General features: G+C 37.2%; 62 protein-coding genes, 17 tRNA genes, 1 rRNA gene and 2 pseudogenes (1 of these 82 running past the window's edge). 69 read left to right on the plus strand and 13 right to left on the minus strand.

From position 1 onward, the window contains the following. The first annotated feature begins 122 nt into the window (after positions 1-122). The 26 genes and pseudogenes from rrf to AMR95_RS14705 all read left to right on the plus strand — a co-directional run bounded on the left by rrf (position 123) and on the right by AMR95_RS14705 (position 11,112). Positions 123-238: ribosomal RNA gene (rrf, locus tag AMR95_RS14580) — 5S ribosomal RNA — on the plus strand. Between the two features lie 9 nt (positions 239-247). Further along, positions 248-322, plus strand: a tRNA-Asn gene (locus tag AMR95_RS14585). Positions 323-326: 4 nt separating this feature from the next. Next, positions 327-417 (plus strand) — tRNA-Ser (locus tag AMR95_RS14590). 17 nt (positions 418-434) lie between these two features. Then, positions 435-509: transfer RNA gene (locus AMR95_RS14595), tRNA-Glu, on the plus strand. 33 nt (positions 510-542) lie between these two features. Further along, positions 543-618, plus strand: a tRNA-Val gene (locus tag AMR95_RS14600). 15 nt (positions 619-633) lie between these two features. Continuing rightward, positions 634-710 (plus strand) — tRNA-Met (locus AMR95_RS14605). A 4-nt stretch (positions 711-714) separates the two neighbouring features. Next, positions 715-791 (plus strand) — tRNA-Asp (locus AMR95_RS14610). Positions 792-809: 18 nt separating this feature from the next. Next, positions 810-885 (plus strand) — tRNA-Phe (locus AMR95_RS14615). Between the two features lie 6 nt (positions 886-891). Continuing rightward, positions 892-964, plus strand: a tRNA-Thr gene (locus AMR95_RS14620). Between the two features lie 15 nt (positions 965-979). Then, positions 980-1,064, plus strand: a tRNA-Tyr gene (locus tag AMR95_RS14625). Between the two features lie 14 nt (positions 1,065-1,078). Next, positions 1,079-1,152, plus strand: a tRNA-Trp gene (locus AMR95_RS14630). A gap of 29 nt (positions 1,153-1,181) precedes the next feature. Then, positions 1,182-1,257, plus strand: a tRNA-His gene (locus tag AMR95_RS14635). Positions 1,258-1,266: 9 nt separating this feature from the next. Further along, positions 1,267-1,338, plus strand: a tRNA-Gln gene (locus AMR95_RS14640). 7 nt (positions 1,339-1,345) lie between these two features. Continuing rightward, a tRNA-Gly gene (locus AMR95_RS14645) sits at positions 1,346-1,420 on the plus strand. A gap of 5 nt (positions 1,421-1,425) precedes the next feature. After that, positions 1,426-1,496: transfer RNA gene (locus tag AMR95_RS14650), tRNA-Cys, on the plus strand. Positions 1,497-1,510: 14 nt separating this feature from the next. Then, positions 1,511-1,599: transfer RNA gene (locus AMR95_RS14655), tRNA-Leu, on the plus strand. A gap of 35 nt (positions 1,600-1,634) precedes the next feature. Then, a tRNA-Leu gene (locus tag AMR95_RS14660) sits at positions 1,635-1,716 on the plus strand. 131 nt (positions 1,717-1,847) lie between these two features. Next, positions 1,848-2,819: pseudogene (locus AMR95_RS14665) on the plus strand (tyrosine-type recombinase/integrase). 146 nt (positions 2,820-2,965) lie between these two features. Further along, the gene (locus AMR95_RS14670; RefSeq protein ID WP_058838697.1) at positions 2,966-3,748 is read left to right on the plus strand and encodes an Lrp/AsnC family transcriptional regulator; all 783 of its coding nucleotides are present in this window, start codon (positions 2,966-2,968) and stop codon (positions 3,746-3,748) included. A gap of 75 nt (positions 3,749-3,823) precedes the next feature. After that, on the plus strand, positions 3,824-4,783 hold the full coding sequence (locus AMR95_RS14675; protein WP_058838698.1) for a hypothetical protein: 960 nt from the start codon (positions 3,824-3,826) through the stop codon (positions 4,781-4,783). Between the two features lie 825 nt (positions 4,784-5,608). Then, on the plus strand, positions 5,609-7,093 hold the full coding sequence (locus AMR95_RS14685) for a hypothetical protein (RefSeq protein ID WP_156414547.1): 1,485 nt from the start codon (positions 5,609-5,611) through the stop codon (positions 7,091-7,093). 45 nt (positions 7,094-7,138) lie between these two features. Then, positions 7,139-8,239 carry an HNH endonuclease gene (locus AMR95_RS14690; RefSeq protein WP_082672253.1) on the plus strand — a complete coding sequence of 367 codons (1,101 nt, stop codon included), beginning with the start codon at positions 7,139-7,141 and terminating at the stop codon, positions 8,237-8,239. 161 nt (positions 8,240-8,400) lie between these two features. After that, positions 8,401-8,479, plus strand: a tRNA-OTHER gene (locus AMR95_RS19145). A 255-nt stretch (positions 8,480-8,734) separates the two neighbouring features. Continuing rightward, on the plus strand, positions 8,735-9,160 hold the full coding sequence (locus AMR95_RS14695) for a hypothetical protein (protein WP_058838702.1): 426 nt from the start codon (positions 8,735-8,737) through the stop codon (positions 9,158-9,160). A 394-nt stretch (positions 9,161-9,554) separates the two neighbouring features. Continuing rightward, positions 9,555-10,349, plus strand: coding sequence for a phosphotransferase (locus AMR95_RS14700; protein ID WP_058838703.1), 795 nt, complete (start codon positions 9,555-9,557; stop codon positions 10,347-10,349). A 58-nt stretch (positions 10,350-10,407) separates the two neighbouring features. Continuing rightward, the gene (locus AMR95_RS14705) at positions 10,408-11,112 is read left to right on the plus strand and encodes a hypothetical protein (RefSeq protein ID WP_058838704.1); all 705 of its coding nucleotides are present in this window, start codon (positions 10,408-10,410) and stop codon (positions 11,110-11,112) included. A 30-nt stretch (positions 11,113-11,142) separates the two neighbouring features. Here AMR95_RS14705 and AMR95_RS14710 read toward each other — a convergent pair whose 3' ends face one another. The 5 genes from AMR95_RS14710 to AMR95_RS14730 all read right to left on the minus strand — a co-directional run bounded on the left by AMR95_RS14710 (position 11,143) and on the right by AMR95_RS14730 (position 13,925). Then, entirely contained in the window at positions 11,143-11,688 is a 546-nt protein-coding gene (locus AMR95_RS14710; protein ID WP_058838705.1) for a histidine phosphatase family protein, read from the minus strand. 62 nt (positions 11,689-11,750) lie between these two features. Continuing rightward, positions 11,751-11,948 carry a hypothetical protein gene (locus AMR95_RS14715; protein ID WP_058838706.1) on the minus strand — a complete coding sequence of 66 codons (198 nt, stop codon included), beginning with the start codon at positions 11,946-11,948 and terminating at the stop codon, positions 11,751-11,753. 145 nt (positions 11,949-12,093) lie between these two features. Then, entirely contained in the window at positions 12,094-12,363 is a 270-nt protein-coding gene (locus AMR95_RS14720) for a hypothetical protein (RefSeq protein WP_058838707.1), read from the minus strand. A 50-nt stretch (positions 12,364-12,413) separates the two neighbouring features. Continuing rightward, positions 12,414-13,103, minus strand: coding sequence for a DUF1963 domain-containing protein (locus AMR95_RS14725; protein WP_058838708.1), 690 nt, complete (start codon positions 13,101-13,103; stop codon positions 12,414-12,416). An 18-nt stretch (positions 13,104-13,121) separates the two neighbouring features. Beyond that, positions 13,122-13,925, minus strand: a complete 804-nt coding sequence (locus AMR95_RS14730) for a DUF2262 domain-containing protein (RefSeq protein WP_058838709.1) — start codon at positions 13,923-13,925, stop codon at positions 13,122-13,124. 540 nt (positions 13,926-14,465) lie between these two features. Between AMR95_RS14730 and AMR95_RS14735 the strand changes: the two genes are divergently transcribed. Together AMR95_RS14735 and lepB are read left to right on the plus strand one after the other, a co-directional pair. Next, a complete protein-coding gene (locus tag AMR95_RS14735; protein WP_058838710.1) occupies positions 14,466-16,409 on the plus strand; it encodes an LTA synthase family protein in 1,944 nt (647 codons plus the stop codon). Between the two features lie 155 nt (positions 16,410-16,564). Further along, positions 16,565-17,131 (plus strand): signal peptidase I, encoded by a 567-nt coding sequence (lepB, locus tag AMR95_RS14740; protein ID WP_047202849.1) that lies wholly within the window; start codon positions 16,565-16,567, stop codon positions 17,129-17,131. A 41-nt stretch (positions 17,132-17,172) separates the two neighbouring features. Here the strand turns inward: lepB and AMR95_RS14745 are convergent, their stop codons facing one another. From AMR95_RS14745 to AMR95_RS14755, 3 genes are all read right to left on the minus strand, one after another. Then, positions 17,173-18,342: a homocysteine synthase gene (locus AMR95_RS14745; RefSeq protein WP_269435010.1), complete on the minus strand. Its 1,170-nt coding sequence runs from the start codon at positions 18,340-18,342 to the stop codon at positions 17,173-17,175. A gap of 101 nt (positions 18,343-18,443) precedes the next feature. Further along, entirely contained in the window at positions 18,444-19,574 is a 1,131-nt protein-coding gene (locus AMR95_RS14750) for a tyrosine-type recombinase/integrase (RefSeq protein ID WP_058838711.1), read from the minus strand. Next, positions 19,558-20,211 carry a helix-turn-helix domain-containing protein gene (locus AMR95_RS14755; protein ID WP_058838712.1) on the minus strand — a complete coding sequence of 218 codons (654 nt, stop codon included), beginning with the start codon at positions 20,209-20,211 and terminating at the stop codon, positions 19,558-19,560. The genes AMR95_RS14750 and AMR95_RS14755 overlap by 17 nt, the downstream gene beginning before the upstream one ends. A gap of 188 nt (positions 20,212-20,399) precedes the next feature. Between AMR95_RS14755 and AMR95_RS14760 the strand changes: the two genes are divergently transcribed. From AMR95_RS14760 to AMR95_RS14920, 34 genes are all read left to right on the plus strand, one after another. Beyond that, on the plus strand, positions 20,400-20,603 hold the full coding sequence (locus AMR95_RS14760) for a helix-turn-helix domain-containing protein (protein ID WP_058838713.1): 204 nt from the start codon (positions 20,400-20,402) through the stop codon (positions 20,601-20,603). 507 nt (positions 20,604-21,110) lie between these two features. Beyond that, the gene (locus AMR95_RS14770; protein ID WP_058838715.1) at positions 21,111-22,271 is read left to right on the plus strand and encodes an AimR family lysis-lysogeny pheromone receptor; all 1,161 of its coding nucleotides are present in this window, start codon (positions 21,111-21,113) and stop codon (positions 22,269-22,271) included. A gap of 34 nt (positions 22,272-22,305) precedes the next feature. Beyond that, positions 22,306-22,428, plus strand: coding sequence for a hypothetical protein (locus tag AMR95_RS19525; RefSeq protein WP_269435007.1), 123 nt, complete (start codon positions 22,306-22,308; stop codon positions 22,426-22,428). Positions 22,429-22,625: 197 nt separating this feature from the next. Continuing rightward, entirely contained in the window at positions 22,626-22,970 is a 345-nt protein-coding gene (locus AMR95_RS14775; RefSeq protein WP_058838716.1) for a hypothetical protein, read from the plus strand. Between the two features lie 255 nt (positions 22,971-23,225). Beyond that, positions 23,226-23,912 (plus strand): hypothetical protein, encoded by a 687-nt coding sequence (locus AMR95_RS14780; RefSeq protein WP_058838717.1) that lies wholly within the window; start codon positions 23,226-23,228, stop codon positions 23,910-23,912. Positions 23,913-24,126: 214 nt separating this feature from the next. Beyond that, positions 24,127-26,760 (plus strand): hypothetical protein, encoded by a 2,634-nt coding sequence (locus tag AMR95_RS14785; protein ID WP_058838718.1) that lies wholly within the window; start codon positions 24,127-24,129, stop codon positions 26,758-26,760. A gap of 525 nt (positions 26,761-27,285) precedes the next feature. Further along, positions 27,286-28,041, plus strand: a complete 756-nt coding sequence (locus AMR95_RS14790) for a phage antirepressor (protein WP_058838719.1) — start codon at positions 27,286-27,288, stop codon at positions 28,039-28,041. Between the two features lie 313 nt (positions 28,042-28,354). Continuing rightward, positions 28,355-28,732: a hypothetical protein gene (locus AMR95_RS14795; RefSeq protein ID WP_058838720.1), complete on the plus strand. Its 378-nt coding sequence runs from the start codon at positions 28,355-28,357 to the stop codon at positions 28,730-28,732. Between the two features lie 17 nt (positions 28,733-28,749). Next, a complete protein-coding gene (locus tag AMR95_RS14800; RefSeq protein ID WP_058838721.1) occupies positions 28,750-28,935 on the plus strand; it encodes a hypothetical protein in 186 nt (61 codons plus the stop codon). A gap of 38 nt (positions 28,936-28,973) precedes the next feature. Further along, positions 28,974-29,336 carry an HNH endonuclease gene (locus tag AMR95_RS14805; RefSeq protein WP_231746900.1) on the plus strand — a complete coding sequence of 121 codons (363 nt, stop codon included), beginning with the start codon at positions 28,974-28,976 and terminating at the stop codon, positions 29,334-29,336. Next, on the plus strand, positions 29,326-29,736 hold the full coding sequence (locus AMR95_RS14810) for a hypothetical protein (protein ID WP_058838723.1): 411 nt from the start codon (positions 29,326-29,328) through the stop codon (positions 29,734-29,736). Before AMR95_RS14805 ends, AMR95_RS14810 begins: the two co-directional genes overlap by 11 nt. Before the next feature lie 252 nt (positions 29,737-29,988). Beyond that, positions 29,989-30,477 carry a phage terminase small subunit P27 family gene (locus AMR95_RS14815; RefSeq protein WP_058838724.1) on the plus strand — a complete coding sequence of 163 codons (489 nt, stop codon included), beginning with the start codon at positions 29,989-29,991 and terminating at the stop codon, positions 30,475-30,477. Beyond that, positions 30,477-32,177 carry a terminase large subunit gene (locus AMR95_RS14820; RefSeq protein WP_058838725.1) on the plus strand — a complete coding sequence of 567 codons (1,701 nt, stop codon included), beginning with the start codon at positions 30,477-30,479 and terminating at the stop codon, positions 32,175-32,177. Before AMR95_RS14815 ends, AMR95_RS14820 begins: the two co-directional genes overlap by 1 nt. Before the next feature lie 223 nt (positions 32,178-32,400). Further along, the gene (locus AMR95_RS14830) at positions 32,401-33,660 is read left to right on the plus strand and encodes a phage portal protein (protein WP_058838727.1); all 1,260 of its coding nucleotides are present in this window, start codon (positions 32,401-32,403) and stop codon (positions 33,658-33,660) included. Further along, on the plus strand, positions 33,657-34,256 hold the full coding sequence (locus tag AMR95_RS14835) for an HK97 family phage prohead protease (RefSeq protein WP_058838728.1): 600 nt from the start codon (positions 33,657-33,659) through the stop codon (positions 34,254-34,256). The genes AMR95_RS14830 and AMR95_RS14835 overlap by 4 nt, the downstream gene beginning before the upstream one ends. A gap of 32 nt (positions 34,257-34,288) precedes the next feature. Then, positions 34,289-35,479, plus strand: a complete 1,191-nt coding sequence (locus AMR95_RS14840; protein WP_058838729.1) for a phage major capsid protein — start codon at positions 34,289-34,291, stop codon at positions 35,477-35,479. Positions 35,480-35,532: 53 nt separating this feature from the next. Continuing rightward, positions 35,533-35,823, plus strand: coding sequence for a head-tail connector protein (locus AMR95_RS14845; protein WP_058838730.1), 291 nt, complete (start codon positions 35,533-35,535; stop codon positions 35,821-35,823). Further along, a complete protein-coding gene (locus AMR95_RS14850; RefSeq protein WP_058838731.1) occupies positions 35,813-36,139 on the plus strand; it encodes a phage head closure protein in 327 nt (108 codons plus the stop codon). The genes AMR95_RS14845 and AMR95_RS14850 overlap by 11 nt, the downstream gene beginning before the upstream one ends. Continuing rightward, positions 36,139-36,525, plus strand: coding sequence for an HK97-gp10 family putative phage morphogenesis protein (locus tag AMR95_RS14855; RefSeq protein ID WP_058838732.1), 387 nt, complete (start codon positions 36,139-36,141; stop codon positions 36,523-36,525). The genes AMR95_RS14850 and AMR95_RS14855 overlap by 1 nt, the downstream gene beginning before the upstream one ends. After that, a complete protein-coding gene (locus AMR95_RS14860; protein ID WP_331457628.1) occupies positions 36,525-36,911 on the plus strand; it encodes a hypothetical protein in 387 nt (128 codons plus the stop codon). Before AMR95_RS14855 ends, AMR95_RS14860 begins: the two co-directional genes overlap by 1 nt. A 16-nt stretch (positions 36,912-36,927) precedes the next feature. Next, on the plus strand, positions 36,928-37,494 hold the full coding sequence (locus AMR95_RS14865) for a major tail protein (protein WP_058838734.1): 567 nt from the start codon (positions 36,928-36,930) through the stop codon (positions 37,492-37,494). A gap of 81 nt (positions 37,495-37,575) precedes the next feature. Beyond that, positions 37,576-37,929: a phage tail assembly chaperone G gene (gene gpG, locus AMR95_RS14870; RefSeq protein WP_058838735.1), complete on the plus strand. Its 354-nt coding sequence runs from the start codon at positions 37,576-37,578 to the stop codon at positions 37,927-37,929. 32 nt (positions 37,930-37,961) lie between these two features. Beyond that, complete coding sequence (locus AMR95_RS19150) at positions 37,962-38,129, plus strand: hypothetical protein (protein ID WP_156414549.1); 168 nt, start codon at positions 37,962-37,964, stop codon at positions 38,127-38,129. A 34-nt stretch (positions 38,130-38,163) separates the two neighbouring features. Further along, positions 38,164-41,832, plus strand: a complete 3,669-nt coding sequence (locus AMR95_RS14875) for a phage tail tape measure protein (protein WP_058838736.1) — start codon at positions 38,164-38,166, stop codon at positions 41,830-41,832. A gap of 1 nt (position 41,833) precedes the next feature. After that, positions 41,834-42,670, plus strand: coding sequence for a phage tail domain-containing protein (locus AMR95_RS14880; protein ID WP_058838737.1), 837 nt, complete (start codon positions 41,834-41,836; stop codon positions 42,668-42,670). Between the two features lie 22 nt (positions 42,671-42,692). Continuing rightward, positions 42,693-44,591 carry a phage tail protein gene (locus tag AMR95_RS14885; RefSeq protein WP_231746902.1) on the plus strand — a complete coding sequence of 633 codons (1,899 nt, stop codon included), beginning with the start codon at positions 42,693-42,695 and terminating at the stop codon, positions 44,589-44,591. 32 nt (positions 44,592-44,623) lie between these two features. Then, positions 44,624-46,522, plus strand: a complete 1,899-nt coding sequence (locus AMR95_RS14890; RefSeq protein ID WP_058838739.1) for a right-handed parallel beta-helix repeat-containing protein — start codon at positions 44,624-44,626, stop codon at positions 46,520-46,522. 12 nt (positions 46,523-46,534) lie between these two features. Further along, positions 46,535-48,574: a BppU family phage baseplate upper protein gene (locus AMR95_RS14895; RefSeq protein WP_058838740.1), complete on the plus strand. Its 2,040-nt coding sequence runs from the start codon at positions 46,535-46,537 to the stop codon at positions 48,572-48,574. A 10-nt stretch (positions 48,575-48,584) separates the two neighbouring features. Further along, a complete protein-coding gene (locus AMR95_RS14900) occupies positions 48,585-48,935 on the plus strand; it encodes an XkdW family protein (RefSeq protein ID WP_058838741.1) in 351 nt (116 codons plus the stop codon). Beyond that, positions 48,925-49,101, plus strand: a complete 177-nt coding sequence (locus AMR95_RS14905; protein WP_058838742.1) for an XkdX family protein — start codon at positions 48,925-48,927, stop codon at positions 49,099-49,101. The genes AMR95_RS14900 and AMR95_RS14905 overlap by 11 nt, the downstream gene beginning before the upstream one ends. 36 nt (positions 49,102-49,137) lie before the next feature. Next, positions 49,138-49,539 carry a phage holin family protein gene (locus AMR95_RS14910; protein ID WP_058838743.1) on the plus strand — a complete coding sequence of 134 codons (402 nt, stop codon included), beginning with the start codon at positions 49,138-49,140 and terminating at the stop codon, positions 49,537-49,539. Continuing rightward, entirely contained in the window at positions 49,539-50,366 is an 828-nt protein-coding gene (locus AMR95_RS14915; protein WP_058838744.1) for a peptidoglycan recognition protein family protein, read from the plus strand. The genes AMR95_RS14910 and AMR95_RS14915 overlap by 1 nt, the downstream gene beginning before the upstream one ends. 68 nt (positions 50,367-50,434) lie before the next feature. Further along, on the plus strand, positions 50,435-50,578 hold the full coding sequence (locus tag AMR95_RS19270) for a hypothetical protein (protein WP_197412167.1): 144 nt from the start codon (positions 50,435-50,437) through the stop codon (positions 50,576-50,578). 289 nt (positions 50,579-50,867) lie between these two features. Then, positions 50,868-51,095: a helix-turn-helix domain-containing protein gene (locus AMR95_RS14920; protein WP_058838745.1), complete on the plus strand. Its 228-nt coding sequence runs from the start codon at positions 50,868-50,870 to the stop codon at positions 51,093-51,095. A gap of 106 nt (positions 51,096-51,201) precedes the next feature. On the opposite strand, the gene AMR95_RS14925 is transcribed toward AMR95_RS14920, so the two are convergent. The 4 genes from AMR95_RS14925 to AMR95_RS14935 all read right to left on the minus strand — a co-directional run bounded on the left by AMR95_RS14925 (position 51,202) and on the right by AMR95_RS14935 (position 52,710). Further along, the gene (locus AMR95_RS14925; RefSeq protein ID WP_058838746.1) at positions 51,202-51,525 is read right to left on the minus strand and encodes a hypothetical protein; all 324 of its coding nucleotides are present in this window, start codon (positions 51,523-51,525) and stop codon (positions 51,202-51,204) included. A 21-nt stretch (positions 51,526-51,546) separates the two neighbouring features. Continuing rightward, entirely contained in the window at positions 51,547-52,092 is a 546-nt protein-coding gene (locus tag AMR95_RS14930) for a hypothetical protein (protein ID WP_058838747.1), read from the minus strand. A 196-nt stretch (positions 52,093-52,288) separates the two neighbouring features. Then, complete coding sequence (locus AMR95_RS19275) at positions 52,289-52,441, minus strand: hypothetical protein (protein WP_189282567.1); 153 nt, start codon at positions 52,439-52,441, stop codon at positions 52,289-52,291. Between the two features lie 41 nt (positions 52,442-52,482). Then, positions 52,483-52,710 (minus strand): helix-turn-helix domain-containing protein, encoded by a 228-nt coding sequence (locus AMR95_RS14935; RefSeq protein WP_058838748.1) that lies wholly within the window; start codon positions 52,708-52,710, stop codon positions 52,483-52,485. Between the two features lie 148 nt (positions 52,711-52,858). On the opposite strand from AMR95_RS14935, the gene AMR95_RS14940 reads away from it, so the two are divergent. From AMR95_RS14940 to AMR95_RS19530, 3 genes are all read left to right on the plus strand, one after another. Further along, the gene (locus tag AMR95_RS14940) at positions 52,859-53,215 is read left to right on the plus strand and encodes a hypothetical protein (RefSeq protein ID WP_058838749.1); all 357 of its coding nucleotides are present in this window, start codon (positions 52,859-52,861) and stop codon (positions 53,213-53,215) included. Next, complete coding sequence (locus AMR95_RS14945; protein ID WP_156414550.1) at positions 53,212-53,397, plus strand: hypothetical protein; 186 nt, start codon at positions 53,212-53,214, stop codon at positions 53,395-53,397. The genes AMR95_RS14940 and AMR95_RS14945 overlap by 4 nt, the downstream gene beginning before the upstream one ends. Positions 53,398-54,252: 855 nt before the next feature. Next, positions 54,253-54,387 carry a hypothetical protein gene (locus AMR95_RS19530; protein WP_269435008.1) on the plus strand — a complete coding sequence of 45 codons (135 nt, stop codon included), beginning with the start codon at positions 54,253-54,255 and terminating at the stop codon, positions 54,385-54,387. 101 nt (positions 54,388-54,488) lie between these two features. On the opposite strand, the pseudogene AMR95_RS14950 reads toward AMR95_RS19530, so the two are convergent. Continuing rightward, positions 54,489-54,665: pseudogene (locus AMR95_RS14950) on the minus strand (PLP-dependent transferase); the annotation flags it as partial. Between the two features lie 265 nt (positions 54,666-54,930). On the opposite strand from AMR95_RS14950, the gene AMR95_RS14955 reads away from it, so the two are divergent. The 4 genes from AMR95_RS14955 to AMR95_RS14970 all read left to right on the plus strand — a co-directional run. Continuing rightward, complete coding sequence (locus AMR95_RS14955) at positions 54,931-55,086, plus strand: FbpB family small basic protein (RefSeq protein ID WP_039177358.1); 156 nt, start codon at positions 54,931-54,933, stop codon at positions 55,084-55,086. Between the two features lie 165 nt (positions 55,087-55,251). Next, a complete protein-coding gene (locus AMR95_RS14960; protein WP_058838752.1) occupies positions 55,252-56,019 on the plus strand; it encodes an ABC transporter ATP-binding protein in 768 nt (255 codons plus the stop codon). 29 nt (positions 56,020-56,048) lie between these two features. Further along, entirely contained in the window at positions 56,049-57,026 is a 978-nt protein-coding gene (locus AMR95_RS14965) for an aliphatic sulfonate ABC transporter substrate-binding protein (RefSeq protein WP_442854368.1), read from the plus strand. Next, positions 57,023-57,671, plus strand: partial view of an ABC transporter permease gene (locus tag AMR95_RS14970; protein ID WP_058838754.1) — the 5' portion only. It continues 179 nt past the right edge of the window; only the first 649 of its 828 coding nucleotides appear in the window; its start codon is at positions 57,023-57,025; its stop codon lies beyond the right edge, outside the window. The genes AMR95_RS14965 and AMR95_RS14970 overlap by 4 nt, the downstream gene beginning before the upstream one ends.

The raw sequence follows: 57,671 nt of genomic DNA on the forward strand, positions 1-57,671 counted from the left end.
AGGACTTAACCTATATTCTATTGTGAAGCATGAACATTGTTATCTAGTTTTGAGAGAACATTTTTAAAATATCTCTTGATTTATTTTTAATACATAGTATAATATCTTTTGTCACTAAATTGTCTGGTGATGATGGCGAAGAGGTCACACCCGTTCCCATACCGAACACGGAAGTTAAGCTCTTCAGCGCCGATGGTAGTTGGGGGTCTCCCCCTGTGAGAGTAGGACATCGCCAGGCTTTCTTCATTCCGCAGTAGCTCAGTGGTAGAGCTATCGGCTGTTAACCGATCGGTCGTAGGTTCGAATCCTACCTGCGGAGCCAATTTGGAGAGCTGTCCGAGTGGCCGAAGGAGCACGATTGGAAATCGTGTAGGCGGTAACCCCGTCTCAAGGGTTCGAATCCCTTGCTCTCCGCCACAATTTACATAATAAAGGGCCCGTTGGTCAAGCGGTTAAGACACCGCCCTTTCACGGCGGTAACACGGGTTCGAATCCCGTACGGGTCACCATTTTTATAGAATATATACCAGCATTTTTTATTCGGAGGATTAGCTCAGCTGGGAGAGCATCTGCCTTACAAGCAGAGGGTCGGCGGTTCGAGCCCGTCATCCTCCACCATATCTTTTATATCGTCGCGGGGTGGAGCAGTTCGGTAGCTCGTCGGGCTCATAACCCGAAGGTCGCAGGTTCAAATCCTGCCCCCGCAACCAAAATGGTCCGGTAGTTCAGTTGGTTAGAATGCCTGCCTGTCACGCAGGAGGTCGCGGGTTCGAGTCCCGTCCGGACCGCCATTTTTCAAAAGAATACTTGGCTCGGTAGCTCAGTTGGTAGAGCAACGGACTGAAAATCCGTGTGTCGGCGGTTCGATTCCGTCCCGAGCCACCACTATTTGCCGGTGTAGCTCAATTGGTAGAGCAACTGACTTGTAATCAGTAGGTTGGGGGTTCAAGTCCTCTTGCCGGCACTGTTTTTCAAATGTGGAGGGGTAGCGAAGTGGCTAAACGCGGCGGACTGTAAATCCGCTCCCTCCGGGTTCGGCGGTTCGAATCCGCCCCCCTCCACCATTTTTTATTTTCATAGGGGCATAGTTTAACGGTAGAACAGAGGTCTCCAAAACCTCCGGTGTGGGTTCGATTCCTACTGCCCCTGCCAATTATACTTTATAATTCATTACATCTATGGCGGTTGTGGCGAAGTGGTTAACGCACCAGATTGTGGCTCTGGCACTCGTGGGTTCGATTCCCATCAATCGCCCCATTTTATTATTGGGCTATAGCCAAGCGGTAAGGCAACGGACTTTGACTCCGTCATGCGTTGGTTCGAATCCAGCTAGCCCAGTTGATGTGCGGAAGTAGTTCAGTGGTAGAACACCACCTTGCCAAGGTGGGGGTCGCGGGTTCGAATCCCGTCTTCCGCTCCAATAATGGCGGCATAGCCAAGTGGTAAGGCAGAGGTCTGCAAAACCTTTATCCCCGGTTCAAATCCGGGTGTCGCCTTTTTTGAAAAGACTGCCGGGGTGGTGGAATTGGCAGACACACAGGACTTAAAATCCTGCGGTAGGTGACTACCGTGCCGGTTCAAGTCCGGCCCTCGGCACCATTTTTTTAATATAAGATGCGCTCTTTTATAATCATGCCGGTGTGGCGGAATTGGCAGACGCGCACGACTCAAAATCGTGTTCCTCACGGAGTGCCGGTTCGACCCCGGCCACCGGTATCAATTTTTCAGCAATACCAAGAGACTTCTACAATTGTAGAGGTCTTTTTTTTGTTTTATTTCACACGATTTTTCCTCTAACAATCGTATTCCTCAAGTCGTACGCTCCACAGTCAAGAAGGGGTGAAGAAATGGGGAGACGAAACAACTTCCTTTCTACAAATGAGCTTACAAAGATACGCAAGAACTCCAAGACGTATGACTTTGAAGCTTCTCTTGAGTTATTTATCGAGGATTGTAAATTAAGAAATTTACGACCTCACTCCATTAGTTACTATCTCAATGAATTAAAAGTATTTGAAAGGTATTTGCTTGAGCAAGAAATTTCAACCGCTCCAGACAGCATTACTCAAGAGGTCATTCAGAGGAACGTTGTCCTCCATATGAAGGAACAAGGCTTGAAAACTGTCTCGATTAATACCCGACTCAGAGCCATTCGTTCGTACTTTAATTTCCTGTATAAACAAAAGCATATTCGTAAAAACCCAGTTAAAGATATTAAGCTCCTTAAAGATAGGAAGGAAATTGTCCAGACGTTCTCAAATGAACAGCTCGAAAGGCTGCTTAAACAGCCAAACTTGAGGACGTTTACTGGGTTAAGGGATTATGTTTTAATGTTGCTCTTGCTCGAAACTGGAATAAGAGTAAATGAATTAATTGGAATTGCGCTTGGAGATATTTGATTAAAAGAGGGAGCTATCCATATAAGGAACTCTAAAACGTATCGAGAAAGGATTGTTCCAATTCAAAAGACTATGAAGGAGCAAATTGAGAAGTATATTGCTATTCGGGGGATTGTTGAAAGTACAAGCTTGTTTGTAACGATAGACGGGACAGCTTTAACAAAAAGACAGGTACAGAACAGAATTTCTTTTTATGGGAAAAACGCAAAGCTTGAGGGAGTACGTTGTTCCCCTCATACGTTTAGACATACTTTTGCTAAGCTTTCAGTCAAAGGAGGAGCTGGCATATTAGAGCTTCAACAAATTCTGGGGCATACGTCAATGGAAATGGTTAAAACATATGTGAATTTGTTTAGTGAGGACGTGAAAGAAAAGCATAAAAGCTTTAGCCCTCTCAAGGGTATTAAAACAAGACTTTAAAAAGGAAAAGGAGCTTCCCTCTCCAGTTTGGCGACCCGAGGGGAAACTCCTTCATACTTCTGGAGGACTCTGGACGAGACCTCTCTTTTGTTATTTTATCAAAGAGCAGGACTCAAGAGCAACCCTCCATTACTTGGAGGAAGAAAATGAATTGTATAAGGGAATATGAAACGTTTAACAGCGTTTTTGAAATGGACAGCTTTATTAGTGAAGCTCTGTCTTATTTTGAGTTGACTGAAATAGAAAGAAGGCTTTTAAGGTTGCTTGCTGGTTATTCAGTTAAGTTTATTGGAGTGAGCTTCCTCAAGGTTGCTTCCATGGCAGACGCTCTGGAAGTCAGCTCCAAGACGATACAAAGAGCTTTAAAGCGACTGAAAGAGTTTGGAATAATAAAGCGAGTAAGGACTCTCAGACCAAAAAGAGGGGGCTTTGGGGCTTCCCTTAATATTATTTGTCCTGTCGCGCTGTCCTATCGTTCGACCTCTGAGGAGGAAGCTCCAGAGCAAGAGCTGCAAGAGGTTAAACAAGCGAGCAAACGGAAAGAAACATTCTTTCTCAAAGCATTTCCAAAAGATTTAAAAGAATTACGACTCCAGACGAAAGCCGAGCTAGATTATACATATTTAAGCGAATTTGTCCCCGAGGACTTTACTCAAGCGGTTAAACCATTCTTGAGAGCTGAGGAAGCCTTCTCCCTTTGGGGTAAAGCTCAAGCGGTTGCTCGGAAGTATGCTCCAGAAGTTGAGGAGCTGACAGAGCCTGCAATAAGAGCGTTCAAATCTTCTGTCTTTGCCCAGAAAACGAGCAGGATAAAGGGAGGAAACTTTGGAGCTTACTTCTGGGGAGCTTTGACAGGAATTTTCTCACGAGAACAGAGGAAGCTGGCAGCAACAAGAAGCCCACTCTTATATAATTGGCTCGAAGAATAACAAATTTGCTGTTTTTATAATATTCTCTTATTCTGTATTTATATAGAAATTTAGAAATGTAATGGAGAGCTAAAAATGGTGAATGAATTATTTATTATGACTGGAGTAAGGATTACTGAAATGACGGAGGAAATGTCTCGACCTTATCATGACAAAGATAGCCATTATGAGGTGCTGATTAAGGACAAGTCTTTCGAGCTGATAAATTTTTTATTAGTCGGTAACTATGGCTCGTTAATCATTAAAGCGAAAAACCTCAAAACAGCCATGAAAGTATTTGAGTCAGTTAAATTACTTTTTGCATTTTGCGACTATATTTATGACGAGGATATGGCTCTATTCAGAATGGACAATAACTTGAACAATGGTAAGGACTTAAAAATTTATGACCTTAACCATAATAGAAATTCTCATGAGCGAGATTACTTAGAAAATGGAGTTATAATCGGGAATATTCGATTTAAGAAACTGGAGGAACTTCTAAAACTTATCGTTCGAGACAGCCGACTCAGAACAGCTCTGGCTTGCTTTTACCAAGCTCAAGAAACATACTACACTCATTTAGTCGGCTCGTATATTACTATGCACTCTCGTTTGGATTTGCATTATTACGAAACAGATGAGTACAGCTTTTTAAATGCAATTAATTACGAAAAGTTTTGTTCCTCGCTTACGTCAGCTTATAGGGGAATTGAAGCTATTATGGACTATAATTTCCGAGAAAGAATTTTTGAGAACGAACATTATAAGAAGGTCATTGACAATAGAATTGAAGGAGTCAAATGGAATACGAGATATTTAAAAGCCTTTGATAAAGTCAGATATGGAGACGTAAGTAAGAAGAGTTATGCAAAGGTATCTACAATGATAAAGAAATTCCTCCTTGCCAGAAACCGAGCTGGGCATGGAAAGGTTTATGCTGACCAAAAGAAAAACAACCCGATAACTATGGAGTTGACTCATGAAAGTAAGAGGTTTCTTGAGTTTTTAATTATTGAGTACATTGACAGCAAGATTGACATTAAGGAGATGTAACATAAAAAAAATTATACTCATTGTTGTTAGGTAAGGAATGAGGTTGTTTCTCTTGGGTTTAACTCTTGGGTTTGCCTTCTGAGGAAGCAAAAACTCTTTAACATTCCGCTCCATGAGGTCACTCCTTGTATTAAACACGAACAGAACTATTCCTTTTGGAGTTAAATGTTCGTCTTATGTGTTCGCCGTTGAGAACGCTACTTGAGCCAACTTCCCTTGTTCTACCTAACGAACAGAGCAAAACGAACGCTCTCAGTTTCTCTCCTTGAATGTTCGCTTTTCTGCTCTCCCCTTGAGTTGACCTCTTGAGCTGTCTCCGAGTTTCAAAACTAATTGAGTAATGAGACAGCCAAACAGCTCGCCTCTTTGCTCTGGAGTTGGCTTCTCAGCCCTCTCTCTGTTGAGAAAGCGACTCTGGACGAATTGAATTGTAGAGAGCAACTGAGGACGCTCTCAGAGAACTCTCAGCAAGCCCTTGAGGACGTTCGGGAGTTTTTATTATCCTTCCACATGGTTTCCTTTGCTCTGAGCGGCTCTTGAGTGCTTCTTTGAAGGTTACTCCCTCAGGCAGCTTCTCTTTTTATTTGTTTCAGTTCTTGCTGTCCTCTTGAGTCAGCTCTGGAGGTTTCCTCTCCTTTGCCAACGAACGAGCCGCTCTCCTCTGGAGCTGTTCTCTTGAGTTTACTCTGTCTGGAGCAAAACCCAAAGAAGACCAAAAGAAGGAGAGGGGGGCTGTCTCTGAGAACGCTTCTGAGCCGCTCTGGAGGGTTTCTATTGAGGAAGAAGCAAGCCAAGAGCCTTCCTTGAGTCGGGAAAACGCTGAGAGTGCCTTCTGGAGTCCTCTCTGGAGCTTTCCTCTGGAGCTTAACAATTGAGCCAGCCCCAAAGAGAAAAGAGGAGACGTTCTTTGGAGCGTTTTCAATAAGGTTGTATAATATTAGGGAAGGGAGAGGAACAAATATGTCGCTATATTCCATTGAGCAAAGTGCTGAAAATATTTATCACCCAAAAACGAGAGAATATTTTAATGAGGTTCTTCAATCGTATGTAAATGGAAGCTACCGCTCTGCGGTTGTAATGCTTTATTCGGTTGTCATGAGTGATTTAATATATAAGTTAAAAGACCTTAAAGAGCTTTATGACGACGATACAGCCAAATCAATATTAGAAAAGATAGAAGGGGAGCAAAAGAAAAATCCTTCAAATCCTGGAAGCTGGGAAGCTGTCTTAATCGAGGAAGTCAAAACAAGGACGCTCTTATTAGAACCAATAGATAAAATTAGTATTGATTCATTGAGATTGCATAGACATTTGTCAGCTCACCCAGTTTTAACTCAACAGGATTTACTTTCAACTCCCAACCAAGAAACTGTAAGAGCACTTATAAGGAATATGCTTGAAGGGTTGCTGGTGAAAAATCCTGTAATGTCTAAGAAAGTATTTGATATGATAGTTGAGGATTTATCTCAGCATAAGAATTTCTTTACTGAGGACTCTGCCCTTGAAGGTTACATAGAGTCCAGATATTTAAAAAACACAAATGAACAAATGATTAATGCTATTTTTAAAGAACTTTGGGGAATTACTTTCAATTGTAAGAGCGACCCTTGTAGGTTGAATAGAAATATAAATTATCGAACCTTAAAAATTCTTTATAAAAAATTTAGAGCCAGCTTATTAAAATATATTGAGGAAAACCCAATTCCTTTTAATAAGTTTAAAGAGGAAGAGGAAAGCGTTTTATTAAGGCTAACTGAGTTTTATGGTAACAACCCCGAAATGTATCAATTTGTAGAGAGCCATAACGAAGTTAAGCTTAAAGCTCAAATTGATAAGCATTGGAAATTTAAAATTAGGTCTCCTTTCTTGAGAGAGAATATGAGAGAACATTTTAGTTATATGATTAAAGACATTCATTGGACTGAACAAACTTTTTATGAGGAAAAGTTTTACGAGAGTCATATTTTAGATAAGGCTGAACGGGACTTATTATACAAGTGGGCTTCCGAAAATGAATGCTTAGATAAGTATTATGATTTGGTCATTGAGCAATTTACTCATAGTAGCAGCTTTGATACAGCGGATTATAACTTTGGAATATTCATTAAGCAAAACTTAAAACAATTCAATCGTGAACAATTCTTAGCTCTTTTTGACGGTATAAATAGCAACCGTCAATGTCATGCTCATAAGTACGCAAAGGACAATAACACAGAGATTAAAGTCCATGCTGACTTAATTCTTGGTTCGAATTTTGACTATGAAGAAGAATATCCAAATGTTGAATTTATAGAGAGTAAAGAAAAGTAAAGCGGAATAAGGGGAGGGCAGCTCCCTTTCGAAAAGGATAAGGGAATGAGAATTAAGGAGATAGCCATGATTTGTTATGCTTGCCAAAAAGAACTTACTAAAGAGAATGAGACTGAGGAACATATAATTCTAAATGCTCTCGGAGGTAAGCTTAAATCCAAAAAGTTAATTTGCAAAAGCTGTAACTCTAAATTTGGAAGCGACATTGATGACAAATTATCAAGACAATTGCAGCCAATATCAACTTTGTTAAATGTCAAACGAGATAGAGGGAAGCCACAAAATGTTAAGGCTAAGCATGGTTCTAAAGAGATACTAATTGAGCCAGGAGGAAAAATGAAACTTAGCCGAGCTTATCATGAAATAGACGGTAATGTTTATCATATTGAAGCTCCTTCTATTGGAGAAACAAGGAAAGTCCTTCTCGGTTTAAAGAGAAAATATCCGCAAATTGATATTGATAAAGCTTTAGAAAACGTTGAGACAACAATAGATAAAAACGTTAATGCAAAAATTGAAATGAATTTTGGAGGGTATGAGATTTCAAGAGCCTTTTGTAAAATGGCTGTTAATTTCTTCATTTTCCATGGCGGCAATCCAAATGATATTCAGCATTTGCTCCCATTTATCCAAGGCAAAGAAGAAGAAGCTGAGGTTTATTATTTCTATCCAAGGAACGAAATCTTTAACAAAGGAGCAGAGGAAATTCTTCATTCCATAATACTCAAAGGAGACAAACTGAGAAAGCAATTATATGTTTTAATAGAGCTTTTTAATGAGTTTAAAATGCTTGTTTTCTTGAGTAGGGATTATCAAGGTGAAGACTTGTATGAAAGTTATCATTACAACTTAGTCACCAATGAAATTTTAGAGTATGAGACTGACTTTATGATTACTCCCAAGGAGCTTAAGAAGTCGATTTCAAAGGAAATTGATGAAGCAAAGTTTCTGGAAAGATTGAGGTATTTGTTCCAGCAAATTCGTGACGTTAATGTAAGTAGAAAAATCCATGAAATTACAACCTCTTCAATGGACGAGCTAATTCAAAAGTTTCCTCAAGAAGAAAATCCTTATTTTACAGAAGAAATGATAAACATATATACTAAAACTGTAATCGAAAAGTATTTATCCGTTTTTCAAAAATAAATAAATGAGTTGGGTTTCTTCCTATTATAATACTTCACAGGTTTTCTCTGGGGAATAAAACTGGGGCTTGGCAACTCAAAAAAATTCGTGTAATGTTATCTTATAAATAAGTCGTACGATACGAGCCAAAGAGGAGTCCTCTTGGTTGTTGAAATATAAAGGCTGGTGAGGGTAAGAATGGCAAGCACGACTCAAAATCGTGTTCCTCACGGAGTGCCGGTTCGACCCCGGCCACCGGTATCTAGTTTTAGATATTCTTTATTATCGTCAAATACAGAAGAATTAAGGAATATCAACGTTTAAAACGTCTTTCTACATATTGTAGGAGGGCGTTTTTATTTGTTTTTTAGCTGATTTTTCACACGAAAATATCACTTCAAATTGTGTTAAAAGGAGATTATCTTTTACTTTATTAATGGTTACCTTATTATTAAACTAAAAGGGCAGGATAATTGAAGAAGGATGAGATAAATTGTACATAGGAGAGGTGTTGTCATGATTACGGTTAAAAATGCTGAAAGTTATCTTAAAGATACCATTGGTGAAGATATCGATGATATAAAAAAGGTTTGGGAAACATTTAAGGCTTTTTCAAAGGAGACAGTTGAGGGCGAAGAAGATAAAGAAATTTTATTTCAGTGTGGTGTCTATGACTTTACAGGAGAGGAACTATTTCATTTTGACCTTGTACGTCAGTTTACAGTTTATGAAGAAGATGATTATTCTCACATGGAACAACTACACTGTGAATTTTTATTTAAACCAACAAGCGAGTTAAAAAAGTTAAAGGTGGTAGAAGAATGGTCAATGGATTATGACGATATCGATCATTTTTTTAATCATATTGAAAGTATTCATGAGTTTAAAATACCTTTGAGTTTAAAGCCGATAAAATCAGAAATATATCAAGAAGAACTTTGATTGTTATTTCATAAACGGGTACTTTACTTTAAGAGGGTATACCTTGCCTTTTAGGAATAATTTATCATGGATTGCCGGTTCAGCTCCGGCCATCGGTATCTATTAAAAGTTTCATGATTGGTTTTTACCGTGAACCTAACGTTTCACCCTTGTGGTAAACGTTTTTTTGTGGTTATTAAAAATAGAAAACTATTAGAAAATAATGAGCATATACTTCTTTTAGCAGAATAATCTTTAGATGATTTGCAACATTTGATAAGATACATTTAACCATGTAAGGTAGCACATTCACATAAAACAGTGTACAACCTTTGTGTAACTAAATGAATATTTGGGGATACATACACATCTATAGCTGACATCATCATTGTGACCCAATTTTAGGGGAGAATTTATGAAAAAACAAAATGACCATGAAGAGTTATTGACAGGTGGCAATGTCTCGAACGTATATCGTTCGGGAGATACGGTTCGTCGAGAAGTAAAGTCAGACAATATCAATATACGAAAGCTGCTAAAGCATTTAGAAAAAAAGAATTTCTCCTATGCTCCAAAGTTTTTAGGGGTTGATGAAAAAGGTAGAGAGATCTTGTCTTTCATTGAAGGCGTAGCTGGCCATGATTCCTTAAAAGAATACATGTGCTCTCACCAAGCCTTAAAAGAAATAGCGAGGATGCTTAGATTGTATCATGATGCTGTTTGTGATTTTCCCATTTCAGACGATTGGGAACGAATGGACAATACGCCTAACAACATAGAGGTTGTATGTCATAATGATTTTGCTATGTACAATATCATTTTCAATAACGAAAAACCAGTAGGAATTATTGATTTTGATGTAGCTGCTCCTGGTCCAAGGCTTTGGGATATCGCATATACTCTGTATACATGTGTACCTATCAGTAGGTTTTTTCGCACCAAAACAGGAGATATCGTGAACTATCATTCATCAGACCATGCAGACCAGATAAAACATAGAGTCAAACTGTTTTTTGAAGCTTATGGTGAGGAAATAGCAGAAGATTATTTGGATATGGTGCTGTTGCGTTTAAAAGGGTTATGTCAGTACATGAAACGAAAAGCGAGTGAAGGGGATATCGCTTTTCAAAACATGATTCATGAGGGGCACCTTGAGCATTATCAAAAAGACATTCAATTCATTCATGAACATAGAAAAGATTGGATGTAAAACTACTTCCCTTTAAATAAGAAGTCAAAAGAATGAATGTAAAGAGGCGGCGTTGTTATTGCAAACGAAGACGATATTACAGACCATCATTGAAGACGAGGGATCACATGATTATCCTCTTTTTAGACAGTACTGTGTGAGAAAAGAACAGGGCCTGCGTAAAGATGCGCTAAAAGTTCTTCAGGCCTTTATTGAAGAGATGAAAGAGAACGATTTTGAAGTACAGCGTTTATTTGTTGCTTGGCTGTTTGAGAAGATTGAACGGTTTGAGGATGGTCATCATTTGCTTGTGTATCCATTGATAATTGGGGTGATTCAACCTGTTCTGCAAGAGTGGGAGAAGGTTGACCCAATGGATGTAAGACCATATCGCTGGCAGGGCTTGTTTGTACATCAGGGAGAAGGGCTGCCCTATTTATTGAAGGCGCTAGAGCTTGGGGGCAGCAAGGAGCAGCGTGTGATTGTTCAAATTTGTGAAATCTATTTATCGGCCTTGTGGTATTCGTTTCATCATATACATGAAGATCTTTATTTAAGCACCTATGAGAAAGACCAAGAGCGAATTCAAGGTATTGAAGATGTCATGATGCTGATTGAAGATAAGAGGATTCGATCTAATGTTGAAAAACAAGCAGCCTATTATGATCAGCTTTTATCGGACTGGAAGAAATTTCAGCAAACGGAGACAAGAGGCTTCATGAAATGGTGTGCGGAGCGTAAGAAGCCGTATGAGTGGGTAGAGGCTTTTTATTATCAACAATAGATGAGGAAACGGCAGAATTCATTCTGCCGTTTATTTATACCATATTCGTTCTATTTCTACATGATCTGGTTTGAAATATTTCAGGATATAGACATCTGGATTGCTTAGTTTCTCCCACTCCTCGAATCCAATCGTTGGATCGGCGTGTTTAAGAAGCAGGCTCATGATATTGCCATGTGTGATGAATAGGGTATGATCTTTTTCTAATATTATTTGTTCGTGGAGCGCTTCTACAATACGATTCATGGCTTCTTGGCTCGATTCTCCGCCTTCACAGGTCATATGTAAGTCTGTAAAACTGAGCTTTAGCTTCTCATACCAATTGTCTATTGGCTTACTGCTTAACACACGTTCAGAGAGGCGTTGATCGATTTTTATCTCGAGCTGTTTTGCATGAGCAAGGGGCTCAGTAGTTTGGATCGCTCGTTTATAAGGACTTGAGATAATCTGATTGAGATGAATGCTGGAAAAAAACTGTGACAGTTCGTGAGATTGAGTGATGCCTTGTGGCGTTAAAGCTGCATCTTTAGATTGTCCATCTGCTTGGCAGTGTCTGACGATATAATATGTTTTCATTGGATACACCTTTCATTGAGTATAAAAAAATCATCCAGTATTGGATGAGGATTTGCGAAGATCTAGGTAAGCTTGTTCGTATCTGTTTCTTTATAGGGATCTGTGAGCTTGGAGGTCAGGTCTAGGTTGAACAAAAAATCATCGACGGTGTCTGTGCCAAAGGGAAGTGTGGAGAAGCTGATTGGGATGCTGTCTTCTTGCTTTTCTGAAGCGACTTGCTGTGCAGGCTGCTTTTTTCTCCAGTTCTTAAACAAGCGCATGTGAGGCCCCCTTTTCTTTGAAAAAGATGGATTTATACATAATATACGGGGAGAGTCGTCCAGGCGTCAAATGTTTTCTTCAAAAGAAACGATTCAATTGGTAAAAAAAAGAGCCACAGGAAAGTGCGGCTCTTGTTGTTTCAGTTTACATTGCGCGTTGTAATGCTTGTAGTAATTTACGTTCGCATCTTAAGTTGTATCGCTTCTTATGGAGTTTCTCCGTTTTAAACCTGCCTATGAGACGCCGGACACCGGGATCATAAATGATGAGCTCCCTGCAAGTTTGATCATGTAATAGTGCTTTAAACCAGCTATATTTTTTGAGATGTGCTGCGTTCCTCGAGATCTCCTCTTCATCCACTTTTAGAAAAGGGATATACACAGCAAGTGAAAAGATGTCTAAAATGAATCCCATTTTGCTTCCTCCTTTCGCTTAGGAGAAGGCAAGGTTTCATTCAATAAACGTTAAAAACAATCCCAGTGCATAAACCATTCTTTTGATTCTTTGTCATAATAGAAATACATCGTGCCGTTATCACCAATCATGAAACGAGGTTTTTCTTCTGAGGCGATTTGCAGCATGAATTCGCCTTGTTGTTGATGGGGTGGGGATTGAATATACGCCCCATACCCACCGATTTTTGTGAACGAATAATTTGTGTATTGATTAAAGAAGTGGTCCGTCGCTTCTTCACTTTCGTTTACTTCTGATAAATCGACATATGACCATGCTTCTTCCCAGCAAGGGAAGTCCCTTTGTTCACTTTCGTTCCATTGGATTTGAAAGGGTTTGAGTCCTCTTACTTCTTCAGGAGTCTCAGCTACTTCTAAACCTTCGATTGATGCATATTCAATGATCTTCCAGCCTTCGCCGTTTTTGGTGATATCAATCGGAAGTGCTTTCTGGTTGAGGAAAATTTGAATCAGCTTACACTCATTGAAGCCGTTCATTCCTCCTGGCACTTCTGGTAAATAAATTTGTAAGATCGGAATCATGGCACCATCTTGATCTTTCGGCCAGCCCTGATGAGGATCGATGAAAAAATGGCCTGCAAACCAGCTGTGTACAGCTGGATCAGGACGGAACCCGCCTATTTTGGCGATGGCTGGCGTTTTCCCAATTAGATTTAATTCTTGAAAAGCTTTGATCTCCATCTAATGTCCCTCCAGCTGTTAGCCTGCAATGTGTGCATCATGAAATGTGCCATTTATATTTCCTGTGATAATAATGACATGTCCCCAAAATAAATCACCGTCATGATAGTAGACTTCAAACTCTCCCTCAGGGTAAACATGCAGGCTTTCAAGTGAAATGCGGCTCATAAATTGATTCAGTGTAAGTTCTTCTTGCTTTTCAACTGATTCGTCTTGTTCCTGCCAATCCTTTGCTAGATCTATCAGCTGATTCGCGGCAAATGATTTAATAGAAGAATCCCATTTGGCTTGTTCTGGTATGAGTTGTTTTGCTGTAGAAAGTGAGTCATTTATTTTTTCATCTTCTTCGAGGTTGAAGTAGAGAAGGCACTCTTCATTGCTCCATTGGATCGTCTTTTCAAATAAGTCTAGTCCTTTCACTAGCTCAAAGGTTCCAAGTGTATCATCATGATAAAACACAGGCTTTTGGGCTTGTTCTAAAATTTCTTGAAGTGCTTGATCCTTTGTATCTGTATTGATCAAAGATACAAGCATGAATTCACCTTCGCCCTTTCGGGCCTGAAGTGTAACGATTGATTCTTTATGTAATTGTGACTGCTTTTCCCTTAATCCTTCGTCATCTGTTAACCAGCAAAGTCTTACATTTTCGTTTGTGATATGGCCGTTTTCCTTCCAGGCAATTAGTGGAATAGAAGCGGTCCAAAGAGGTGCCTGTCCTGCTTTCCCTGCCCCTACGCCAGAAGGTCCTGTCACAGCTATAATAGTGACTATATCTTCTGAAAATCTTCCTTCAAAAGTGTTGATTTGTTTGTTAATCTTCATGTGATGTCCTCCAGCTCGATATTTTTGTTATGAACATAAGGATGATATGATCAAAATCTACCTCTTAATCACACCGCACTTTAGTAGGGGAAATCAAGCTTTTTTTGTTTAAAACTGTTTTTTTAGGAGGTACATGGATTAATGAAGGTTGAGTCACAATAAAAGAAGCATGGATCGAATTTTGTATAAATTTGGGTAAGTGAGTCGAAAAGCCTAGGTGATTCTTCCTTTTCTTTATAATTACTTTGACACGAATAGATGAAAAAAGTAAAGTAATACTGAGTGATTTACAAAACCTTCTTCATCCACTAAAACATGAAGTGTGCGTAAATTTAATGTAAATGGATATTTTTCCTTTTATTTACTCGTATTTTTTTTGAAACTTATGATGCCTCTCGTTCGTTATATTAAAGGAGCGCATGTATCCGGCGGAGACAGAGCATCGGAATGCTTGACGAAGAAGATTTACATTTGCAAAATGAATGTAAATTTTTTATGATTTCATTTATATCAGAACGATGATAAGAAAGAAGAGGTTTTATGAAAAAAATATTTGCGAACAAATATAGCTTTTTTGTTTTGGCTGTCCTATTATTCTGGGCTAAATCATACACAGCCTACAAAATGGACTTTAATTTAGGAGTAAAAGGTTCTTTTCAAGAGGGGCTTCTCTTATTGAATCCATTTAGTTCAGCCATTGTGTTTTTTGGACTTGCTCTCTTTTTGAAGGGGCGTAAATCTGCCATTGTTTTAATTGTTATTGATTTTATTATGACCGCACTTTTATATGCAAATGTAGCGTATTACCGTTTCTTTGATGACTTTTTGACTTTCTCAACAATGAAGCAGGCAGGAAATCTTGGGGGAGGCATGACTGGCGGTGTGTTAGCAAGCATTAAGCCGCATGACCTTTTATACTTCCTTGATATCATCATCTTGATTGCGATTGTCATTTGGAGACCGGAAGTGAAGAAGTTCCAAATGAAAAAGACGTTTGCACTGCTGATTGTAGCTGCAGGTATTGGACTGTTCTTTGTAAACCTTCATTTGGCTGAAAAGGATCGTCCAGAATTATTAACGAGAACCTTTGATCATAAGTATGTTGTCAAATACTTAGGTGTTTACAATTATACGATTTATGACGGGGTACAAGCAGCACAAAACGCAACGCAGGTTGCAAATGCAAGCAGTGAAGATTTAACGGATGTTGTGAACTATACGTCTTCTCACTATGCGAAGCCAAATGTAGAGTATTTTGGAAAAGCAAAAGGTAAAAACATTATTAAAATTCATTTAGAAAGCTTCCAGTCTTTCTTAATTGACTACAAATTAAATGGAGAAGAAGTGACGCCATTTTTAAACAAACTGGCTCATGGGAAAGATGACTTTACGTATTTCGATAACTTTTTCCATCAGACTGGTCAAGGGAAGACATCTGATGCTGAGCTGATGATGGATAATAGTATGTTTGGCTTGCCAGAGGGAGCAGCATTTGTGACAAAGGGTGAAAATACCTTCCAATCACTACCTGCCATCCTAGATCAAAAAGCAGGCTATACGAGTGCAGTGCTTCACGGGGACTATAAATCTTTCTGGAACCGTGACACGATTTATAAACATATGGGAATTGATCAATTCTTTGATGCTTCCTATTACAACATGGATGAAGAAAACCTTGTGAATATGGGTCTGAAGGATAAACCGTTCTTCAAAGAATCAATTCCAATGCTAGAATCAATGAAAAAGCCATTTTATGCACATTTAATGACACTGACAAATCACTATCCATTTAATTTAGATGAAAAAGATGCGACAATCGCTAAGGCAACAACGGGCGATAAAACAGTCGATAACTATTTCCAAACAGCAAGATATTTAGATGAGTCATTAGAGCAATTCTTCAAAGACTTGAAAAAATCAGGTATGTATAAAGACTCAGTCATTTTATTGTATGGTGACCATAACGGTATTTCTGAGAACCATAACCGTGCAATGAGTGAAATTCAAGGGAAAGAAATCACTCCTTATCAAAATGCACAAAACCAGCGTGTTCCGCTCATGATTCGTATTCCTGGTAAGAAGGGCGGCGTGAACCATACGTATGGTGGTGAAGTCGACGTGATGCCAACACTTCTTCACTTACAAGGTATCGATTCAAATGAATTCGTGAATTTTGGAACAGACTTATTCTCTAAAAAGCATGATGAGACTGTTGCCTTCCGTAATGGAAACTATGTGACACCGAAATACACACTTGTCGATAATACCGTTTATGATACGAAAACGGGTAAAGTGGTGAAACAAAATAAAAAGACAGAGGCGATTAAAGCCCGTGTTGATAATCAGTTAAGTCTTTCAGATAAAGTGCTCTATAGGGATCTTCTTCGATTCCATAAGTTATCTGATTTCAAACCAGTGAATCCATCGGATTATTTCTATGGTAAAGCAAACAAAGAAAAAGAAGCGGATTCTTCTGCTAACTAACTGAGTTTTGGGCAAGCACAGAAAGGTGCTTGCCTTTTTCTCTCTCTTTGCTTGATTTGTTGGCAAAATATGTTTATATTTAGGGAGAAACAAGCGTGATGCTGGCTGGCAGTTGGTGACACACATTTCGTCCTTGGGGAATTCAGGAGGAGCTTATGACAACAAATACAAAAACACAAAAAAAGAAATCAGAATTATGGGGCTGGATCAAAGCCATCTTAATCGCATTTATTGCTGTTTTTATCATTCGGAACTTTTTATTCGCACCGTACATTGTGAAAGGGACTTCTATGGACCCAACACTGCATAACACAGAGCGGGTGTTTGTGAATAAAACGGTTGATTATTTCGGTGATTATAAACGGGGACAGATCATTGTTCTTGATGGGGAAGACCGCAGCACTCATTATGTCAAACGATTGATTGGTTTACCTGGTGATAAAATTGAAATGAAAAATGATCAGCTATTTGTTAATGGGAAAAAAGTGGCAGAGCCTTACTTAGCGTCAAACAAAAAGAAAGCAGCGGCAGATGGTACTTTGCTGACACCTGATTTTGGCCCTCTGACTGTTCCAAAAGGAAAGTACTTTGTCATGGGGGACAATCGCCAAAATTCAATGGACAGCCGCAACGGCTTAGGTCTTTTTACAAAGCGTGATATTCAAGGAACTACCTCATTTGTATTTTATCCTTTCCAAGACATTCGCTTACTCAATCATTAATAAACAAGAAAAAAGCACACAGCCGTGTGCTTTTTTCTATGTCATTCAGACTGACTTTTTGTAATCGCCTGTTCAAGATCTGCAAGAATATCTTCAATCGCTTCTGTTCCAACGGATAAACGAATGAGCTCTGGTGTGACACCTGTCGCTTTTTGTTCTGTCTCGCTTAATTGTTGATGCGTTGTGCTGGCAGGATGAATGATGAGAGATTTAGAATCACCCACGTTTGCGAGATGGGAGAAAAGTTTCACAGAATCAATGAGCTTTTTACCTGCTTCGCGTCCACCTTTGATACCGAATGTGAGGATTGCGCCTTGTCCTTTTGGTAAATAGGTTTGAGCAAGTTCATAGGATTCGTGACTTTCAAGGCCCGGATAGCTTACCCAATCGACAAGAGGATGATCCTGTAAGAACTGTGCTGTTTTCAACGCATTTTCACTATGCCGCTCAAGACGAAGGTGTAATGTTTCTAAGCCTTGCAGAAGTAAAAATGAGTTGAATGGCGACAGAGCTGCCCCTAAATCACGTAAGAGCTGTACTCGTGCTTTTGTGATATAAGCCGCTTCTCCAATCGCTTCTGTATATGTCAGACCGTGATAACTTGGATCTGGTTCAGTCAGCCCTTTGAACTTATCGCTGTCAGCCCAAGGGAATCGGCCGCTATCAACGATGACACCGCCAATTGATGTACCATGACCGCCAATAAATTTCGTCGCTGAATGGACGACAATGTCTGCACCGAACTCAATAGGTCTTAATAAATAAGGGCTGGCGAGTGTATTGTCCACAATAAGCGGGATATGATGCTTGTGTGCAATGGCTGAGATGGCTTCAATATGTAAAATGTCACCTTTTGGATTCCCAATGCTCTCTGCATACACTGCCTTTGTTTTGTCTGTGATCGCTGCTTCAAGTTCTTCAAGGTTGGATGAGTCGACGAATTTTACTGTAATGCCGAGTTTTTTGAGTGTATGGGCAAATAAATTGTAGGTGCCGCCATAAAGACTGCTTGAGGAAACGATTTCATCCCCGGCTCCTGCAATGTTTAAAATAGAATAAGTCGTCGCTGCTTGCCCAGAAGAAACAGCAAGTGCACCAATCCCACCTTCAAGCTCTGCGATACGCTTTTCAAATACGTCATTTGTCGGGTTCATAATACGTGAATAAATATTTCCTGAAAAATGTATTTTTAAGGTTTTATGTGTATTAATAAGTTTCTGCTAAACATTGTTATATCAACGTTTGTGTTGTTTTAATATTTTTTGTTCCCCTTGTGTCACTGCCAGTTTATAAAAAAATGTTACCTTTTTTGTTACCTTTCTTTCAAGAGTGATGAAAGTGCAGATACGGCTTCAGTTTGCATAGTTGGCAGCACATGAGCATATGTGGTTAGAGTTATGACTACGCTACTGTGACCTAAACGTTCAGAAACAACTTTCGGGTTGATCTTACGTTCTAATAGTAAAGTTGCGTGGGTGTGTCGAAAATCATGTATTCTTATTCGTGGAAGGTCAATGGATTGCATGTCTTTCCTATATGCTGTTCGGACATTGGGTTGCTGGAGGACGTTACCATGACGTGTACAAAAGATTAGATCATTGTCAGTATAAGAGTCTTTAAATTTCTCCTTATTTCTGTTTATGGTGTCTTTAAGACTGAATATATAGTTAGCAGTTTCAGCGTCTATTTCAACATTCCTCAAACTGGATTTAGTTTTCCCTCCAGTTTCTAAAAGGCCATTATTGTTGACGGTTTGTCTAATAGACAATACATAGCCTGTAGAAGTCTCAGTAATGTCTTTCCAGCGAAGACCCAATGCTTCACCAATTCTCATGCCAGTCATTAATAAAGTACGATATAGAACATGATAAGTCATATCCTTAGATTCGTCCAAAAATTTCGCAACCTGTTTTGAATTCCATACTTGAAACTCTCTTTGCTTTATTCTAGGCAGAGGTACGTTACTTGCAACATTTTTGCTTATGAATTCTTGCTCTGCTGCATGTTTAAGGGAATCGTTTAAAACACCAATTATTTTCCTAATATATTTAGCTGAGTACGTGTCTAATTCTGAAATCATATCAACTATATGTTCCCTTGTTAATGAACCTAACTGAATGTTTCCTATGTGTGGATACAGTATGCTTTTTCCGATGTTTTTGTAATCCCTCAAGGTAACTTCTTTAACTGTTCCTTCTTTTTCTGTTCGAACCCACTCATCAAAGTATTCCGAAAAAGTTTGTTTAGATGGTTCTGCGTATTGCCCTTTTTTTAATTCGTTTTGATATTCAAGTAAAGCTTGTTTTGCTTCTTTAACTGATTTAAACCCCATCTTCTTTTTTTGTTTTCGTTTGTTGTTTTTGTCTTTACCCAGGTCAATCATTATATAATAGTGGGTTTTGCCATTCTTTTTGTATTCGTAAATATTACTCGCTCTCGCCATGCTCCTCCTCCTCTTTCGTGATAGACATATTCTCTATTTCGTTTTTTGCTTCATTAAGTACCTGGAAAAGCTGATGTATTTTTTCAAGCTCTTTATCGATTATAGGCATAGCAACACTTAACACACGCTTGTGTATATGCGTAGCAAGACTTTCTGCAGTTTCAATATCTGCTTTTGTTAATGTGTTTATTATCAAACTTGACCTTTCTAATTTTCGCATAACATCCGCAGCTCTTTCTTTGTGCTCTTCCGAAGAAGGAGGTCTTACCGAATCCATTAATTGAGCAATATTATTACTAAGGTCATCTTCAATTGAATTTGAAACATTCTCTTTCTTAGTTTCTTGTTTGTTGTTATATGTTTCTTCAAGGGTCTGACGACTAGGTTTTTTGTAGAAATAAAAATATACAATCTTGTCAATGTCTTCTTGATCTGTCCCAAGTACATTTAGAAGCTGTCTTGCTCCCATTTCATTGATACTTTTAATTCGCCCACTTTCTATTTGACTTATATAAGAATCACCTTTGCCTAATTCTCGCGATAAATCCCTAGCGTTAATTCCTTTTTGTTTACGATAGGACTTCAAAAATTCTCTGAAGTATGGAGCGTTCTTTAAAATCATTTCAATACTTGTCATTTATAACACCTCTACAGAAGATCATAACACAATGATTTTGAATAACAAATGAATAATTCGCAACAAATATCAATAAAAAATAACAATGAATAATTGTGCGTATTTGCGTAAATTATTGTTGTATTTTGTTTGTTATGGTGTTACTATAAGATTAAGCAATACAAAACAACACTAAAGGAGAGGAATTAATGCAAGGAGCTATCACACTATTAACGGTAAAGGATGTTCAAAATCATCTGAAGATTGGAAAGAATAAGGCTTACACGATGGTTCATGATTTTTATGAAAATGGTGGAGGGTTTAAGGTTATAAAGATCGGAGAGAAGGGATACAGAATCCCTGAAAGCTCATTTGTTAACTGGATTAATAACCTTATAGATTCAACAAAATAATACATACATAAGCAACACCCTATAACATAATCGGAGTGATCCAAATGAACAGTTTCTACATATCTAATAGAAAAATAGACTGGCACTACTCCAACTCAACCTAGATCAACAGGCTTTAAATTCGTTCTTTGAAAATTAAATAAACTTTTTTTGCATTATTGTCTTACGAATACCAAAAAACGTTTACTTTTGATGACAGTACTATTGAGATAAAAACATCAAAAGATACGATGTATAAAAAAGGCAGGTGAATTATAATGAGAGATATGCAAAACTTCTCATCTTGGCAACTAGCACAAAACATAATGATGCATGAGTTCATAGCGCAGAATGACGATCTAATAGACCGATTTCCATTATGGCTTCAGCACAACAGGCATATCAAAGAATTTGACTTGCTCCCAAAGAGTGAAATCAACAAGATGATCAAGCTATTTGATCCTGCAGCTGATGTTGAGATAGATAGAACATTGCAATTCATATAGAGGAAACTAGGGGGATATTGGATTGAGCAAATTAAAAGCATTCATCAAAAGCAAGTGTGAAGACGATTCTTCGCTTGCAGCAAAATTGGCATCTATTGCAGGTTACTCTCAAACATCAGGATTGTACAAATTTCTTAATATCAGTGGAAAAGAAACGAGTGACTTGCAGATGATCATTGATATGATAAAAGAAATTGATCCAGATAGAGAGATTGATTTGATGTGTGACTACATATTCACGCTTGATCCAGGTAAACAATGTGCAAGACAGGCTTTGGAATACTTGTCTGTTAACGCTCAAAGTGAAAAGCTTGATGATTATATCGAATTTGTTTTAAGTAACACTGGGAATGCTAAAACCATAGAGTGGGCAAAGACGTACAAGTTACAAAGGGATGCAGAAAAAGGTCTAGTGAATTTTGAAAATTTAATCAGATCACTAGGGAACTTAAAACTAAAGACTGAAGAAATGCAGGTCTACAGTATGATCATCCCAATGTATCCAGCATTATGGAACAACTATTTCAATAGACTTGAATCATTATCTGAAAATGTTTTTATTGATAATCTGGAAGATTCGTATGTTAAACAATCATTCCACAGTAGGTTGTTGTTACTTCTAGCCAACTGTGCTTTTAACCAAAATCAGCTTGATAAGGTTCATTACTACACAAGCTACGGCATCCTCAATTCAAATGTTAGAAGAATCACAGCATATTCTTACTTAACTCAAGGCAACTCTTTAATGCTTACTGATTACTCAACAAGCAAGCGTTGTTTTCTCTCAGCTTTAGAACACTCAACTGAAAATAGAGAGAGATCAATTCAAGCATTAAGAAGCTTGTGCTTCCTTGAAAACTTATGGAGTAAAGAAAATAAATGGTTACAGTATGACTCAGATGAAATCACTGATAGACAAGAAGTGGCTCACGCTTACATCCGCAAGGGAGAACTAGAGCTCGCTAAATCAATTTTAGATAGCCTAGAAGCCGAGGAACACGATGACAACCAGTTAGGTATGCATATGTACCTCAAAGGCTTGTTACATAGCTCAGAGGACTATTTCTATAAGTCTATTAGACACTTCAAATTAAGTGGTGACAAATTCTCTGTTGGCTTTCCATTGCTTGAACTTGAAAAGTTAGGCGCAGATAAACTCATTCTAGAAGTATTGGCAATTTAACAAAAAAACTTGTCACTTGAAGGGAGGTGAAAAAATGAAAAAAGTATTCGCACTTACTATTGTAGCTGCTGCAATTTTCTTTGGAGGCGTTGCTACAGGTACACAAATTAATACTGCTTCTGACTACAGCACAGCTGGATTTGGTCGTGGCGCTTAATTAAATGTTTTACATATTAGAAAGGTGGGGAGATTGAATCCCTGCCTTTTTGATATATCGGACGATGTCGTCCGTTTTGATCTTAAAACAAAAGGAGAAATAGATATGAAATTTTTTAAGGAAAACATTAGTGATTTTGGAGTGATTTGATAAAATATGGTTGAAGAAAGTGAAACTTTGAAAAAGGAGATATAAAAATGACCAAAAGAAAAGAAATTACTTCAAATAGTTTTGAACAATTGTTAACCGATTCATTATTTATTAATAAGAATATTCGTATGCTTGGTTTCGATGAGGGGGAAATGGTTGCTAAATATTCATTAAAGGGCAGGATCTATTTTTCTAATACTTGGCTACCATTGTCTGAAACAGAAGATGTAAAGTCACTTCTAAATGAAATTGCCTTAGTGGATGAAGTTTTCTTGTACACAGAAGATTACGGAGCATCTATTCGTCAAGATGAATATATCGGACATAAAATCACTGACTCGCATATTGAAATTCGCTTTAATAATGGCCAAGTAAGAAAGTTGTACTTTTGATAAAACTTTAATTTTATTCAGAAATGGAGAAAACGAATGAAACGATCAAAATATTTTTTCTGCTACTCACATCACGTACATAAGAAACTTTTAGAAGCTGGATGTAATTTTGTATGTAAAGCATTTACACAGCAACAGAGAGTGTTCTGGCTTTATGAGAACGATGAAAAGGTTAGTGGAGTACTAAGTGAAGTGAAACCAAAGAATGCCTAGAATGGCCAATTAAGCAGTAATACATAGACAGGAGAATGCCTATTGAATAAAACCTTTAAAATACAAATTGCGAATGATGTTGTTAGAAACCCTGACATTTCAAGTGAAGAATTTTCAGTTTATGCTGTTCTGATAAGGCTTTACTTCTCTAAAAAGGAGAAAGTGAATCCGATTCAAGTTAACCATAAGCGAATTAGCGAACGATTGGGAATACCAAAGAATGAGACTTTGAAAAAATACATAAATGGGCTTTATGAGAAAGAATTGATACTTAATAAGGTTGATGCATTACCGAGAAAAGGCTTAATAGGTATAACGCTAAATGAATCCCGACTACCTGTAAAGGGTAGCAATATAGCTTTCACTCAAACCACTGAGAGCATTGTATCATCCGAGTGCGTGTCGCAAATTAAAATGAAGGGTATAAGGCTCTACTTCTATTTAAAAAGCTACATGGACACAAGGCAAACTCCTTCATTTGCTTATCCAGGTATGGATAGGATTTCCGCAGAAACGGGAGTTGCAAAAAACACCATTAGAAAACATTTATCTCTAATGAAAAACAAAAGGTTTATTGATATTCAACATTCGGATAAGCAAAGTTCTGCAGAGTCTTATTATGGTGAAGACGATCAAGTTATTACCACTGGATATCAGAACAAGTACTTTTTATATGATCATCACATCGATGAATATGCACGAAAGAATAGCGTTTTATCATGTGGTTGAAACCCAGTGTTCATGCGGAGCGCAAAAAAAGGAAGATGAAGGTTCAAAAAAAGGAAGATAAGGGTTCAAATTATGGTACATAAATTGCGCCCTAGTAATTAGTATTTAATATTAAGTTTATAATACTAAGCTTATAAGATTAAGTATATACGAATCGCAAAAAATGCGCTTCGTTTTTGTTCAAATTTTATTTATATCATTGGAGGATGATTTATTGACTAAACAAAACAAAGTAAACAACAAGCCTATTTACATTCAGTCTATTGAAGCAAGTCATTTATACGAACATATGAATAGAGGTAAAAACATTCCTAAAAATTACACAGGTTTGATTCCTTATAGCCTTGAATCTATCAAGCTCAGAAAAGAAGGGCTGCAATTCACAACGCTAAAACATTCAGGCAAGGATGTAAGCGATGATGTAATCAATGTCAAATTCTCTTCAAAGGTTCGATCTGTGAGGACTAAAATCAAAGAGAAGCAAAAAGAGAAAGATAATCCTGGAACAAAGGAGAAACGGAAAGAAAGACTCCATAGTGAAATTGAATTTTTACATACAAAGTTAAACCAAACAGAATGGCAAAATGAAGTTAAGGTTAACAGTCTGAGAGAAATGCTTTACGAAAATGGGTTCACAATTAGAACCATTGACAAGGAGACAGGCGAAATTGTCTCTGATGTGAAATATGTTGTATATAAAAGATCAAGCAGTAAGAGTCGAACAGGGCAATGCTTGTTCATCAAAGAATCCTTACATAAGAAAATGATTGAGTGGTCTAGGATGTATCTTCCGTTCGAAAAGGATCAACGAGTTGACTTGGCTGGATTACTGGCCTATGAGTCACTTGTAGGAAGCTCATTAGAATCCACTGTACATATTGATCCAAAACATATCCTGCTTGTGGATGATAAGACGAGTGAATTTAAAAAAGTTTGTAATGTAGTTAAAACAGGCAAAAACGATTTCCTTGATAGTGTTGAGCAAGAAGAGATTGTATCTAACAGTCTTTTTGATGGGGAGTCGTTATTGTCATCAGAGTTTTTCAATGAAGGTACGTCAATGATGCTGTTACGTAATCACATGTTTAAATCAGCTGCGTTCAATTGCAACATTCAACAGTTCCTAAAAGACCATTGCCCAAAAAGTGTGGAATATGATCAATGGGAGTTAGAGAATATGTTTGGGCAGAAGATGAAAGCATCTGACGTTAAGTTCATTTGCACTCCAACATCACTAAAAGCATTGAAATTTAGCAAAGTTTTAGGTTCTGAGTTGAATTTGTGGGAGCATTGGAAGAACCTTATTGAATCAGAAGGGAATGTTTGGGGAGTCGTTAAGCATGAAAAAGAATCTAAGCGAGGAAAGAATGAATTAGATCAGACTCTACAGCAAACTTCTTACCAAATGATTAACTGTTTACCTATACATAAGCAAGGCATTGAAGACCTTCTTCAATATGAAATTGATTATACATATGGCTTGAAGAATGACACAGAGAAATTCATAGAACATATCGAAAAGAAGCAAAACGACATAAATACAAATGAAATGATGGTTGCTGTTTATAGAAGGAACGAACAGTTCGCTCAAACCTCACTCTTCAAAGACTTCCGAAAAACAGAAATACATAACCATGTTGAATACGTAAAGAGAGGCAAAGTTAGATTGCCAGGTGATTACTGTGTTCTTCTAGGTAATCCAATTGAATACCTATATCATGCTATTGGTGAAGAACCAAAGCAGCAAGTGTTAAAAGGTAATGAAGTACATACATCAATGTTTGAATCAGAAAAAGAAGTGGTTGCTTTCCGAAACCCAAATACATCACCTTCAAATGTTCTTGTGGTAAAGAATAAGATTGCGAAAGAAATTGATACATATTTTAACCTCTCACGTAACATCGTTTGCGTAAATGCAATTGACTTTGAGATACAAGACATTCTGTCTGGCTGTGATTATGATTCAGACACTATGGTTATTTTTGATCATCCTGCTCTGCTTGAAGTCGGAAAACAATGCTTTGGTAAGTATAAAGTGTGCTTGAATCGTGTGGAGGGAGAAAGTCTTCCATATAGATTGAACAATTTGGATATGTGTAAGATTGACAATCAACTGTCTGAAAGCCAAAAGAATATTGGTCGAGTAACAAATATCGGTCAAAATTGCATGTCTATTTATTGGGATATGATTTCAAAGGGTGAAACAGAAGGGCGAGATTATCTGTTGAAGAGAATTGATGTAATGACCGTACTATCTGGAATTTGCATTGATCTGGCAAAGAAATTTTACAAGATTGATATAAAGAAAGAAATCAGTCATGTTGAAAAAGCCCTTGGTCTACAGAAAAGAGCGAAACCGAAGTTCTGGAAATGTGTTAGCTCCAACACTTCAAATAACACAGAGCAACACGAATGCCCTATGGATATTCTGTTTGATATTATGAGCAACTTGAAAAATGCAGAAAGGACTAATGGAGGCATTAGCGTGTCGGAGTTGCTTGTAAAAGCAAAGGCTAAAGATGGAGACAGAAACCAAAAAGGGAAGATTGAAGATTACATAGAGGAAATGTGCAATAAAATAAACAAAGCGTATAAATACATGGTTGAGAACGATAAGGATTCTGAGGAATATCTGATAATTGATGATGCATTCAGATTTTACAAATTTAAAATGCAGAAGCTTAAAGTTAAGCCGCCTACAATGTATTCAATCCTTAGAAAGATTGACAAAAGCAAGGAGAAAAAGAGGTTCATGAAAGTTTTGTTTGATACACAGCAGGACACATTCTTGAATGCATTTAAACAAAAAAACACACTTTTAAACACAAATAGCCCGAAAACCGCATAGAATCAAGGTTTTCAGGGTGGTGTCTAAGTTGAGTAATAGTAAGGGGAGCTACAGTGTAAAGATCGATCCGTTTGTTGCCGCACGAAAACTTTGTAGCCAGTAGTGCTAGTTTCCTTTACTCATTTTTACGGTTGAATCATCTCCTCCAAGTTGATACAACACTTTCATTTAATTCTCCTTTTGTTTTAAGTGTACTGAACAATAGTTCGGTGCGCTGCTTAATTCAAGGACAATTAAACATACTTACGCCATCTTTATTGATGAGTTCATTATAAGTGACTTTTCAATGGAAAGCAAGACTTTTATTGTTTTGGTCTGTGATGCAGCAGACAAGCAACAAAAAAGAGTAACAGGGAATGTGATAGAGGTGAGACGCTCTATCGTACCGTATGTTCAATAGGATATACGCTTGGCAAACAATTTAGCCTCCAATAGCTTAGATGAGTTGATGTAAGAGATAAAGCCCGCCTTAATGGTCGAAGGGCTTTCTCTGCTTGCACACATCAAATAATCGGAGGTATTCCAATGGAACAAATTTTTAATTACGAAGATCAACAAGTAAGAACAGTGGTAAAGAATGAAGAGGTATGGTTTGTAGCGAAAGACGTTTGTGATGTATTAGAAATTAAAAACAATCGGGATGCGATTTCTCGACTAGACGTGGATGAAAAGGGAGTAGTTTCAACCGACACCCTTGGAGGATCACAAGAATTAACAGCAGTAAATGAACCTGGTCTATATACTTTGATTCTTGGTAGCCGCAAACCAGAAGCGAGAAAATTTAAACGTTGGATCACTCATGAAGTCATCCCTGCAATTCGTAAACATGGTGGATATTTAACACCGCAAGCTGTAGAAGAAACTTTAACTAATCCTGATTTCATCATTAGATTGGCCACTCAATTGAAGAGTGAACAAGAAAAGAATAAATATAACGAACGTTTATTAGAAGAACAAGCTCCAAAGGTTGAGTTTGCTGTATTAATCGAAAACTCAGATGGAACTATTAGTCTAGGTGAATTTGCAACACAGATGAAGAACGCTGGTATTCCGATGGGAAGAAACCGATTCTTTGCGTGGCTTAGAGAAGAAGGTTATCTGCTAACTCAAGATTGGAACAGACCGTCTCAAAAGAGTATGGATCTTGGTGTAATTGAAGCGAGGCAAAATATTACTGTGTTACCTGATGGGACTGAAAGAATCAGTTTCACTCCACGCATCACAGGTAAAGGCCAAGTTTACTTCATCAAGAAACTGAAGAAAGAGATGCTTATTGGATGAAGAAAAAGTTATTAGACTCAGGTATATATTGTACAAAGTGTGATCTCTATTTCAAAGACGAAGACATGGAATGCGGAAGATGTATGGGCTCAACTTGGTTTCATGCGAGTAAAGCTATTCTTCTGAATGATAAGGTGTTTGCGTCAAAGGAAGATGAGTAAACAACCCACAATACCATTATAACTCTACAGAACTCCTTCTGAATTAGGATAATACTTCGTTAACAACTTCAAATACATAGCCCTATATAAATACATGAACATAACGGAGAGAGTGTATATGATGCTCTCTCTTTTTAATTGGAGGAGAACAAATGGATCAATTAGATAAATTTATAGATGCACAACAAAAAGTTGGAGAAAGGTTGGATAAAATGATTGCAGAAACAGAGGATAATTTGTTTATGAGTGAATCAGAGAAGACTAAACGATACTTTGAAAACCTACATAAAAAGCACAACGATAATAATGGGGAGATTGTCTTTGGGAATGTAAGACCAATAGTTGATACACTTTATCGTGGTGGTGAAACTTACGGAACAGTTATTAGAGAATATGAAATTGATTACTATGCAGATGAGGAAGCTCCAGAAGGTGTCATTAAATTCGGCAAGGAATTATTAGGCAAGACTTATAATGAGACTGCTGCAAACGTACGGAAAATGTTATATACAACAGAATATTACGTGTAAAGGATGAGGACTTAGTTATGGATTCAAAATTTGTAGTGTTTAATGATTTCTGTGATCCTTTTACATTGTTCTATGATGATCTTTCAGAGGCTCAAGAAGAATTTAAACGAAGAACCAATGACAGACGTGACAACACTGTTGATATCTATCTCTGTTGTATTCTTGAATCGCATCAAGGTCGAGATGAAGAAGATGAAGAGTAATGCCGTTAAAACGATGTAACGCTTCAAGGTGTAGAGTTTTGATTGATTGGTCATCTAAGTATTGTGATGAGCATAAAGGATACCAGCAAAAGCAATACAACAAAGATGTGAGGTATAACAGAGACAATAAAGAACAATACAGCTATTACCATTCAAAGGAGTGGAAAGGACTAAGAGAAGCTAAGTTGCTTGAAAGTCATTTTAGATGTGCTATGTGTAAAGAAGAAGGAAAGAGTAATCGCAGCAATAGATTGATCGTTCATCATAAGCATATGGAATTGAAAGATGTATTACACCATAAAAGCGCACGAACCGATCTGAATAATTTAGAAGTGCTGTGTCAGTATCATCATAATCAAATAACATTTGGTAAGGGAGAGGATGAAGCGAGTGAACTTTAAAACAGTTAAAACACATAATATTATTACTAATGGAAATCGCAGAAGAACAACAAGCATATGGAGTGAAGCTAAACAAGATTTCGTTGAAGTGTTCGCTACTGAATGGCAAGAAGTTTTGTTGGATGGACATACATATGAATCAGCTGTAAGAGCAGGTGTGAAACTAAATTTGGTTGAACCTCTATTAGAAATTAAGCTACATGATCACAACAGTGTTCCAGAGGTTAGAATTGGAGGTAACTTAATTAAGGGTAAAACGAAGATTATGTTCGACTGGGAAACAGATGATGAAACAGGTGCGAAACCTACTCGATTCTTAATTGAACATTTAGATGAAGGTAGTGTTGATGTTGTAAGAATTCAATTGGATACGAACGAAATGGGGAGGAATAAAGATTAAACAAGTACCCCCTTTGATTAAACGGGGTAGGTATACGAAGCTTAGATAATCCACGTACACTCTTCTCAGTCTAAAATGTTGAAATGAAAAGTTGGAATTTTACTTTTTTAACCCTAAATTCATATTCTCATATACATATCCCAAGTTGCTTGGAATCTTATTTTATAAAGATTTTGGGCAGTTTTTTTATTTTGCTTAAATCGCTTTATCTCACTAAAGATATTAATGTGTCAGACGAAAGGAGGTGGGATGGTGGCGAGAGCAAGACAAACAACAGAAACTCTAAAAGGACAAATCACAAAAGAAGAAAGAATCGCTAGAGAGAAACAAGAAGAGATGCTGAAAGATTTTGAACCACTCCATAAAAATCCCCCTCACTGGCTGTCTACTATTGGCAAGAATGAATGGAAAAGAATTTATCCCCATATTATTAAACTCCCTGTAAGCGAACTAGACTCAACTTTATTTGCTGTCTTTTGTAACAGCTACGCTCAATATCGTGAAGCTTTAAAAGATATCGCTCTAAATGGACAAATTATGTTCGAGTTGAACAGTCAAGGAAATGAAGTTAAAAAGAAAAACCCTTCTGTAGATATCATGAATACCATGTCTAAAGAAATAAGGGGAATCGCTGGGCAACTAGGACTAACTTTAGACTCTCGTTTGCGAATTGTCGGACTAGGTGAAAACGAAGATGAAGAAGATCCGATGAAAAGATTTAAACAAAGGCGTGAATCATAATGCTAGATGAAACCACTCTGTATGCCGAAAAGGTTGTAAAGGGTGAAATCATCGCTTGTGAAAAAATTGTTTTGGCTTGTAGAAGGCATTTGAATGACATTGAAAGATCCAAAGGTGATGCTTTTGCGTTTACATTCGATGTGGAAGCAGCGCAGGAATCAATTGATTTTATGGAGTCTCTTTCAGATCCAGAAACAGGACAACCCCTAAAACTCCTAATGTTCCAGAAATGGATTGTTGGTTCATTGTTCGGTTGGATAAGAAAAGATAATGGTTATAGACGATTTAAACGAGCGATGATTTCTATGGCTAGACGAAATGGAAAAAGTTTAATTGCTGGAGGAATTGGTGGCAAAGAGTTCTATCTTGGACAATTCCCGAAGTTAAACAGGAAGATCATTTTCGCATCTAACGCAATGAAACAAGCGAGACACGGCTTTGATTATATGCATGGTCAGTTCACCATTCTTGCCAGAGAGTCTAAGATGGTCAGAAAAGATGTGAAATTACTAAATGATGTTATTGAAGATAAATATTCAGGAAGTAAGGCATATCCTGTTGCAGCAGACACAGGAAAGCTAGATGGATTTGCTTCAACAGTAGCAGTTGTCGATGAATTTCACGAGAGCAAAGATTTGAAAATGCTAAATGTATTGAAATCTGGACAAATAGGTTTAAAAAGCTCCTTACTAGCGATTATAAGTACGGCTGGATTGAATCCTAATGTGCCGATGTACAAAGAAATACAAATGCTAGAAAGTGTCTTAAAAGGCGAAGAACAAATGGATGAATATTTCATTGCTATCTACGAGCAAGATGATGTTGAAAAAGAAGTTGATATGCCTGAGACATGGATCAAATCGAATCCGAGATTAGAAGATCCTGACTCTCAACATTTATCTGAAAATTTAATGCTTGACGTGAAGGCAGCGAAACGACAGAAGAATATGAATCCTCTATATGTGAAGAATTTCAATGTTTGGAGACAAGTGAGTAATGAATCTTACATACCGATTGAAGATTGGGATGCTTGCGCTGTAGAAGAAGCTCCAGACATTAAAGGGAAAGAAGTTTTTATCGGTCTTGATATGGCTAAAATTGATGATTTGGCAGCTGTGTCTTGGATATATCCTTTAAATGATGATGAGCAAAGATTCTATGTAGATAGTCATTCTTTCGTTGGAACTAAATACGGGTTAGAAGCCAAGTGTCAAAGAGATAAGATTAATTATGAAGAATTGGCACAGCAAGGATATTGCACAATCACAGACAAGGAATCAGGAACAATCAATCCTAGACAGGTTGTAGATTATATTAAGCAACATATTGAAGAGAATGATTTGATTGTTAAAGGAATTATGTTCGATCCTGCATTGGTTCAGCCTGTCTTAAATGAGCTTGAAGAGTATGAGCAAATAGAAGTTAGTCAAAAGGCTACGGCTATTTCTCAGCCAGCAGTTGATTTTAGATTGTGTGTGATTGATAGACGAATATTACATAGCAACAACCCTTTATTAACAATGTCAATAAATAATGCCGTTACTGTTCGATTTAACGATCTTATTAGATTAGATAAAGAAAAGAACAGGGAGAAAATTGATCCTATTGTAGCGACAATAACAGCTCATTATGAAGCGATGCATCATTATGTAAATAGAATTGATGATGATTACTATTCAAACTTTAATTTTACGTTGTGAGAAAGGAGTGAAATGATGCAATTAAATAAAGTTGGAACTGCTTTCAAGGAGATGATGTTGTTTTTAGTGAGTAATTTGCATACTTTATTTTTCCTTTGTGGGCTCGCATTCTTTCTTTTGGTAGCGTACATGCAAAGTCTCACAATTGGATTTATTGCCAGTGGAGCTATACTAATTCTCATAGCTATTCTTATAAATCCAAAAGAAGAGAGGAGGTAAATAAGTGGCGTTTTTTAGATCAAATAATTTTAGAACTGAAACGAGGGATGAGGAAAGGTCATATGATAGAATGCTAGATGCGATTTTAGGAAATGACGGTCTTTCGTATACTACGATAAGTGCAATCAAGAACAGCGATATTTTCACAGCTGTTTCAACACTTGCTTCAGATATTGCATCATCACCTATATCCGTTCTTACCAATGGTATTGAGGATGAATCTGATGACTTGTACAGGCTTTTAAATGAAAGACCCAATTCTTACTATTCGGGTTTATCATTAAAGTTTATAACGGTTGCTAACGCTCTTTTAAACGGACAATCGTTTATAGAAATTATGCGTGATAGACACGGGAATCCAATTGAATTAATTGCTCTTAGAAATAGTGAAGTTAGAATTGATCAACCAAAAGATTTGAATGAAATAGTTTACTATCACAATCCTATTAAATCAGCTAAACATTCATCATCAGAAAGAATGATTCCAGCTGATAACATGCTACATATTAAATTTTTCACACTCGATGGCATTACTGGAAGGTCACCTTTAGAGAGCTTAAAGTATGAAATAGAAAGTCAAGAAGCTGGTAAAAAACTATACATCGATTATTTTAAAAAAGGTGCAAACCTTAGTGGACTCTTAAAATTATCCAAGGCAGCTATGGCTGACGGTTCAAGAGAAAAGGTTAGAGAAGGCTTTGAGAAAGCCTATGCTGGAACAGGTAATCAACAAAGAATCCTTGTGTTAGATGAAACTATGACTTTCGAGCAGTTAGAAATTAATACAGAAGTTCTAAACATTGTTAATAACTATTCACACGGAACGAAGCAAATAGCAAAAGCGTTTGGCCTTCCACCTCATAAACTTGGCATTGAACAAGTTAACACTTCCCTGGAGCAAGCAAACCTTGACTACCTCACCAACACCCTTTCAAATTATTTTGCGGCAATCGCTGCTGAGTTAAACTTCAAATTATTAATATACCCATATTATCAAACTAAAAAATTTAAATTTGATACAAAACGTTTCAGAGAAACGGACGCTAAAACAAAGCGTGAAAATATCATTGCATTACTTCAAAACGGTATTTACTCACAGAATGATGCATTAGCTGAATACGGAATCGCACCTATTGAAAATGGAGATAGACGCTTTATGAGTTTGAATTATGTGGATGTTGACATTATGGATGAAATTCAAAAAGCTAAAGCAAAAAGTCTACCAATTCCTTCAGTCTCAGATGAAGGAGGTGAGACAGATTGAGTAAAACAGAAGTTAGACTTTTTAATGATGAAGGCCTAGAGATAAGATCAAACCAAGAAAGTGAAGCAAAAGTGATTTCTGGTTATGCTTTGAAGTTCAATACACGATCAAATGTTTTAGGCGATTTCATCGAAACGATTGAACCTGGTGCACTGGATGGAACTGATATGAGTGATGTTAGAGCACTGGTTGATCATAACCCAAGCCTAATCATTGGGCGTTCTTCTTCGGGAACGTTGAAATTAGATGTTGATGAAGTGGGATTAAGATTCGAAATTAGTCTCCCGAACACCCAATACGCTAATGATCTTTATGAAAATATTCGTTTAGGTAACATCTCCAATTGTTCTTTCGGCTTCAATATCGCTTCGCAAGGTGCTACAAGAGAGAAAAACCCCACTACAGGCTTATACTTTCAGCGAATAAAGAAGATTTCAAAGCTTACTGATGTAAGTGTAGTTACTTATCCTGCGTATAACGACACAGACGTATATGCGCGTAACTTAGATCAAGCAATCAAAGAATCAAATAAAGATGAAATCGAAAAAATGAAATTCGATTTAGATATTATCAAACTAAAAAACATGAGCCTATAAGGGCTCTATTTTAATTTAAAGGAGCTAATTTAATGCTAAAAGAAAAATTACTTGAAAAACGTTCGTTGATTCAAAAAAAGCGTGACGAAATGAATGCCAAAATTGAAGATGCACAAGGAAAAGCTGAAGAAGGAAAGTTAGACGAAGCAAAAGACATCAAAGCTAAAATTGAGGCAATTCAAGCAGAAATCACAGAGTTGCAAAAAGATATTAAAGACTTAGAAGAGATTGCTGGTCTTAAAAAAGATGAAGCAACTGAACCAACAAATTCAGAAAAAGGAAATGAGGAACAACGTTCTATGACACAACAAAAACGTATTGTAATTGATAGCCACTTAGAGGAACAGCGAAGCAAAGTTAATGCATTTATTCGTTCTTATGGTAACGAGGTTAGAGATGGTTTAACGACAGAAGGTGCTGCAGCAGTAATTCCTATTGAAGTATTAACAACACCGCAACGTGAGCCTGAAGATGTAATTGATCTTGCAGCAATGGTTAATAAAAAACCTGTTAAAACAGGTAGTGGTACATATCCGGTTGTTTCAAATGCTAAAAATGGTTTAGTTTCTGTTGCAGAACTAGCGAAGAATCCAGAGCTTGGTACACCAGAATTCAAAAAAGTAGCATTTGATGTAGATACATACCGTGGTCAACTACCTATCTCTCAAGAGTCAATTGATGATTCTGCTGTTGATTTAACTGCATTGATTGCAGAGCATTTACAACAAACAAAACGTATTACAACAAATAGAGCTGTAGCGAACGTGTTGAAAACATTTAGTAAGAAAACTGTATCTGATGTAGATGGAATCAAACAAATTGTTAACGTTGATTTAAAGCAAGCTTATAAACGTGACTATGTTGCGACTGCTTCTGCTTATCAATGGTTGGATACCTTGAAGGATAAAAATGGGCAATATTTATTACAGCCAGATATCACTTCTCCTTCTGGTAAATCATTCATTGGAAAGCCTGTAAGTGTAGTGGATGATGAAGTTCTAGGAACAAAAGCAGGAGACATGGTGATGTTTGTCGGTGATTTAAAAGCAGGAGTGTTCTTCGCTGATAGAGTAGATGTTACTGCAAAATGGGTTGATAATGATGTTTATGGACAAGTTCTATCAATTGCAACACGCTTTGATACAAAACAAGCAGATGAAAAGGCTGGCTATTTTGTAACAATTAAACCGCCAGTAGAAGCAGAAGGCACAACTGGATCATAATGAAATGAAGAGGTCGTTAATTCGGCCTCTTTTTCTATTTAAGGAGTGATGCAATGACTCTTGAAGAAATGAAAAATTTTCTTAGGGTTGATCATGATTTTGATGATAAATTCATTGAATTGACGATGAAATCATCCATGATATACGTGAAGAATGCTATTACATCAGAAGAAAACAACTCTTTTTTTGAAAACAATGAACTCTATGATTTGGCTGTATTTATGCTAACTGGACATTGGTACGAAAAGAAAGTCGCTGCGGTGGAAAAACCATTGAGTGAGATTCCTTTTGGTGTCATAAGCATTATTCAGCAATTGAGAGGGATGTATTCTAATGGATTTTAGTAGATTTGATAAGCGTATTTCTTTCGTTAAAATGGTTGCTACAAAAGATTCAGTATCATTTGAAAACATTGAGAAACCAGAGGTTGTTTTCTCGTGTTTTGCTGAATTAATTAAACAAACACTTAGAGATGTTAGAAACAGTCTTGGAACAGTTTACGAGGACACTATTCAATTTAACGTTCGACAGATTCAACGCTTTGAAATTAAGAATGATATGAAGATATTGTTTGAAGATAGATTGTACTCCATAGAAGACATACTTCCATCGTCAAAAAGAATTGATTTACAAACTATTGTTGCGAAGTTGGTGAAGTAATGGCCAGTGATGGATTGGAAAGCTTTGATGAACTGCAAAGAAATCTAAATAAAATGGCTAAAAAAACAAACAAAGCAGCTAAAGCAGCGTTGGAAATCGGTGCTGAGATGTATGCTGATGGACTTGAAAAAAACACTCCCAAGTCTATTCTAAGTGGAAAACATGAACATCTAAAAGATCATATCGTTTACACGAAACCGAAAGTAGACGGTGAGATGTATGTGAGCATTGGTTATGACAAAGAGGTCGCTTGGCGTGTACATATGACCAACTGGGGAACGATTAAACAACGCCCACAGCATTTCATAGAGAGAACTGAGAATGAGTTTAAGGATGTGATTATGGCTAAGATACAAGAAGTTTATATGAAAGGGTTAGGCTTATGATGAATCCAATTCAAGAAGTTGCATACGTGCTTTCTAACGATGAAAAGTTAAGAGAGTATGTGAGTGATAATCAGATATACCTTATTTACATCCCCGTAGACGATCAAACCATTGAAAACGCTCCCCTAATAAGAATCAACGAATTAGAAAGCTTTCCTGACAACTACAGAGATGACACAGCTTACTCGATTTCAGTAGATATTCAAATTGATACATGGGCAAAAACATTAAAAGAAACACAAGAAGTACAAGCGATTATAGATCGTGCGATGGCGAATGCTGATTATAAACAATACGCATCTGATCTAATGAAAGATCCAGATATTGAATTATATAAGTATTCAAGAAGATACAGGGCAACAAAGAAAATCCAAATAAATTATTAAAGGTAGGTTTTAATAGATGGCAACAGTCGGTCTAAAAGGATTGCGTTATGCAGTCTTAGATAAAAATGAAAAAACAACGCAAATTTATGATCTTCCAGGCGCAATTGAAGCGAAAGTTGATGTTCCTCAAGAAGTAGCGAAACTATATGCAGATGACGGACTTTATAAAGTAAAGGGATCAGGAGTTAACGAGGTTAAGGTTGAACTCAACATTGCTGATCTTGAAACAGAAGACAAGGAACGAATTCTTGGTGTTGAAGTAGTTGATGGGATTGAAAAATATGGTGAGAGCACTGATCCTCCATATGTAGCATTAACATTTAAACAAAAGACAGATGGCGGTTATTGGTACTTCGCAGCATTGAAAGGTAAGTTCAGTGTGCCTTCTACTGAAGGGAAAACTAAAGAAGATAAGATCGAATGGACTACGCCTACTATTGAGGGTGAATTCTTGTCTCGAAAAGTAGAGCAAAAAGGTTATGTTTACTTTCTTGCGTTTGATGGACATCCAAGCTTTTCAGAAGAAAAATTCTATGAAGATGTTTATGGTGCATTAACTAACGGAAGTGGAACTCAAGGTTAAAAGTGATTAAAGAAAGGGAGACAGTGTCATGTCTCCTTTAAATATGTTCATTTTAAAAAATAAAAAAAGGTGGAATTATTAATGATTAAATTAGTATTGAAAGATTACTCTAAAGCAAAGTTTGATGAAGAAGGGAACATTACTGAAGTTCCAGAAAAAACGTACAAACAATATCTTGTTACAGCTAGAAAACTACGGAAAATGTTGGAGTTGTATTCGCAAGAAGATGAGAAAACTGAACTTCAATTAATGGATGGTGTTCTGGATTACATTGTAGAACTCTTTGATGATCAATTTAAAGTTGATGATATTTTAAATGGTGTAGAGGCTTCTGAATTATCAGTGTTTCTTGAAGATGTAATGGCACAACTTACTCAAGGTGATCAAAAAAAGGCGAAACTGAAAGAGAAGGCGTTGAAGGCTCAAAAGGCTTAACGTATAAGGAAGCAAGAGATAATTTATATGAAATGTATGAAGAATTGATGAAAGCTAGATATACATACAAAGAAATTGATGATATGGATATTCATGGATTTTATAATTTATTAGATTATCGTGAAAACAAGAAAAACAAGCATATGGATTTAGGTGTATTGTTTGGTGTATCTAAATCAAGTGGGGCGGTTAAAAAATAACCGTCTTTTATTTTTGAGGAAAGGAGGTAATTGAATGGCATCTGTAGGCAATCCGCATGGAAATTTAATCATTAATGCGACACTAGATGATTCTGGTGTAAATAATGGGTTGGCTGGATTAAGAAATCAACTTAAAACAGCTAGATCGGCAACAAAAGCTACCGTCTCTGAGTTTAAGGCTATGGGTGATGAGCTCCAAGCTAACAAGACTAAAGTAGACGGTTTATCTGAAGAATTAAAGATTCAAGATCGAATCGTTAAAGAATACAGAAAGAACTATGAGAAACAAGTTGAACAATATGGAGAAGGATCAGAACAGGCTCAAAAATATGCTCAACGTCTAAACTCTCAGATAGCAACCTATAATTCTCTCCAAGGCACTTTAAGAAGAACAGAGAATCAGGTTCGATCACTTGAAGCTGCTCAAGAATCAGCGTCTAACAGTTCAAATCAATTGTCAGATAGCCAGGATGACGTAGGGCAATCAACGCAAAAAACAGACGGTATCATGTCTAAATATTCTTCAGGGATTAAAGTTGGTCTTGTTGGTGCGTTAGCTGCTGGAGTTGCTGGCCTTGGTGCTCTTACAGCTGCAGTAGGAACGCTTGGAGCGAAGATGGCTAATGATAGTCAAGTGTCTCAAGGGAAGCTTAGAGCGCAATTAGGGCTAACTGAACAACAAGCTAAAAAGCTTACTGGTGTGGCTAGAGACTTGTGGAAGAGTGGCTTTGGTGAAAGTATTGAAGACACTAGACAAAGCTTATTTCAAGTCAAACAGAACATACGTGATATTGCTGACAAGGATTTACCTGGTGTTACTAGAAAGGCAATAATTCTAGCAGAAACTTTTGATGGTGAAGTCAATGAAGTAACAAGGGCTGGAAATAACATCATGAAAGGCTTTGGTGAATCAGCTGACAACGCTTTTGATTTGATGACTTATGGCGCACAAAATGGACTGAACTTCTCGAATGAAATGTTTGATAATATTTCTGAATATGCTCCTTTGTTTGGAAAAATGGGATTCTCAGCAAAAGAATACTTCCAGTTGCTTGTAAAAGGAGCTAAAGCAGGTGTTTATAACCTGGATTACGTTAATGACGTAATGAAAGAGTTTCAAATAAGAGTAAAAGATGGCTCTAAGGCAACTAATGCAGCTATGTCAGAGCTATCAAAACCAACACAAAAGATATGGCAAGAATTTTTAAAAGGCAAAGGCACAGTTAAAGATGTTTCGAATGTTGTTTTAAAAGAACTTAAAAACATGAAAAATCAAACTGATGCCAACAATATCGGTGTTGCATTATTCGGGACTAAATGGGAAGACCTTGAAGCTGATGCTATGTATGCATTAGGTGGCATTGATGGCAAAATAGGCGATGTAAAGGGTAAAACTGATGAAGCTGGAAAGGCAATTCAAGACAATCTAGGTACTCGTTTTAAAAAGATTGGTAGAGAAGCAATGAGTGCTTTACAACCATTAGGCGAAGGCGCAGCTACAATTCTTGAAAATGCTTTTGATTTTTCTAAACCTATGCTTGAGAGCATTACTAATTCTGGAGCTAAGGTTAAGAAAGCGATGGATGGCATATGGGGTATTTTCCAAGGGGAAGGAACTGCTGAACGATTAGAAGGTTATGGTATTCTCTCTAGTCTATTCCCTCCTAACGCAGTTAATATGATTGTTAATGTGACTGACACAGTACGTGGAGTAATAAGCAAAATCAATGAAGTATTTAAAGCTATGCAGCCTACATTCGCAGCTATAGGAAAAGTAATGTCAGATGTATTTGTTACGATGGCTCCTATAATTTCTAAAGCGTTCGGTGGAATTATATCTTTTATTGGTCAAATTGCATCTGTATGGGGAACATTCTGGAAAGAAAATGGCGGTGTCATAACACAAGCTATTCAAAATGTTTGGTCTGTCATCCAATTTGTAATGCCAGCAGTTATGGCCATTGTGCAATCTGTATGGGGTAACATCAAGGGTGTTGTTATGGGCGCAATGCAAGTTATACAAGGCGTTATTAAATTCTTCTCAGGTCTGTTAACAGGTGACTTTGGTAAGATGTGGGAAGGTATTAAAGACATTTTCTTTGGATCAATAAAAGCAGTGTGGAATTTCATTCAGCTTTCATTCTTTGGGAAAATACTAGGGATGGCGAAAGCTTTAGGGAAAGGCTTACTAGGCATCTTCCCAAAAATGTGGTCTAGTATAGTAGGATTCTTCAAGAATGGTGCTTCTAATGTAACCAAAATGTTTGGATGGTTAAAAGATAAGGCATTCTCTCTAGTTGGAAAGCTTAAAGACGGTGTTGTGAAGAAGTTTTGGGATATTGTAGATGCGGCTAAAAAACTGCCAGGTAAAATCGGTAAAGGTATCAAAGATATGGCTTGGGAAGCTTTGAAAGGTGTCAAGTCGCTTGCTAATAAAATGAATGAGAAGTTATCTTTTGTAGTTAATGGTGTAATTGGTGGTGTTAACTGGGTTCTTGGAAAAGTCGGTGTACCAAAAGACAATCAAATACCTAAATGGACTCCACCTAAGTATGCAAAAGGAACAGGTGGTCACCCAGGAGGACTTGCAATCTTAGGAGATGGCGGTATGCCTGAATTATTCCGCACACCTGATGGAAGCATGGGTTTGTCTCCAGCTACAGACACATTAATGAACCTACCTAAAGGAACCGAGGTTCTTTCTGGTGAAAAAACACAGCAAGTAATGGGTTTACCTTTCTACAAAGAAGGAACAAAAGGTGGAAATTGGTTCACTCAATTGATGGGCAAGGCGAAAGATATTGTACTTGATGTGAGTGACTACATAACAAAACCATCTAAACTCTTAAATAAGGTGTTAGAGAAACTAGGTGTTTCTGCTCCTTCAATGGCTGGTGGATTCGGTCAAATTGTAAAAGGAAGTTTCACTTTTATTAAAGATAAAGCTATTTCATTTATCAAAAACAAGATAAAGGATTTCAGTTTTATTCCTGGTGAGGGAGGTAGCGCAGCAGTCAAAAAGTGGGTTGCTCAAGCAATTGCTATTAAAGGTATTTCACCTTCCTTCTCTAAAGCACTAGAAACTATTGCGATGAAGGAGTCAGGTGGAAATCCAACAGTTGTGAACAATTGGGATAGTAATGCTAAGGCTGGACATCCATCTCAAGGATTAATGCAGTTTATCCCATCGACTTTTGCAGCTCACAAAGAAAAGGGATACGGAGATATTAGAAATCCGATTCATCAGATCATTGCTGCTATCAACTATTTGAACAGTAGATATGGTGGAATCAATAAGCACCCTGGTCTTGTTAACATGCGTAAGGGTGGAAAATATATTGGTTATGATAAAGGCGCAATTATTAATCGTGACCATATGGCTGAAGTACACAAAGATGAGTTAATTCTTCCATTAAGAAAATTCAGAAGATCGAGAGCCCACAATCTACTCGAAACAGCAGGAAGAATGGTTGGTTATCATCCTGAGTCAACCGTTGTTCAATCTGATCAATCAGGACTTGCAAAAACTGTGCAACAGCAACAGCAACAAATTTCACACCTGCAAAAATTAGTGGAAAATAGTAATCAAATGGTACAACTACTGACTCAGCTTGTTTCTAAGGACTATGCTTTAGATGTAGGAGGCCTGAATAAATACAATAGAGGTCTATTAGATAATCAAATGAGAAGGAAAGGAGAGTAGGATGCAAAGAGAATTTGATTTAATCATTAGCTATGATGGAACAAGGGAGCATTATCTAAGTGAGATGCTTCCTTTCTTGGATTTCAGAGGACTTTCTCCTGCTGCACCTTCCATCGAAAGACAAACAACAACCCTAGCAACACAGCATGGATTAATCCAAACAAGTCCTAATGTACGCTTTCAAGAAACATCAGTTAAAGCTAAATTTAACCTTTCGGCAAAGAGTCATCAACAATTTTATATCAACAGACAAGAAGTCGTTAGAGCATTTAAACGTGTTAAGCCTTTTTATATATCAACTACATATGATCCAAATAGAAGATGGCTTGTAGTATGTGATGATGCGATTGATATTGATAAAGATAATGAAAAGAAAGACAAGGAATTTGAAGTTGATTTCAAAGCATTAAAAGGATTAGCAGAATCTAAATTTACTACTAGCAAGGACTTTAATTTAGCAAGCGAACACTTCAATGTAGGTATGAATATTCCTTCAAAAGATAATATACCTTATTCATTCAACTCTAAAAGCTTCACAGTTTTCAATGGATCCGATGTGGCTTTAGATACTATTCAATTTGATTATCAAGTAAAGATGAAATTGAGTGGGAAAGATGTAAAAATCACAAACAAAACAACAAACGAATCAATAGTGATTAATGGATCTGTTAAAAACACACAGGTGATTAAGTGTATAAATCAGTATGTGTTTATTGATGACAAGATAGCATCTAAAAAAGGACGCTTTCCTAGTCTAGAAATCGGTGACAATCAATTTGTGATCGAAAATGCAACGAGTGTTCAAATTGATTTTATCACTAGGTTTTACTACGTCTAAGGGAGGTGATACATTGGCGCAGATGTTTGTTCAATCAAAAGGAAATCCTACTGAACAAGTTGAGATGGTATATGAAGTACCAGAAGTGAGCGACAATCTAGATGGTACAAAACAGCTTTCATTTCAAAGTGTCCTTATTGAAGGAAATGAAATTGTGTTTGATATGTTGATTGAAGACAATATTATTATCATTGATGAGAGTGATTTCTTAGGTCAACGCTATGTAATTATTGAAGTTGAGAAAAAATATGAAAAAGGAACTTACTATAAAAACATTGTAGCTGATCATTTGTTTCTAGCATCTTTATCTAAAAATGTAGTTGAAGACACAATTAAAGGCGACATCACATTGAAAGATGCTTTTACTCATGCCTTAAAAGGCAGTGGTTTTACTTGTTCAATCCAAAAAGATATTGAAAATAAGACAGTTAAACTTGATGAGTTTGGAAAAAAGAAATCACAGGATTTAGTCAATGAAAACATTGAAAATTATGGTGTGGAATTGGATGTTGATAATACGCATATATACGTTGGCACTGATCCAAAGAATACTATTAACTATCAAATTGACACTAGGGCTAATCTGAATGCGATTAGTGTTAAAAGTTCAATGGCAGAATCTTATACACGCATTACTGGCTACGGAAAAACCAAAGAAGAAAAGGATATTTCAAGTGGTCAGTCCGTAAATTATGATTCTATATCCTCTAAGTGGAAAACAAACTCCTCATGGAATACCAAATATGCTGAAGATGTTGGTCAGACATTTTCATTTAAGTTTAAAGGTACTGGCTTTGGAATCCAAGCCATTAAAGAAAAGCTAGGTGGAAAGATAAAATTCACCATCGATAAGAAGACAAATAAAACGATTTCTTTATATAAGGATACTGGCAGCAAAGACTATGAAAAAGAAGATGTAGATGTTATCAGAGGTCTTGAAGATAAAGAGCATACCGTTGTAGCAACATTTGTTGGAAAGGATTCAAAGAATCCCAACACAAAGAAGATGAAAACTGGTTTTAGAGTAAGTATTTCTAACGGCAACTTTATAAATTTATTTAGAACATTTAAAGACAATGAAAAGTACATGTTCCCTCCAGTTACTTACGTTCATCCAGATGAAAAATTGTTTTTATTGGATGGGAAACCAAGAGTTGCTGAAGCGATAATTGAAGACAGTGTGACGAAAAAGGAAGATATGGAGAAGCTTCTGAAAGACAAAGTGAATCCTTATCCTCAAATCACAATAGAAATCGATTTTGAAGTATATTACGATCCTAAATTAGAAGGAAAAGAAGATCAGATTCGAAAGGGTGTTACAATCCCTGTTTTGGCTGATACCGCACACGGAACATTATATGAAGGCACTGTAAGAGTGCAAGAAATTAAATATAATCCACTCGATAAATACGCAAAACCCACGGTTACCCTCACTAATTACCGTAAAGATATCCTCGATTATCAAATCCAACAAAAACGAGAAATGAGACAACAAAAGAAATCAATCGAAGCTCAACTATCTTCTTTTAAATCTACCTTATCCAACTCTAGCACAGTTTCAACATCTCAAATGAAAGAAATATCGGCCGCAATTCCTCAAACTGTATCACTCCAATATAATTCATCCAGTAAGACATGGGCGCTCAGTGATACTTCGATTGATGGAACAGTGGACGTGTCAATTGAAGATAATTTTATTGAGGTTGATATGCCTGATTATGAAATTGTATCTAGAAAATTCAGCTCAAATGTTGATTTTGATATGAAGGTAGCTGGCTTTACTTCAGGTGAGAAAATCGATCCAACTAACGTTAGTACATTACAGATATACCTGGCTAAGTCTGGTGCGAAAATAACACCGATTGATTCAAGTATACCTAATGGATCAGAGATTGATGTAACAGTGTATTTAACTACCTAGTACACGTAAACAAATAAGAAGGAGGCTATAAGTTGGCCAAATTTAAATGGAAGACTATTTTTGATACCAACAAGAATGCAAAGTTCAGAGAAGAGTTACAAGATATGTCTTCAGATGCTTTAAGTGCAGTCAATGAACTAGCGAATGCAGACGAAAGACACGCTAATGCTAAGACAGCACATACATCAGGGCAGATAAAGCATGGTGTTTTCACTGTAGAAAATAGACTCAATAATCACAACTCACGTTTTGCAAATATGGTTACTAACCATGATGGTGAAGATGTAAAAGAAGTAGTGGATTTGCGAGTAGCTTTAGACGCTTCAATTCATGAAACTGCAAAAGATCGTTTTGACTATGATTTTCAAATTTTAAACGACAAAATTGATGACGCAAGATTGACAGTACCGTTCAAAGAGTTGTTAAGAAAGCATAATGGTAATTTCACTAAGGCTATGAAAGAAGCATTGCAGCTGGGATTGCTTTATCCAATTTGGATTGCTATTCCACCAGGCAACTATACGATTTCTGAAAAGCTTACTATCTATAAAGATACACGCATTACATTTTCAGATGGGGTTTACCTAGCTAGAGAAGATGGATTTGTAGGATCAATGTTTGTAAATGGACAGAGTGGTGATATGTTCACTGGGTACAATGGACATGGAAATATTAAGATTGATGGTTTCGGTGAATTAGATAGTGCAGGAGACAGAGTGAAAGAACAATGCTCAGTCTTTGGTTTTGGTCACGCTAGAGGCATCAAGGTCTCTGGGATAACCGTAAGTAACGTATGTGGAGGTCACGCTTTTGACCTAGCAGGGATAGAAGAAAGTGATTTCAATGACATTAAATGTGAAGGGTATGTGGATTACAAAGGAGACAGATGGTTTTCAGCTGCAATTCAGGTTGATTTAATGAGATCATCCGCAAACTTTGGTTCATTCGGAGCCTACGACAACACAGTTACACGAAAAATCAATATAGAGAATTGCAAGTTTAGAAAATCTAAAAAGCTTGGCGGCTACGCAAGAGCAATAGATTCTCACACAAGCACTGACGGTTATTTATACTCTCACATTAACTTTAAAAATAACATCGTTGAGGACACTACAGAATGGGCTGTGTCGGGCAATAAATGGCAAGACATAGCAATAGAAGGGAATACATTTAACAACTGTTATGGAGGCGTTAGAACGCTTTTACCTTCAATCAGTTCACAATACACTCAAGATACAAATGGTAATCCAACGAACCGTATCAACAAGGTGAAAAGACAAAAAATCAACGGTAATACATTTACAAATATAACAGAAAAACATGCGATTCAAGTGTATGGAAGAAAAGGATATCAGACAATTGATGATGTTCAAATCATCGGAAATACAATTGATGGAGTTAAATTGAAACATGGAATCCATGTATCTGATGTGAATGACTTTATTATTAAAGATAACACTGTCAAGAATACAGAACATCATGGAATTCTTGTAACAAGAAGTAGCTATGGAATGGTTGAAAACAACACAGTAAAAGATGTTAAAGGTAATGGTATTAGATTAGAAGAAGGATCATGCGATTATGTAACAACTAAAGACAATACTATTGTGAATATTGGCTATTCTGGTATTTCTGTTTCAGGTAGTTCTAAAGGTTTCGTTTCTTATAATGACACGATCATAAATGCTGGTACTCGTTCAGTTGCGGGATCTGATAATGAATATGATGGAATCATTTTAATGACTGGAGTCAACAATTCTAAAATCACTGACGCTAGAGTGTCAGGAACGAAAATGAGACACGGAATTAACCTTACTGGCACTACATCAAATATTACTCATTATGCTAACAATGTTAAAGGTGCAGGCTATTCCGCAAGCTACAATGACAAAAGTAGTAATCCAATTACAACACCTGAAAATATATCGTAAAGGAGAGGTAAGATGTCAGTGTTTAAAAATGCACCTCTGGAATTTACGGTAAATCCGTATAACCAAGGTGTAAAATTAACAAATATTAAATTCTCTACTATGGATAAAGGTACAGCCAAACTTGAATTTCAATTGTTCAAAGATGGCGTACCTTTACCTTTGTCGGCATTAAAGGGTAAACTCACAATGGTTTTCCCGAATGGATCAAAGAGAATGAAAGAAGTAACTTTATTAGACAAGGTTGAAGGAAAAGCTGAGTACATTCTGGATGATGTTGAAATTAAACAATATGGAACAGTAAAAGCAGCCTTAGTTATGTTTTACAGCAATGGTCAGACAATGTCAGTTCATGAATTTACATTCAATATCGAACAAAGTTTAGTAGATCAAGACATTGTACCCCTAGCAGAATACTATATTGATGATTTTGAGACTCTTAAATATGCAATAGAGAAAATGTCTTCTGAAGCAAAGCAAACTTTAGAGGAGTTAAAAGCAAAGTTTGATGATCTGGAGAAGATCGAGACTAAAGAAGGCGCACAAGCTAAGGTAGATGAACACGCTAAGGATACAAAATTGCATGTCACAGAAGCAAAACAAAAGTCATGGGATGCAAAAGAAACAACAACTGGTTCACAGGCTAAAGTAGATGCAGCACTATTAGCAGCCAAAAAATATACGGACGATCATGCTAACAATAAAGAAATACATGTTTTACAGTCCGATAAAGACAAGTGGAATAATGGTCAATTATATAGATTGACTCAAAATAATGGTAAACCCATTTATAAAGGGGTAAGTGAGACAACAGATTATAACGAGATAATTGACACTGGTTTTTATCTTATCTTTAACAGGGGAGTAAACGCGCCTCCGTCAATAAGTGGAGCCTTCATGATCGTGATTAGCTATGGGAATATACTTATGCAGACTGCATATGACACGAATGGGCGAAAATCGTATTATAGAATTAAAAAAACTGATTCTACATGGACAGCTTGGCAGTCCTCATTGACCGAGGAAGACAAGATAACCGAAGCTGAAAAGGATAAATGGAATAATGGTCAATTGTCTAAGATCACTGCAGACAACGGAATTCCGTTGATCTCTCTTAAAGATACATCCATGAGCATCCTTGATACGATTATCAATAATGGAGTAAGGCAAGGAACTTTTTACGCAATTGCCGGTTCAAAAGACTTGCCGAATCAGCGCTCTTTCCGAGGTTTCTATCATATGACTGATTCTACAAACGGTGTAGCCTCTTTCGGATGGGTATATGCAACGGATTACGCCAACAACATATATACAAATTACCTTAACAATAACGTATGGAGTGGTTGGGCAAGGTTGTCTAATCCGACTATGTTGTCCGAAACAGGTCAAAGCCAACTACTTCCAAATGGCACAGACATTCTAACGTTACCTTCTGGCTATTACTATGCGGTCGGAACAAACGTAGTCAACATGCCGAGCAAAACAGATTCATCTTGGTTCAATATTTACGTTATTGATAACAGTAACAATCGAAAAACGTTTCACATTATACGGAGTGGCGATAACCTACAATGGTGGGGAACGACTCACACTGACGGATCATTCAGAGGATGGAAACGGATGCTAACGGCAGAAGATGTGGCAAACAGTACTTTTGTTGATACTTATGATCAAGATAACTCTTCTGTTTCAGCTGCTGAGAATGTAGCTACCAAGCTAAATTTCGGTGCCACGAGAGCAGACGACATAGCCGAGTACAACCAAACACGTTCTGAGATTACTCTAAAAAATAACGGACTATATCTAATCAGGCTTTATGTCACTAGCACTAATATCACAGTCGGATCAGATAATATTTTATCATGCTATGTGAATGGAACAGAGTTTCAACGTTTTGGAAACTGGAACCCAACGACAGCATCGAGTACGTGTGTGCTTTATTTAACACAAAAATTTAAAGCTGGCGATAAGGTAACCTTTTACATAACGCCAAAGGGCACTAACAAAACAATAACAATAAACACAGCTTACGTTACGATGAGTTATTTGAGATAGGAGTGAAAAAATGAATAAGGCACTAGCGATTAAATATTTATATCCAGATGCTGAACTAGGTAAGGATTTCTCTGTTAGAGATGATGGTGAAGGACAATTCATAGACACCTGGGCATTAGAGGAGCCTATCCCCTCTGATGAAGAGTTGGAGTCTGCTTGGCAAGAGTACCTCAAACTAGACAATGAACAGCCTATGACTCAGGTTGAAAAACAATTACTTCTTATTGGAGAACAGTTAGCGAAAGAAAAAATCGCTCGTCAACAGTCAGAAAGAGTAAATGCAACATTAGGGAAACAGCTGGCAGAAATTCAATTAGAAATCCTTAAACTAAAAGGAGGTTTTACAACAAATGAATCTTAATTTCTGGGTGCTGGCACTGTTTTATAAATGGGCTACAACTTCAATGGTAAAGCAAGCTATGTCCTTTAATGACTGTACCGTTGAGGAATTACAAGAGGGTATTCAAGAGGGCTATGTTACTCCTGAACAATATGAAGAAATCACAGGTGAGCCATACGAGGTATAGGCTTATTTTTTATGAAAAAAACACAGAAAGGATTGAATAAAAATTATTTTAAATTTAGAAAACCTAGAAATTGCAACAACATACCTTTTCGGAGGTGTTAAATATCTAGACTTGCTCCTGTTACTGTCTTTAGTAGACATCTTAACAGGAGTGGTCAAAGCTGCAAAGGAAGGAAATCTTAGATCGAAGAATGCTTGGTTCGGTTATGTTAGAAAATTCTTTAGTTTTGCAGTGGTTATCTTAGCAAACATTATCGATCAAATTGCAAACTTGGGAGGAGCTTTAGTATTTAGTACAGTTTTATTCTATATCGCAAACGAAGGGCTATCCATTCTGGAAAACTTAGCGCAAATGGGCGTTAAAATCCCTTCATTCATTAAAGATAGACTTCAAGTAATCGAAAAAGACACTGAAGATAAAAACGGAGGTAATGAATAATGGCAATTACAATTACAAAGAACTTGGTAGCATCATCTAAACACAGATTGAAAGCACCTTACTCTATGGACGCAAAATACATCACAGTGCATAACACTTATAATGATGCTCCTGCAGCTAATGAGGTTAACTATATGGTCGGTAACAACCAGCCAGTATCATTTCATTATGCTGTAGATGGTGACGGTGTTGTACAAGGTGTTCCAGTTGATCGTTCAGCTAGACACACAGGAGATGGGGAAGCAGTAAACTCAGGAAATAGAACATCAATCGGTGTAGAAATCTGCTATTCAAAATCAGGTGGAGACAAATATAAAAAAGCTGAAGCGATGGCCATTAAATTTATCGCACAACTATTAAAAGAACGTGGTTGGGGCATTGATAGAATCCGTAAGCATCAAGATTGGTCTGGAAAGTATTGTCCACACCGTATTCTTGCAGAAGGTCGATGGGATTCATTTAAAGCATCAATTGAAAAAGAGTTGAAATCAATCACAGGTAAGACTTCTTCAGCATCAAAACCACCTAAAACTACCTCAACAAAAACACCTTCTAAATCATCCTCTAAAGCTAAGTACACGCTTCCTACAGGCATCTTTAAGGTAAGTACACCTATGATGAAAGGAACGGCTGTAAAGCAAATTCAAGAAGCGTTAGCTGCATTATATTTCTACCCAGAAAAAGGTGCTAAAAACAATGGTATTGATGGGTACTATGGAGCAAAAACAGCTGATGCGGTAAGACGATTCCAGTCTATGCATGGCTTAGTACCTGACGGAATTTATGGTGAAAAAACTAGAGCAAAACTTGCATCATTATTGAAGTAAATTTAACAAAACTATTTACAACGGTAAATAGGTATGCTATAATTAAAGTATAGAAAGGAGGTGCTAACGTGGACGAGGTGAGAAATTGGATTCTTTCTATCGCAGGTATCGCAACCATCGTCAAACATATATACGATATATGGACAAAGGAAAGCGAAAAGCATAGAAAGAATAAGAAAAAGCGCTCCAGCCGTGCAAGGAAGAAGCGCTAAGTACACTAGAGAAAAGGGGAGAAATCCCCTTACTCTCTATAATAGTATACTGCAAATTAGTGTATCAGTATACCACAAGTACACAAGACCAAGTCCACAATAATATGAGAAAATACTTTAAACACTATAGCACAGCTGATTTTGCGGTTATGTTAATCTTGATTGCTGGTATAGTTGTAATTGACACAACAAGCCAGGGTATTTCAGGAAAAATTGCAAATACTGTATTATTAGCAGCCGTTGTAATCACCTTGTTAAAAGGATTAATAATGATGTGGAGAGAGAAATGATGAACGAACACGAAAAAGTTAAGTTTATTCAAGAAGAAGTCTTAACATCTTCAGAAGCTTGTGAGGCACTTGATGTTACTCGGCAACGTCTGAGTGCCCTCATTAATTCTGGAAAGCTCAAACCTGTTAAAAAGGTTGGTACAGTCGCTTTGTTCTTACTGCAACATGTACAGAATCTTGAAAAAGAATTAAAAGAAGGGCGGAAGAAATACCGTCCTTATGATTAAACTTAATTAGTATTCGCTTATCTTCCAAGATTCGTTATACTACTACGGCTCCTATTAATTTAGGAGCTTTTTTTGTGTATTAAAAAAGACCTTCAAACGAAGGCCATTAATTGAATTTCTTTTTTAATCCATCCATCATATCTGCAGCATAAAAAGATTGTAATAGTTCATCTACATTGATTTTTTTATCCTTCTTGCTTAGAAATTGATCAATTATCTTTTCATATTCTTCTCTAGTGTTTCCTTCGATTTCTGAAAGGTTCAGTTCCTCACCAAAGTGTCTAATGAACGCTAACCTTGTTATATCATATGCCTTTTTGTCTTCCTCTTCACAACTACAAAATGCTCCTGAGAGAGTGATGAGGAATTGAACGTCTTCATCGTCTAAACCATTGGCTTTTTGGAATTGAATGAATTGATTTTGTGACATATATAGTCACCATCCTTTTATCTAAAGTATGAGTAGATCAGCAGTGAGAACAATGTATTCAACAACAAGTCCAATTGTATCAGCTACACCCGAATCTATATGTTTTTTAAGCTCTGCAGAAACAACCTTTCGAGCCCTACCAGCTGCATTTTTTGGAGTATCAAGAATTTTTTCTAATTCTTTAATGATCCTGTTTGCATTTTTGACAGTACCATTAACTGCTTCCTTTCCAAAACGTTGCTTTAAAACCCATTGTGCCCAGTCGTTATTTACTAAACCTTTAATTACTTTGATTGCTGCCTTAATACCCGCACTTTTAGGGCCATTTGTAGTAGCAAGTGGATCATTGTTAGCATTCTCAATAGCTTTAAATGCTTGAATCAAGGCTTCTTGTTTTTCTAATGGTACATCTCTTAAAACAAGTTGTTTCTGAAGCTCAGTAGGTTTGATAGTTACTACCAAATCTTCTTTCTGTTCGACCATTTCTTCTGCATGTGTAGCTGTAGTTGGAATAAATACTGCTGCTGATATGAGAACTAGCAACATCTTAACAAAAAACTTTTTCATTGGAATACTTCCTTTCTAATCATTTTTCAATAGTGAGGATATCACAAAATGAAATGAATTTTACATAAATTAGAAGAAATAGTATTTAAATCACACGCTTTTTGTCTTCGTTTTATTCGATGTGTTACTAATTTCTTACAGCGTAAAAGAGGTATATTTGCACACAAAAAAACCACCTACACATAAATGTAAGTGGTTATTTAAACAATTTCCCCAATAGTCTTCCTGTTGCCTTTCCTGCGGCTCTTCTAGCTATTCTCTTGCCTACTGTACCCTTTTGAACAGCATTCACATCACCAAGTATCTTGGCTGATTTATAAAGCGCAGAACGGATTTTATTGATCTTCATGTACATTACCCCTTTGTTTGATGTACTTGCAAAACTTTTGCTTAAGAGTCATTAGAATCATCTTCTGCAATGTAAAGTAAATCCTCAATTTTTATATCCAAGGCTTCGCAAATCTTGCCTAATGTCTCACGTTGGTATTGTTTAGCAGTGTTATTGTAAAACCTTCTAACGGTTTCAAATCTTAGGTCGTTTCCGAAGGCGAAACCCCTAATTGATAAGCCTCGTTCATCTAATATTTCTTTCAGTCTTGTTTTAACAATTTTAGTCAACAGTTTCACCTCCATTTTGATTATAGCAAAAAACAGAATCGAAAAGTGGATTTTCTTTAAAAAAAGACTACAAAAAGGTGTTGACACCTTTAGGGTGTTGGTTTATGATTAAGTCAACAACAAAAGCGTGTCAGGGAAGGAGAGTTAAATGAACCATATCACAATCGTTCAAACCGAATTCAACACACAAGAAATAAACAATCTTTACTCAGCAATCATCGTTAAAGAAGGTTATGCAGTGGGAGAGTGTGATGGCCAGATTGTTCTAGCTGAAATCACTCAACGAACTGACGGTAACTACGATGAGGGAACGATCTGGTATATAGGAAGAAACGTTCCATACGCAGACTTAGAAACGCTTGCTGAGGTCGTTACACACTTATTGAAGCAAATCACACTTTGGGAAGTCTTAACCGATTTGAGGATATTAGAACCGAAGAATCAAGAAACGGAATTTGATTGCATTATCCTTGATCCAACTAAACCAATTACAAAGGGGAAATGAACATGTTAAACAATGTGAATCCAAACTGGAAGCTATCTGTAGGTCAAAGAGTGCAAACGTTATACGGACTAGGAACAATTGAAGAAGTACATAGCAATGATCAATATGGAGTCGCTGATGATGAGTACAACATGCTTGATATTTATGGTCGTAATGAGTTAGCTGTAGTGGGGTTAAATTAATGGGGAAGCTGTTTAGAAGGTTCATAGATGAGGTGCTCTTTGTAACGATCATGAGCACATTAGGGCTATTCCTACTGCTCATGATCGTCATTTCTAGCTGATTAGAAAAGTGTTGACGCACTATCTAATCTGATGGGTTGGTACAAATCCCATGATACCAGCCCATTCTAACTTATTTTTAATCTATATTCAATAGGTCGTAGATGAAATATCCACGACCTCATTTAAACATAGGTCGTGCATTTTGTGAGGTTCATGATGAACCTTACAGCTCTAGTTCAAGGTGAACCATACTTAACTAAATAGAATCAGTCTATACTCCTGGATCAAGGTGTTGTCTTTAGTGATGCCTATTTTAAGGGTAAGACTGTCGTGGAATGCGCTAACACACGTTAAACTTGAAAGGGTAGTGACTCAGCCGATGCGATAAATGAGGATAGGATATCTCTGTGCTTCCCTATTTGCACATGTATCTGAAAGGAGAAAGCTGCCATTAAGTGCTGTACGAAGGATGGGTGTATCGTTTCTGACGATGCAGGACAAGCCACAAGTATCAAAACGCAAAATTGCGTTCAGAGAAACTGTTAGGGACACTTGACACAGTAGGCTTGTTTGGGGAATAACCAACGGCAAATAGGGTGACACATACGGATACCATAAGCTTGATACACTATCAAGATGATCAGTCGCCTGTCTGAGTTTGTTTATTTTTTTTTACAAGCAAATTCAGGCAGACAACTTGTCCAGCCGTTGTCCATTGCTTTCAACCTATCAAGCCAAAAAACAAACGACAAGTCAAGACTAATAGTGAAAATAAATGTGCAGACGTCTGCACATATCAAACAGGAGGGTAACATGAGAACAATTACTATGAGCAAACAAAACATTGAAAGATCAACACAATCAATTGAATCGAGAACAAAGGTGATAAAGAAAGCGTTAGAGACTGCGAAACATCTGAAAAGAAAAAGAAAAGGTAACACACTCTAAAACAGAAAGAGAGATGTTACCTTTTTGTTACCTTTTATATAAAATCAGTGATAAAACATATATAAACATTGATATAACAGGGTTTTACCTAACACTATTCAAGAATAAATATTTCCCGGTTCCTGAAGACCGAATAAATTCGCTGCATGATCACTATCTCTAAAACCAAAGGAGCTTGTTTGATAAATAGGCACGGCTCTTGAATAGGTCGCTGAATCAAGCTCCTGACCCGCGTGAATGGCTTTTGTTTCTAAACGAAATGGACGTTCTTCTGACATGTGTGTATCCTCCTTTTGTTAGATAAAACCAACTGTTTTGATAAGAAATATTTAATAAGACTATAAATCTTGTTCACTGCTCGGTCAATCATTTTTTAGATAAATCTGAAAAAACAATAAATATAGTTGACAGGTAGGAATAGTATGTATTAACATGAGCATACTGAAAACGCGAACAAGAATGGCTGATCGGTCAACCGAAGGCTCTATCACTCAAGCATGAGTGAAGAGCCTTTTTTTATTTGAATGAGAAAGGATGATGAAGATGGAAAAAAAGAAAAAACGAAAAAAATACAGAAAACATATGGATATCACACTAGACATCTTAATTGAGCGGAACAAATATGAGATTTACAGCAGCAAGGAACGAATAGAAGCGATTTACGATCGGATTGATGAAAAGCATACAAGGACAAAATAACTATTTTATAAATTTGAGTTGATTTATGGGATTAATATGATTTAGGATGGTGCTAACAAATCAATATGATTAGCTGATCGGACAACACGAAGGCTCTTATCTCTTTTTTGGGGATAAGGGCCTTTCTGTGTATTTATCTGATGGCAAGAGGAGTGGAGGGTTTCAATGACGATTTCAATTGATATTGCGGATAAATCCTTTTGGAAAGACAAACAGTCCATTCGGGTTCTTGAAGACTTGAAATTGAGCATGATTCCAGGTGAATTTGTAACAGTGATAGGTCCGAGTGGATGCGGAAAAAGTACATTGCTAAAAATCATAGGCGGGCTCGACACATCGTATGATGGGCAAATTTTGATAGGAGACAGACGGGTCACAGAACCAGGAATGAAACAAGGCTTTATCTTTCAGGAACACCGCCTGTTTCCATGGCTGTCAGTCGAAGAAAACATAGCGGCCAATTTCAATTTAAAACAACAGGATGTACGCCGTAAAGTGGATGAATTGATAGAAATTGTTCGATTAAAAGGATTTGAACATGCTTATCCACATGAGCTTTCAGGAGGAATGTCGCAACGGGTTGCCATTGCGAGAGCACTCCTTCGTGATCCGGAGATCTTATTGCTTGATGAACCGTTTGGTGCGCTGGATGCATTCACACGAAAACACTTGCAGGATGTGCTGCTGGACATTTGGCAGGAGAAAAAAACAACGATGATGCTCGTAACTCATGATATTGATGAATCGATTTATTTAGGAAATGAAATTGTGCTCTTACAAGCGAGACCTGGCCGAATTCATAAAATTCTTCCTGTGAATCTGCCTTTTCCGCGTGATAGAACATCAACCTCTTTTCAACATTTAAGACAAAAGGTGCTTTCAGAATTTGAGAAAACAGATGAATTGTTACTAACTGATGGATCAGGGATTTAGGGAGGGGAAATCGCATGAAAAAGATACAAATGATCGTGATTTTTTTGATTCTTCTCCTTGTTTTAGCAGGGTGTGGTCAAGCAGCAGACGGCTCAGAAAACAAGGTGAAAGAAATTCGGATTGGGATTCAGCAAAGTTTGAGCCCGCTGCTTTTAGCAAAGGAAAAAGGGTGGTTTGAACAATCATTTGAAAAAGAAGGAGTGAAGGTAAAGTGGGTGGAGTTTCAAAGTGGTCCTCCCCAATTTGAAGGACTTGCTGCAAATCAATTAGATTTCTCGCAAGTTGGAAACTCACCTGTCATAGCAGGTCAGGCAGCAGGTATTAATTTTAAGGAAATTGGTTTATCTCAGGATGGGCTGAAAGCGAACGGTATTTTAGTGAATAAGAACAGTAAGATTCAAAAAGTAGAAGACTTAAAAGGGAAAAAAATCGCTGTCGCTAAAGGGAGCAGTGGCTTTGACTTTTTATACAAAGTATTAGATCAGGCAGGTTTATCTGCGAAGGATGTTCAGATCATTCAGCTTCAGCCAGATGAAGCGATATCAGCATTTGAAAATGGGTCCGTTGATGCTTGGTCGATCTGGGAACCGTTCTTATCACTTGAAACGATCAAAAAAGGAGCAAAGCTGCTGGTGAATGGGGAAGCGACTGATTTATATTCTCCAGGTTTCACACTTGTTCGCACTCAGTTTGCTGATCAGCATCCTGAACTAGTGGTGAAATTTTTAAAGGTATATGACCATGCGGTGAAGTGGCAGAAATCACATCCAGAAGAGGCTGTTACTCTATATGCGCGTTTAAAAAATTTAGATAAGAAGGTCGTCACACAAGTATTAAACAATACGGAACCACTCAATAAGCCCATTTCGAAGAAGATCATCAATGCTCAGCAGCATACCGCTGATTTTCAATATAAAACAAAGGCAATCCAGCGGAAAATTGATGTCAATCAGGTTGTAGATAATTCGTTTATTGAAAAAATGCTTAAAGAGGAGATGGATGAATGAAAGCTATTTCGAATCCGGCTTTAGCATCTAAAATCGAGCGGACAAAGAGAAAAAGGAGAAAAGTTTCTTTATATAAGTTAAAGGGACTGGTATTACCTGTTTTACTTATTGCGGTTTGGCAGATTATAGCTGGTTCTCAAATTGTTTCTTCCACTGTATTGCCTTCGCCCGTTTTGATTGCTGAATCCTTTCGAGAGTTGATACGTTCTGGTGAGCTGTTTGGCCATCTTTACATCAGTCTTTATCGAGCAATATGTGGATTTTTACTTGGGGGAGGCCTAGGTCTTATCTTGGGCGTATGCGTAGGATTTTCTAAAAAAACAGAGCAGTACGTAGATCCGACCTTGCAAATGCTGAGAACCGTTCCCCATTTAGCGGTCACCCCTTTATTCATCCTCTGGTTTGGCTTTGATGAAACGGCGAAAATTTTATTGATTGCACTTGGGGCTTTTTTTCCGATTTATATTAATACTTTTCTAGGTATTCGCAGTGTAGATAATAAGCTATTTGATGTGGCCCGCGCCTTAGAGTTTAATCTGTATCAAAGCATCACAAAGCTGATTTTACCGGCTGCTCTTCCGCATATTCTTCTGGGCGTGAGGCTGTCATTAGGAATTGCTTGGCTAGGTTTAGTGGTAGCTGAGT

It is taken from the genome of Bacillus sp. G1(2015b), assembly GCF_001482475.1.
GTDB lineage: Bacteria > Bacillota > Bacilli > Bacillales > Bacillaceae > Bacillus > Bacillus safensis.

Coding starts and splice junctions, on each gene's coding strand:
- AMR95_RS14710 (WP_058838705.1), bottom strand. CDS start 11,688: ATGAAAACATATTATATCGTCAGACACTGCCAAGCAGATGGACAATCT.
- AMR95_RS14670 (WP_058838697.1), top strand. CDS start 2,966: ATGAATTGTATAAGGGAATATGAAACGTTTAACAGCGTTTTTGAAATG.
- AMR95_RS14880 (WP_058838737.1), top strand. CDS start 41,834: ATGCAAAGAGAATTTGATTTAATCATTAGCTATGATGGAACAAGGGAG.
- AMR95_RS14795 (WP_058838720.1), top strand. CDS start 28,355: ATGGATCAATTAGATAAATTTATAGATGCACAACAAAAAGTTGGAGAA.
- AMR95_RS14700 (WP_058838703.1), top strand. CDS start 9,555: ATGAAAAAACAAAATGACCATGAAGAGTTATTGACAGGTGGCAATGTC.
- AMR95_RS14900 (WP_058838741.1), top strand. CDS start 48,585: ATGAATAAGGCACTAGCGATTAAATATTTATATCCAGATGCTGAACTA.
- AMR95_RS14800 (WP_058838721.1), top strand. CDS start 28,750: ATGGATTCAAAATTTGTAGTGTTTAATGATTTCTGTGATCCTTTTACA.
- AMR95_RS14930 (WP_058838747.1), bottom strand. CDS start 52,092: ATGAAAAAGTTTTTTGTTAAGATGTTGCTAGTTCTCATATCAGCAGCA.
- AMR95_RS14720 (WP_058838707.1), bottom strand. CDS start 12,363: ATGGGATTCATTTTAGACATCTTTTCACTTGCTGTGTATATCCCTTTT.
- AMR95_RS14850 (WP_058838731.1), top strand. CDS start 35,813: ATGGATTTTAGTAGATTTGATAAGCGTATTTCTTTCGTTAAAATGGTT.
- AMR95_RS19525 (WP_269435007.1), top strand. CDS start 22,306: ATGAAAAAAGTATTCGCACTTACTATTGTAGCTGCTGCAATTTTCTTT.
- AMR95_RS14860 (WP_331457628.1), top strand. CDS start 36,525: ATGAATCCAATTCAAGAAGTTGCATACGTGCTTTCTAACGATGAAAAG.
- AMR95_RS14760 (WP_058838713.1), top strand. CDS start 20,400: ATGCAAGGAGCTATCACACTATTAACGGTAAAGGATGTTCAAAATCAT.
- AMR95_RS14915 (WP_058838744.1), top strand. CDS start 49,539: ATGGCAATTACAATTACAAAGAACTTGGTAGCATCATCTAAACACAGA.
- AMR95_RS14790 (WP_058838719.1), top strand. CDS start 27,286: ATGGAACAAATTTTTAATTACGAAGATCAACAAGTAAGAACAGTGGTA.
- AMR95_RS14940 (WP_058838749.1), top strand. CDS start 52,859: ATGAACCATATCACAATCGTTCAAACCGAATTCAACACACAAGAAATA.
- AMR95_RS14945 (WP_156414550.1), top strand. CDS start 53,212: ATGAACATGTTAAACAATGTGAATCCAAACTGGAAGCTATCTGTAGGT.
- AMR95_RS14875 (WP_058838736.1), top strand. CDS start 38,164: ATGGCATCTGTAGGCAATCCGCATGGAAATTTAATCATTAATGCGACA.
- AMR95_RS14755 (WP_058838712.1), bottom strand. CDS start 20,211: ATGACAAGTATTGAAATGATTTTAAAGAACGCTCCATACTTCAGAGAA.
- AMR95_RS14845 (WP_058838730.1), top strand. CDS start 35,533: ATGACTCTTGAAGAAATGAAAAATTTTCTTAGGGTTGATCATGATTTT.
- AMR95_RS14840 (WP_058838729.1), top strand. CDS start 34,289: ATGCTAAAAGAAAAATTACTTGAAAAACGTTCGTTGATTCAAAAAAAG.
- AMR95_RS14855 (WP_058838732.1), top strand. CDS start 36,139: ATGGCCAGTGATGGATTGGAAAGCTTTGATGAACTGCAAAGAAATCTA.
- AMR95_RS14735 (WP_058838710.1), top strand. CDS start 14,466: ATGAAAAAAATATTTGCGAACAAATATAGCTTTTTTGTTTTGGCTGTC.
- AMR95_RS14885 (WP_231746902.1), top strand. CDS start 42,693: ATGTTTGTTCAATCAAAAGGAAATCCTACTGAACAAGTTGAGATGGTA.
- AMR95_RS14960 (WP_058838752.1), top strand. CDS start 55,252: ATGACGATTTCAATTGATATTGCGGATAAATCCTTTTGGAAAGACAAA.
- AMR95_RS14925 (WP_058838746.1), bottom strand. CDS start 51,525: ATGTCACAAAATCAATTCATTCAATTCCAAAAAGCCAATGGTTTAGAC.
- AMR95_RS19530 (WP_269435008.1), top strand. CDS start 54,253: ATGAGAACAATTACTATGAGCAAACAAAACATTGAAAGATCAACACAA.
- AMR95_RS14820 (WP_058838725.1), top strand. CDS start 30,477: ATGCTAGATGAAACCACTCTGTATGCCGAAAAGGTTGTAAAGGGTGAA.
- AMR95_RS14750 (WP_058838711.1), bottom strand. CDS start 19,574: ATGGCGAGAGCGAGTAATATTTACGAATACAAAAAGAATGGCAAAACC.
- AMR95_RS14920 (WP_058838745.1), top strand. CDS start 50,868: ATGAACGAACACGAAAAAGTTAAGTTTATTCAAGAAGAAGTCTTAACA.
- gpG (WP_058838735.1), top strand. CDS start 37,576: ATGATTAAATTAGTATTGAAAGATTACTCTAAAGCAAAGTTTGATGAA.
- AMR95_RS14905 (WP_058838742.1), top strand. CDS start 48,925: ATGAATCTTAATTTCTGGGTGCTGGCACTGTTTTATAAATGGGCTACA.
- AMR95_RS14675 (WP_058838698.1), top strand. CDS start 3,824: ATGGTGAATGAATTATTTATTATGACTGGAGTAAGGATTACTGAAATG.
- AMR95_RS14695 (WP_058838702.1), top strand. CDS start 8,735: ATGATTACGGTTAAAAATGCTGAAAGTTATCTTAAAGATACCATTGGT.
- AMR95_RS19150 (WP_156414549.1), top strand. CDS start 37,962: ATGTATGAAGAATTGATGAAAGCTAGATATACATACAAAGAAATTGAT.
- AMR95_RS14725 (WP_058838708.1), bottom strand. CDS start 13,103: ATGGAGATCAAAGCTTTTCAAGAATTAAATCTAATTGGGAAAACGCCA.
- AMR95_RS14775 (WP_058838716.1), top strand. CDS start 22,626: ATGACCAAAAGAAAAGAAATTACTTCAAATAGTTTTGAACAATTGTTA.
- AMR95_RS14715 (WP_058838706.1), bottom strand. CDS start 11,948: ATGCGCTTGTTTAAGAACTGGAGAAAAAAGCAGCCTGCACAGCAAGTC.
- AMR95_RS14955 (WP_039177358.1), top strand. CDS start 54,931: ATGGAAAAAAAGAAAAAACGAAAAAAATACAGAAAACATATGGATATC.
- AMR95_RS14730 (WP_058838709.1), bottom strand. CDS start 13,925: ATGAAGATTAACAAACAAATCAACACTTTTGAAGGAAGATTTTCAGAA.
- AMR95_RS14690 (WP_082672253.1), top strand. CDS start 7,139: ATGAGAATTAAGGAGATAGCCATGATTTGTTATGCTTGCCAAAAAGAA.
- AMR95_RS14965 (WP_442854368.1), top strand. CDS start 56,049: ATGATCGTGATTTTTTTGATTCTTCTCCTTGTTTTAGCAGGGTGTGGT.
- AMR95_RS14895 (WP_058838740.1), top strand. CDS start 46,535: ATGTCAGTGTTTAAAAATGCACCTCTGGAATTTACGGTAAATCCGTAT.
- lepB (WP_047202849.1), top strand. CDS start 16,565: ATGACAACAAATACAAAAACACAAAAAAAGAAATCAGAATTATGGGGC.
- AMR95_RS19275 (WP_189282567.1), bottom strand. CDS start 52,441: ATGAAGATCAATAAAATCCGTTCTGCGCTTTATAAATCAGCCAAGATA.
- AMR95_RS14865 (WP_058838734.1), top strand. CDS start 36,928: ATGGCAACAGTCGGTCTAAAAGGATTGCGTTATGCAGTCTTAGATAAA.